The following is a 57,427-nucleotide window of genomic DNA, read 5'->3' as shown; positions in this document are numbered from 1 at the left end:
CATCCGCAGGGAGCTCGGCGGCCGGCTGCGCTACGCGATCAGCGGCGGCTCCCCGCTCGACCGCCGGCTGAACCTGTTCTTCCAGGCCGCGGGGATCATGATCTACGAGGGGTACGGCCTGACGGAGACCAGCGCGGCCGCGACCCTCTCGCCGCCCCTGCGGCCCCGCCCCGGCGCGGTCGGGCTGCCCGTGCCCGGCACCGCCGTGCGGATCGCGGACGACGGCGAGGTGCTGGTGAAGGGCGGCATCGTCTTCGGGGAGTACTGGAACAACCCGGAGGCGTCGCGGGCGGTGCTCGACGACGGCTGGTTCGCGACCGGCGACCTCGGCTCCTTCGACGAGGACGGCTATCTCTCCATCACCGGCCGCAAGAAGGACATCCTCGTCACCTCCGGCGGCAAGAACGTCTCACCGGCCGTCCTGGAGGACCGGCTGCGCAGCCGCCCGCCGGTCGGGCAGTGCGTCGTGGTCGGCGACAACCGGCCGTACGTCGCCGCGCTGATCACACTCGACCCGGAGGCGATCGCGCACTGGCTCGCCGTACGGAAGCGGCCCCTGGACACACCGACGGCCTCCCTCGTCCGTGATCCGGAGCTGATCGCGGACGTGCAGAAGGCCGTCGACCACGCCAACGAAGCGGTCTCGCGGGCCGAGTCCATCCGCAGATTCGCCCTTGTGGAGGGCGAGTTCACCGAGGACAACGGACTGCTGACCCCCTCCCTGAAGATCAAACGGCACGCGGTGACGGGAGCCTACGCGGCGCAGATCGAGGCGCTGTACGCGCGCGGGGACCAGGGGGGCCAGGCGCGTCCCGCGGATCAGGCCCCGTGAGCCCGGCCTGATCCAGGGGTCGCCCCCTGGGCCCGGGCCGGGATCGTCAGGCCGGTGAGCAGGATGCCCCGGCGCAGGCGCCAGGTGCCGTACAGGTCCTGGTGGCGCACCCCGTCGACGACGGGCCCGTCGGTGAGCAGACGGGCGTGCACGGTGCCGCCCTCCGGGTCGATCGTGAGCTCGGCCTGCTCGAAGTCCAGCCAGGCGCCGGTGAGCGGGTACCACGTCTTGTAGACGCTCTCCTTGGCGCTGAACAGCAGCCGTTCCCAGTGCACGTCACCCCGGTGGGCCGCCAGCTCGGCGAGGTGCCGGCGCTCCTGGGGGAGCGCGATGAGCCGGAGTATCCCCGGGTCGGGCAGCGGTTCGTTCGGCTCGGCGTCCAGACCCAGTGACGCCAGCTCGGAGCGGTGCGTGACGGCGGCGGCCCGGTAGCCCTGGCAGTGGGTGAGGCTGCCGACCACGCCGTCCGGCCACAGGGGTGCGCCGTGCGGCCCGCGGAGGATCGGCGCGGGCGGGTGACCGAGCCGGGCGAGGGCGCGGCGGGCGCAGGCCCGGGCGGTGGTGAACTCGTCGCGCCGCTTGGACACGGCGTTCGCCACCATGGCCTCCTCCTCGGGGAAGAGGTGCTGCCCGGGCGGGTCGTCGAACATCTCGACGTAGACGACGGACGGCGGGAACAGATCGGCGGCCGTACCGGTCCCGGCCTCGTCGGCCCTCATGCCCGCCCCGCAACCGTGCGGCCGTCGGGGAGGATCGGGACGAGGCGGCCCGGCTGTGCGGGGCGCGGGCGCCACTCGCGGGGGTAGCCGAGCGAGACCTCGCGGAACGGCACACCGTCGTGGACGGTGGTGCGCGGGATGTGCAGATGGCCGTAGACCATCGCGCGGGCGCGGAAGCGCCGGTGCCAGTCGGCCGTGCGCTCGGTGCCGCACCACAGCGCGAACTCGGGGTGGCGCAGGATCCGGGTGGGTTCACGGACCAGCGGATAGTGGTTGACGAGGACGGTCGGCAGCTCGTCGGGGATCTCGGCGAGCCGCGCCTCGGTGGCCTCCAGACGGGCCCGGCACCAGTCGCCGCGGCTCGCGTAGGGGTCCGGGTGCAGCAGGAACTCGTCGGTGCACACGACACCCGTCCCGTGCGCGAAGGCGAGCGCCTCCTCCTCGGTGGTGGTGCCCTCGGGCCGGAACGTGTAGTCGTACAGCGTGAACAGCGGCGCGATCGCGACCGGTCCTTCCGGGCCCTCCCACACCGGGTACGGGTCCTCGGGGGTGACCACGCCCAGTCCGCGGCACAGGTCGACCAGATACGCGTACCGCTCCACGCCGCGCGCCTGGACCGGGTCCTGCGGCACCGTCCACAGCTCGTGGTTCCCCGGCGCCCACACGACCTTGGCGAACCGGTCCTTCAGCAGCGACAGGGCCCATTCGATGTCCGAGCTCAGGTCGCCCACGTCACCGGCGAGCAGCAGCCAGTCGTCCTGCGCCGCGGGCCGTAACTCCTCGACGATCCGCCGGTTCTCCGGATATCTGACGTGCAGATCGCTGATCGCCACCAATGCCAACGCACACCCCCGTGATGTCCCGCTGCCCTGGACCCGGCCCTGGTCCCGGTGCCTGGTCCCCAGTTGCTCGTGATTACCAGAGTACGTGGCCGGGCCCGGTCGTGGTCGGCGCTGCCGGGCCGCGGCGGCGCCGGTGTCCGCCGACGGCTGCGGGGCGGCCCGGTTCAGCCGTACGAGAGGTTGGAGCAGGGGTTGTCGTCGGCGGAGCGTGCGCCGTGGGCGACGTCGGACGGCAGGGAGGTGGGCGCGGGGGACGAGGCGGTGGCGGAGGGGGCCGGGGGAGCGTCCGAGTAGGAACTGCCCAGGACGATGTTGATGCCGGACGTGGCGGCGGGCCGCAGCTGGGAGCCCGGGAAGAGACGGGCCACGGACTGCGCCCGGTCCTTCTCGCCCGCCGCGTACTGGATCACCGTCGTCGCCTGGTCCCGGGTGGTCGCCGTCGCCGTGCCCGTCACCGTGAAGTGGTGCTCGGTCAGCGTCCGGGCCGCGCGGGCGGCGAGCCCGGTGACGCGGGTGCCGTTGTAGACGGCGACGCGGACGCCGCCGCCGTCGACGGGGCCCGTCGCGCTCGGCGCGGCGGACGCCGGCGCGCCGGCCGCGTCCTTGCCGCTGGCGTCCTTGCCGTCGATGGTGCGGTCGGCCTTCAGGGCGGCCCACAGCGCCTGGGCCTCCGACTGGACGACGGCGACGCGTTCACCCTGGTACCGCCAGGGGATGGTGATGAACTTGGTGTTGTGCAGGTCGATGCTCTTCAGGGACATCGCGAACGAGATCAGCTTGTCGGCCGAGCCGAGCCCCGGGTCCACGGTCATGGACTTCGTGGCGGCGTCCGCGAGCGGCAGCAGCCTGGTCGGGGTGAGGCCGTCGCTCTTGACCTTCTTGATCAGGCTGGCGACGAAGGCCTGTTGGCGCTTGATGCGCCCTATGTCGGAGCCGTCGCCGATGCCGTGCCGGATGCGGACGTAGTCCAGGGCCTTCTGGCCGGAGAGGGTCTGCTCGCCCTTGGCGAAGAGCAGCCGGCCCGGTGTGGCGCGGTTGGGGTTGAGGTCCTTCTGGTGGATGTCCTGCGGGACGCAGACCTGGACGCCGCCCACCACCTCGGTCAGGCTCGCGAAGCCCTTGAAGTCGACGACGACGGTGTGGTCGACGCGCAGACCGGTGAGCTTCTCCACGGTGTTCTGGGTGCACGCCGGGTTGCCCTTGGCGGTCTCGCCGACTGAGTAGGCCTCGTTGAACATGGTGTCGGTCCGGGTCCTGGTCCAGTTCCCGTCGGGCAGTTTGCACGGCGGGATGGTGACCAGGGTGTCCCGGGGGATGGACACGGCGACGGCGTGCCGGTGGTCGGCGTATATGTGCATCAGGAACGCCGTGTCGGAACGGCCTATGTCGCCCTTGTCGCCGCCGCCCAGGGCGTTGTTGCCGCCGGTGCGCGCGTCGGAGCCGATGACCAGGACGTTCTGGCCCTTCGTCGGCGTGGCCGGCGGACGGTCCTTGGAGATGCCGTCCGCACCGAACGTGTTGATGTTGCCGCTGAGTTTGAGGTAGACCCAGCCTGCTCCGGCGCTCACCAGCACCAGCAGGGACAGGGCCGTCGCGAGGACGATCCGGACCCGGGACCCGGGGCGGCGTCCGCGGCCTCCGTCGCCGCCGGCCCGGTCGCCGCCGCCTCGATGGCGCGTCGGCGCCGTCTGCTGACTGCTGACTGTCATCTCCGCGCCTTTGTCCGGTCCAACCCGTAGGGAGACCGCCTCCGTACGGGGGGAGTTCGCCGGCCTGCGGAGGCAACCCGCGGGCCGAGTTCATCCCTCATACACAAGAGACGACGATCGACGCCTGATGGTTGTACGGTTGCGCAAGGTGGCAACTGTTTCTTACCTGCGCCGCTTTCCCCTTCCCCCCACCACGCCGCCCCCGCCTCCTCGCCCCCTTCGCCGGGCAGGAGGACGCACCGGCCCGCGGTCCTCTGTCCACCAACTGGTGGACACAGGTCCGTCCCCTCGGTCGTACCGCCCCGCCCCCGCGCCCGGAAGGCTGGAGGCATGACAGAAACAGCAGTACGGGTGCGGGGCCTGCGCAAGGCCTACAAGGACCACGTCGCCGTCGACGGACTCGACCTCGACATCCGGCGCGGTGAGATCTTCGGCATCCTCGGGCCGAACGGCGCGGGCAAGAGCACCACCGTGGAGATCCTGGAAGGCCACCGCGGCCGCGACGGCGGCGACGTGGAGGTGCTCGGCGAGGACCCGGGGCGCGCCTCGCGGCAGTGGAAGTCCCGGATCGGGATCGTCTGGCAGAACGAGGTCGTCCCCGGCGAGCTGACGGTCGCCGAGACCGTACGGCACTACGCCCGGTACTTCCCCGACCCGCACGACCCCGAGGAGATCATCCGTCTCGTCGGGCTCACCGAGAAGGCCGACTCCCGTGTCACCGCGCTCTCCGGAGGCCAGCGCCGCCGCGTCGACGTGGCCGTGGGCGTCATCGGCCGCCCCGAGCTGCTGTTCCTGGACGAGCCCACCACCGGGTTCGACCCGGCGGCCCGACGGCAGTTCTGGGACCTGATCCGGTCGCTCGCCGACGACGGCACGACCATCGTGCTCACCTCCCACTACCTCGACGAGGTCGAGGCGCTCGCCGACCGGCTGGCCGTCGTCGTCAAGGGCAAGGTCGTCGCCGAGGGCGAGCCGGCCACCCTCGGCGGCCGCGCCGGCGCACAGGCCACCGTGTCCTGGCTCGCCCCCGAGGGCCCGCGGGAGTACCGCACGGACACGCCCACCAGTGTCGTCCACGACCTCGCGGCGCACTTCCAGGGCGAGATCCCGGAGCTGACGGTCGGTCGCCCCACCCTCGAGGACATCTACCTCGGCCTCATCAAGGAGCAGGAGACAGCGGCATGACCCGGACTCTCGTCGACGCGCCCGCAGCGGGCCTGGTGCAGCCGGGCGGCGGGGGCGGCAAGCTCCCCGGTGCGTTCCGTCTCGGACTGCTCCGCGGCGGCCTGGAGATCAAGCAGTTCTTCCGGGCCAAGGAAGCCGTCGTCTTCACCTTCGCGCTGCCGATCGTCATGCTGACGATGTTCGCGTCGGTCTTCCACGACAGGATCCAGGGCGCCGGGATCACCGTCTCGCAGCTGTACGTCGCCGCGATGCTCGGCGCCGGTCTGATGTCGACCAGCTTCCAGTCCATCGGCATCGGCATCGCCACCGAACGCGACGAGGGCAACCTGCGCCGGCTGCGGGCCATGCCCATGCCGCGCAGCTCGTACTTCCTCGGCAAGCTGTGGCTGGTCCTGGCGACGGGCGTCGCGGAGACCACGCTGCTGCTCATCGCCGGTGTCGCCTTCTTCGGCCTGAAGCTGCCGGCCACACCGGGCAAGTGGTTCACCTTCGCCTGGGTGCTGCTGCTCGGCATGATCGCCTGCTCGCTGCTGGGCATCGCGATGAGCAGTGTGCCGCGCGACGCGAAGAGCGCCACGCCGATCATGATCCTGCCCTTCCTCGTCCTTCAGTTCATCTCCGGCGTCTACATCTCCATCAACAGCATGTCCGGCTGGATGCTGAAGGTGGGTTCCTTCTTCCCGCTGAAGTGGATGTGCCAGGGTTTCCGTGCGGTCTTCCTGCCCGACCGGGCCAAGGTCCTGGAGCAGGGGGGAGGCTGGGAGCTCGGCCGGGTCGCCCTCGTCCTGGGCGCTTGGTGCATAGGAGGACTGGTTCTTTGCCTGATGACGTTCCGCTGGAAGGGCCGGCGCGACGGATGACCGTGCCTTCGGCGGTCCCACAGCCGGGTGCCCCGGTCACGCACGCGTGGCGGCGGAACACCTGGCTGTGGGACATCCACTTCGGGGTGGCGCTGCTGGCGGCGGAACTCTTCGTCGCCTTCTCGCACGGACCGGAGCCATGGGTCATGCTCATGGACGGCTGGCTGCTGCTGTCGATCCCGCTGTACGCGGCCGTCGGGCGGCCCGCCCTGCACCACGACGCGGAGAACTCCCGGCGTGCCTTCGCCTTCTGCATGGGGATGGCCGTGCTCTACACACCCGCGGCGATCGTCGCGCAGGAGGCGTCCGTCGCCATGGTCGCCCTGGCGCCGCTGTCCTACCTGCTGCTGTCCCGGTTCCGGGCGATGGCGTTCCTGCTGGTGTACAACTTCGCCCCGCTCATCGGCTGGGGGGTCATGTGGTGGGACGAGCCCGGCCACATCCTGCGCACGGTGCTGATCGCCGCCGTCGTCGCCGGGTCCTCGTTGACCGTCGGCGGATGGGTGGAGAGCATCGTCGTGCAGAGCTCCGAGCGCGCGGACCTCATCCGCCAACTCGAGGAGAGCCGAGGCGAACTGGCCCGGCTGTCCGTCGCGCACGGCGCCCTGCTGGAGCGCGAGCGGCTCGCCCGCGAGATCCACGACACCCTCGCCCAGGGCTTCACCAGCCTCGTCATGCTCGCCCAGGCACTGGAGGGCGAGCTGGCCGACACCTCCGAACAGGCCCGCCGCTACGTCGACCTGATGCAGCGCACCGCCCGCGAGAACCTCGCCGAGTCCCGCTCCCTGGTCGCCTCCCTCACCCCGGCCCAGCTGGACGACGGCTCCCTGGACGAGGCCGTGCGCCGACTCGGCGAGCGGCTGGCCGAGGAGCTCGGCATCGTCGTGGACGTCCGGGTCCGCGGAACCCCGCGCCCGCTGCCGCCCGCCGTCGAGGTGGTGGCCCTGCGCGCCTCCCAGGAGGCCCTGTCGAACATCCGCAAGCACGCCCACGCCTCACGAGCCGAGCTCGCCCTGGCCTACACCCAGGGCGGCCTGGAGCTGACCGTGCGCGACAACGGCCGCGGCTTCTCGCCCACCGCCTCGGGCAACGGATACGGCCTGCCCGGCATGCGGGCCCGCGTCCGGGAGATCGGCGGCACCACGAAGCTGTCCAGCGCCCCCGGCGAGGGCACCTGCCTCACCGTACGGCTGACGGCGGGAGCCGGCCCCGACGGCGCCGACGCACTTCCCGAAGAGCTCCAGGAGACCAACCGATGATCCGGATCCTGCTCGTCGACGACCACCCCGTGGTGCGGGAGGGTCTGCGCGGCATGCTCGGCGTCCAGCCCGACCTGGAGGTCGTCGGCACCGCGTCGTCCGGCCCCGAGGGCGTCGCGCTGTGCGCGCGGCTGAAGCCCGACATCGTACTGATGGACCTGAGGATGCCCGGCGGCGACGGGGTGGACGCCACCCGGCAGATCCTCGCCGCGCACTCCGGCACCACCCGCGTCGTGGTGCTCACCACCTACGAGACCGACCGGGACATCCTGCGCGCCGTCGAGGCCGGAGCCGCCGGCTACCTGCTCAAGGACGCCTCCAGCGGTGACCTCGCGGACTCCGTCCGGGCCGCCGCGCGTGGCGAGACCGTGCTCGCCCCCACCGTGGCGGCGGCGCTCGTGTCCCGGCTGCGCGGCGGCGAGCCGGAGCGGCCACAACTGTCGCAGCGGGAGCTGGAGGTACTGCGGCTGGTGTCCGAGGGATGCACCAACTCGGAGATCGGGCGCCGCCTGTTCATCGGCGAGAGCACCGTCAAGACCCATCTGCTGCGGAGCTTCGGCAAGCTCGGGGTCTCCGACCGCACGGCGGCGGTCACCCGCGCGCTGCAGCTCGGGCTGCTGCCGACGGGCTGACCGGGCCGCCCGGCCGGTGGCCATCCGAGACCGGGCCCGCCGGGCGTCCGCGCACGGTTCCCGCCGGCCGCCGTCGTCCATCGCGTCCGGCGCCGCTGCCCCGCCCCTGCTCGCGGCGCTCAGCCCTTGCGTTTCTCCTCCGCCTTCTCGAACTCGGCCAGTGCCCAGACGCTCCACTCCTGCGACATCGCCGTGAACCGCTTGGCCCATTCCAGCGCGAGCCTGCCGTACAGGGAGAGGGGGCCGTCGTCCCATTCGGTCGCGCTGTCCATCGCCGCGTACTCGGCGTGGCGCTCCGCCGCGACCTCGGCGCGCCGCCGCAGATAGGTGCGCGCCTCGTCCGGCTCGACCGTCCCCAGCAGGAAGACGCGCAGCAGCATGTCGTTGCGGCGCTGGCCGTCCGGCGGGACCTGGACCATCCAGTGCCGCAGCTCCTCGCGTCCCGTATCGGTGATCGCATACGTCTTGCGTCCGCGCGGGCCCTCCTCCACGACCCGGATGTGTCCGGCGGCGTCGAGCCGCCCCAGGTCCGTATAGACCTGGCTCTGCGTGGCGGGCCACACGTTGGACAGCGAGGAGCGGAAGGTCCGCAGGAGGTCGTAGCCACTGGCGGGCCCGTCCGCCAGCAGGCCGAGGAGTGCGTGCTTGAGGCTCATGCACCCACCATACCCCTCGATATTCCACTCTTGACATGTCAGGGCTGGAATATCTAAGGTCGTTCCACCGGCGCCGCCCGCGGCACCGGCCCACAACCAGACCGCAGCCCAGGGGGAATACGGGTCATGTCGTATCTGCGCAGCTTCCTTCCGTGGATCGTTGTCACCGTGCTGACCGGCACCATCGATCTGCGCTATGCCGTCCTCGCCGGCCTCGCGACGGCGCTCGTCCTGATCTCCGCGGCCCGCCGCGGCGGACGCGGCTGGGACGCCATCGTCATCGAGTGCAGCGCCGCGGTGTTCCTCGCGGCCTACGCGGTCGCCGTGTTCGCCGCCCCGCACCAGACGCTTGTGCAGGACTACGGTTCGGCCGCCTCCTCCCTGTGGCTGGCACTGACCGCATGGGTCTCCCTGGCCGTCGGACGGCCCTTCACCCTCGGCATCGCCCGGACCACCGTCCCGGAGGAGCACTGGAACAGCCCGCTGTTCATCCGGGTCAACAACGTCATCACCGCGGTCTGGGCGGCCGCGTTCACGCTCTCCGGCGCGGCCAACGCCCTGCTGCACCACTACGCCCCGGACAACGGCACCGCCCGCACCCTCGTCGCGGTCGCGGGGTTCGTCCTTCCGGTCCTGTTCACCGTCCGCTACCCCGAGGCCGCCCGCGCCCGGCACCAGTCGAACGCGGCGGCCGCCAAGTGACCACCGCCGCCTTCCACCTGACGGGCAACTTCGCTCCCGTGGACGCCGAACACACGGCCCACGACCTGCCCGTCACCGGCGTCCTGCCTCCTGAGCTGACCGGCTGGTACCTGCGCAACGGCCCGAACCCGCGCACCCCGTCCGAGCACTGGTTCACCGGCGCCGGCATGATCCACGCCGTACGCCTCGAAGCGGGCCGGGCCGCCTGGTACCGCAACCGCTGGGTCCGCACGGCGAGTTTCGCCACCGGCGCCCCCGTCGACCGGCCCGACGGCAGCCGCGACCTGACGGCCGGCTCAGCCAACACCCATGTGGTGCGGCACGCCGGGCGCACCCTCGCGCTGGTCGAGTCCTCGCTCCCGTACGAGATCGAGTGCGTCGAGGACGGCCTCGACACCGTCGGCCCCTACGACTTCGGCGGCCTGCTGGACGACTCGATGACCGCCCACCCCAAGATCTGCCCGCAGACCGGCGAACTGCACTTCTTCGGGTACGGGCGGCACGCCCCGCCGTACGTCACGTACCACCGCGCCGACCGCGACGGCAATCTGATCCTCAGCCGCCCTCTCGACGCCTCCGAGGTCTCGGCGCACACGATGATGCACGACTTCGCCCTGACCAGCCGTCATGTCGTCTTCATGGACCTGCCGGTCGTCTTCGACCCGGTCAAGGCGCGCTCCGGAGGCATGCCGTACGGGTTCGACCCGGACCACGGCGCGCGGCTGGGCCTGCTGCGCCGCGACGATCCGCACGGTGCGGTCCGCTGGTTCGACATCGCGCCGTGCTACGTCTTCCACACGCTCAACGCCCACGAGGACCCCTCCGGGCGGATCGTGCTGCACGTGGTCCGCTATCCGCACCTGTGGTGGGCCGGACACGGGCGCAGCGAGGCGTCCCTGTGGCGCTGGACCGTCGACCCGGTTGCCGGGACGGTCGCCGAGGAGCAACTGGACGACCGTCCCTGCGAGTTCCCGCGCATCGACGACCGCCTGGCGGGGCTCGACGCCTCGTACGGCCATGTCACCGACGCCGGGGACCCCGCCCAGAGCCGGCGCGGCGCCGTCATCCGCTACGACCTGCACACCGGGGCCCGGGCCGTCCACGAGTTCGGCCCCGGCCGCACCCCCGGCGAGGCCGCGTTCGTCGCCCGTCCCGGCGCCCCGGACGGCGCGGGCTGGCTGCTGACCTTCGTCCACGACGCGACCACCGACCGCAGCGACCTCGTCGTCCTGGACGCCATGCACCCGTCCGACCCGCCGGTCGCCACCGTCCATCTGCCCTGGCGCGTCCCCCACGGCTTCCACGGCAACTGGCTGCCCGACCCGGATGCGAGCGCCTGACCCCCGCCCGGCGCGATGCCCCGTCCTCCGGCCGGCCGGTCGCTCCGATCCACCGGCCGGCCGAGGACGGGACTGCCGCGGTCAGGAAGGCTTGGTCGCCGATACCGCGGTGACGGTCACCTTGTTGTCGCACTCGGCGAACTGGCCGTCGCTCAGCGCGACCTGGTGCCACCCCGAACCCGGCAGGCCGACCACCATCGTGGGGTAGACCTTCGGAGTCGCACCGGACTTGCAGTAGCCGTCGCCCTCGCCCTGGACCTGGACGAAGGTCAGCTTCACCCATGCCTTGCCACCCGGGGCGACCCGCACCGGCGACGCCGTTCCGGTGGGCGTCCCCGACAGTGGCGAGTTGTGGTCCGGGGAACCGTTGCCGGCCCCCGCCACCGACGGGTGGCCGTTCAGGATGCACGGCTGACCGGAGACGTTGGTGAACTCGACGATCGCCGCACCGGTTCCCGTGCCGGCCGGGCGGTCGGCAGCCTGATATGCGGCTGCCTTCACGCTGTCCGCCGCGCACGTCTTCACGGCGCCGCCGGACGAGCCGGATCCGGAGGAGGCGGAGGCGGTCGCCTTCGGGGTCGTCGCGGACGTGCCGCCCGTGGCGGGCTTCGAGGCGGCGGGGTCCGCAGAGCCCGCAGAACCGGCACGCGATTCCGAGGTGCTCGGCGCACTCGACGGCGACCCGGCCGCCCCCGTGTCACCGCCGTCCGGCCCGCACCCGGTCACCATCAGCGCGGCCGAGGCCGCGACCACCGCCAGCACGGTTCTGCGGACGCCGTTCGTGTACTGCATCGTGTCCCCCCGAAGTAGGTCGCACGGGGCGCGGCCCTTGCCGGCCCCGCCGATGCAGACAGAGCCGGCGAGCACGGGGTTGTCCCGGTCGAGCAGCTGTGACGCAGCGGTGACAGTTCCGGCCCTCCGGGCCGACTTCGGCGTGACCCTCCGGGCCGATGTTTCCACGCCGGAACCCCTGGCACGGACGCAGAAGAAGCCGCGCAGAAGAGTTCACGCAGAAGAACTCACGTACAAGGACGCAGGTACAAGGACGCAGGTACAAGGACGCAGGTACAAGGACGCAGGTACAAGGACGCACGTACAAGAGCTCACGCAGAAGAGCTCACCAAGAGCAGGGGGATCCGTCACCTGGCGAGGAAGCCGGGAGCCGTGGACACGAGCCGGACCTGCCTGGAGGAGCGGAGAGGGCCGCGCAGTCATGGCTCGACGGGTGCGGCCCCGTCGGCTACCCGGCGTCCGGCCACTCGGCCCCCCACAGCGGCGCCGGCTCCCCGGTCTCCTGCCGCGCCGCGCTCCGGGCGTTCTCGTCGCGCACCGCGGTCAACCACGGCCACAGGTCCGGCAACGGCTGCTCGGAGCACGCCAGACGGTGCTCGATCCGGCATCTCTGGGACGGTTCGGGAGGGCACACGCCGTACACCGTCACCCGTCCGTCCGACAGCACGATCCACCGATGCCCGGCCGGCACCAGATGCGCCAACACCGTCAACTCCGGTTCCAGCAGCACCCAGTCGTGCTCCAGCGTCAGCACTCGTTCCTGCGGCAGTCCGCAGAACCGGCACCGGAACCGCCCGCCGCCGATACGCCGTGTCCGCTCCTCGGAAACCCCCATGGGGCAAGAGTCCGCAGACGCAGGTCGTATGCGTAGCACGCGAACCGGACGGGACGCACGGGACCGGGCGGCGCCATCGTGACGACAGACGCACCGGCAGGTGCATGCTGCAAGAAAGGGACGCGGACGGCCGGGCCGAAACCCGCACCCGCGGAACTGCGCCCCAGCGGGCAGCCGACGCGCTCGCACGGTGCTCACCCGCGCCGTGCGCCGGCCCTCAGGCACCGGGGACAGTGCCGTCGGGCGGGAAGCGGCCGCTTGCCACGTCCCTTCGAACCCGGGCCGGTGCGGTGCATCGCAAGGCGGCCGACAGCGTCGTACTGGGCCGTACTCGGCTGATTGGCCCACGAAGCGAGGTGCTGTGCCGGGCGTCGCGCGCGTCGGAGGTCTTCGACCTGTGATCATGGAGCGTTCGTTGAAGGTGATCGACAAGGAGCTCCAGGTCGTGGGGGCGACGTGTCGCCGCCTTGTGACGCCCGCGGGAACGCACTGTAGGTGATGTGGTGAACTGGTTGGCCTCGCTACCGACGCTGGTATTGGTTGCGGGCTGGCTCTTCCTTGCCCTACTGGTCGCGGCGGTGGCGCGGGTCGGCGTCCGGGCGCTCGTACCGGTCGGGGAGCAGGATCGGGTGCACCAGATCGCCATGCCCCTGATGCCCACACTCGGCGCTGCCTTCGCGATCTTTGCGGCACTCTCACTGGCCAGCGAGGCCAGCTACCTGCGGGCAGCAGAGGGGTTGGTGAGCGACGAGGCGGCCGCAGCCTCCCGCCTGGCATGGTCGGCGACAAGTCCGCGGGTCCAGTCGGAGCCGATCCACAAGGCACTGCTGGACTACCTGCAGGCCACGCGTGCCGGGGAATGGGAGGGTGCGGCCGCGGCGTCCGGTGACGACCCGGCCACCGCCCGTGCGATCGCACGGCTGGAGCGGAGCGTGCGTGCCGAGGCGGCCCGGCCCGAGCTGGGAACCCCGGCGAGCACGGAGCTGCTGGTTTCCCTGGACAGCGTCACCAGTAGTCGTCGCGCACGCATCGCGGCCGCCTCGCGCGAAGCACCCGCGCTCTACGTCGTCACGCTTGTGGCCGGCGGACTGGCCTTGATCGTGAACGCGGGCGCACTCGTCTTCCGCAGCAGCCTGCGAACGTCACTGCTCGTTCTGGGCGTTGCGAGTGTGGTCGGGCTGAGTCTGGCGTTGTTCTTCGCGCTGACCGCGCCCTGGAGTGGACCGTTCACCGTGAGTGGGCATCCAGTCGACGTCATCATCGGGGACCTGAAGTCCGGTTTCTTCGACGGCGGGTCCTAGGCGGGCCCGCTTCGGGAGTTGGCGCGGCGGCCACCTACGCCCGCTGCAGCGAGGGGCAGCTGCCGGAACTGAAGCAGCGACTCGAAGCCGCGGGCGATCTCCCGGAGGTGCCGGGCGCCGGCTGACCCCCCGGTCCAGAAACTTCGACACGTATTCGACACAGCCACCCGCGAAAACCCGGTGACAGCCGGACAGTGCCGACCCCACCGCATATTCTCCGAAAGCCTTCATTCCGCTGCATGGCAGCCGCGGGGAGTGAGGACTGTAGGCAAAGCAGCCGTGGCTGGTGCATCGATGCGGGACATGGGGGACGGGCCTCAGGGTTCGGCCGGTTCCGCCCCAGTGACCGTTTGCCGTTGTCCCGGGATGGCTGCAATTGGAGCTTGCCGGGCATCGTCGGTCATGCAGCTTTATTTATACGGAGAAAACCGTGCGAAAACCACAAGGGTGTCTTGCGAAGCGGCAGTAACGGGTGGCATTCTGTGCACCGCAGGGCCGACCACCCTGCACGAGATATAAACGGGAGGCGATGGAATGAGATTTAGGCGTGCCATAACAGCGGCCTGCATTACCGTGGCGGTAGGGGCAGCGCCGCTATTTCTTGCGACGCCGGCGAGCGCTACCCCCAAGCAGTGCGAACATTACCTTGCCAGCAAAGGGTATACGGTGGGCCCGAAGGTGAAGCAGGCATGCTCGGTCGTGATGGGCTTTCCGAACCCCGATAGTCCTTGCGCCAATGCACTCGCCCGACTCGGCGTAAAGGCGGAACACCGAAAGCGCGCGTGCGAATTGCGGCATCATAACCCTTAGCATCTCGGTGTCGGACCCGACCGACGCGTAGCGCCCCCTGGCGAGCGAATCGTCAAGGGGCGCTGCGTAATTCAAGGCACCGCACAGACGCCTGGACGGCTCCGTAAATGCTTCGAGGGTTGACTGTGGAGCCTGTGTTGCGTGTGGTGCGGGGTCAGATGCTGGGGTCGGTGAGGTAGAGGCCGCAGGCGCAGGCGAGGGCGTCTTCGGGGGTGCCGGCGAAGCCGCTGGTGGGCAGGATGGCGTCCTGGTACTCATCGGTGCTCGCGAGGTAGACGGCGAAGCCCCAGGTACTGGCGGCTCCGCCGTAGCGCGGACGCATCTGTTCGCCGTCATTCAATCGAGGCGTTTGACAGCGAATCCAGTCGTTCAGGCTTCCTTGTCAGCGAACCGGGTCGCTCTTCGGCCCGATGCCTTTGATCCTGGTCGGAGTTCCGTCCGGGGCGAACGAGTGGTGGAAGGTGAAGGCGTGCGGCGCGGAGCCGTGGTCGTGGAGGTGTTCCAGCCTGGAAACCCCGTCCTGCCAGGTGGGTATCACGCCGTCGGAGACCCACCAGCACACGTAATTCGGGTGTCCTGTCCTCTCGAACCAGTCGTAACGCCTGTTCAGCGTCTCACGGTGCAGACCGGTGTAGACGGCGTCGAAGGCGGGGCTCAGGTCGGTCCAGAGTGAGAGGGTCGTGGCCAGGGCGGTGGCTTCCACCGTTCGGCCCTTGCCGTACCAGGTCGGTACGGCGAACTCTCCCCATGCACCCCAGTCCGCCTCGAAGAGCATGCCCCGGTCACCGCCCGCCGCTTCAGCACGCGCGAGGTATCCGGGGTGCTGACTGATCTTCCGGTAGACGGCTTCACCAATGTCGTAGAACTCGTTCGTGAGAGGTGCGGGATCGGCGAGAGGTGACTTCAGGACGCCGAATGTGTACAGAGCAAGATGGGGCATGCGTCTCTCCCTGGTTGGGGGTGCCTGGTGTGGACCCGGTTCGGCGGCTTACGCACGGGGGCGAGGATTCGTGGGGCGTGACCAACTCATCCCGTCGCGGGTGGCTCAGCCTGAAGGAACTCCTGTGCGACCGTGGGCGATCGCCGAAGACCAGGTGAAGGTAGCTGCCTCTGCGGCCCATGTCGAAGTTGCGTTTTCCCTGTCCAAGTGGCCTCTTGCACCGGTCATTGCGGGGGCTGGGGCGGTGGCGGGCGGGGCAGGCGAGTGCCGCCGAGCGTGTGCGGTTGAAGAAGACGGCCTACGGCCACAAGACCGAGCACCGGCTGCGGGTGCGTGCACAGGTGGTGCTGCACGCCTCGCGTGGACGCTCCAACGAATGCATCGCCCGGGAGACGGGGCTGCATTTGGACACCGTGCCCCGCTGGCGTGGCCGGTTCGCCCAGGCGGGCCTGCCCGGGCTCAAAGACCGTCAACGCTGCGGCCGTCCCGCCTCGTTCACACCGCTGAAGGCCGCCGAGGGCAAGGCGCTGGCCTGCCGGCCGCCTGCCGAGAGTGAAGTACCGCGGCCGGAGGAAGCCGTGGCGATGTACGTGGACGACGTCACGCTGCCTCCCGAGGATGCGGAAGACCAGTGGTGCGACCTGCTGTTCCACACCGCGCAACCGGAGGTCGGAAAGAACTGGACCGACGACGGGCAGGTCCACGAAGAGCGCGGGTTGAAGGGGCGAGCCGAAGACGACACTCGAGCCGTGCCGGGTCCGTCTGCGCTGACGAGGATCCTGCGGGAGCACATCAAGGCGGAGGACCTTAAGCCCGGCGACCACCCCTTCCGGGGCGAGTTCGGAGGGATCCTCGCCGGGTCCGTCACCCGTCGGGCCTGGGGGACGGCTCGTAAGGCCGAGCTGGCCGAGCGGGAGTACGAGTCGCCCATGGGGCGACGGATCTACGACATCAGGCACACCCGCCTGACGAAGTGGATCAACGACGGCATCCCGCCGGCCCAGGTCGCCTACGGGGCGGGCCACAGCGTGCCGCCACTCCTGCTGGCGTTCTGCGCCGGCTGCATCGAGGGGCAGCTCCCGGACCTCAAGCGCCGATTGGAGGCGCAGGGGGACCTCCCGGAGCTACCCGAAGGGGAGTGACCGGCTCGGAGGTACGTCTCCGCGTATTCACCGCAGCCACCCGCAGAAACCCGGTGACACCCGGACAGCGCCGGACCCTCCCATGATCACCGGGGGAGCGGTCGGACGCTTACGCCTCCGCTACGCCCACCCGCTAGGGTCCCCGCCACCAGCAAAAAGGCCCTCCGGGCAGGAGGGCCGATCAGTCGAGCACACTGTGCGCCCCCGGCAGGACTCGAACCTGCGGCCAAGCGCTTAGAAGGCGCTTGGTGCGTCGCGTGGGGCACTCCCTCTGACCTGCACCGTTCCCCCACGCTGGCGCCCCGTCGGCCAGCCCTCGACAGGCATTCGACAGGGCCCGGGGTTCGCTACGGCCGAGGGTAGGCCTCGGGGTCAACTCCTGCCTCGGGCTTCCTGGAGAAGCTCACATAGACGGGGTACTCAGGATCGCCCACCTGCATGAGAGCGAAGAGATCCAGATCGTGGTTGGCGAACCGGTGCAGATACTGCAGGAACAGCTCCAGCTCCGCGTCAGACAGCCGTTCGTCGTGCCTCTCATTGCGCATGTGTGAACGATACGAGCCGGGATCGAGAGGTTGACGCGGAGCCGTCCTGCTAACGGCTGATGGGGATCTCGTAGACGATCTCGCAGTGAGCGGCGGCAACGACGATGTCCGCCGTCTCCACGGGGCGTCCCTGGTCGCTGTAGTACGTCCGCCGGATGTGCGTGACGAGTGCGGCCTTCTGGATGCCCAGGAGTGACGCCTCCTCAGCGGTCGCCTGCCGCGGCTCCGGGGGAGAAGCCCATGGCTCTGACCAGCTCGGACGCAGTGGGCTTCTGTCGTTGTTGGTTGGCGTCGGGTGACCTTGGACGGCCCAGGGACGTTCCAGAGGCCACGCCGGACCGCTGTTCCCGGGAGCACCGCCTTAGGAGTTCGATTCCGAGCGCGGCCCAGAGGTGTCAACGCGTGGTCGGATCGGATGTGCTGAGCCGCGCAAGGACGTCCACGTCCGGCACTGTTGATGTCACCCGTGGATGTCAGCCGAACTCAGCGCTTCTTGCGGATCTTGCGCTTCAGCCCATGACATACCGCTGCGTACCGTGGGTCCGCCGTCGGCCTGCCGTCAGTTTCGTGGGTTCATGGCGCTTGCTATCGCATCATCTAGGTCAAGTCGCTTTTCCCCCACGCTCGTCCATGCTGCCAAGCGCTTTTCCTGAGAGTCGAGGTCCTGGTTTAGATTCTTCGTGATCGCTTCGCATGCGTTGTTGATAAACCATGCTTTGTCGGCCACGTCCCTGTGCGGAAGGGAACGGACCAGGTTGTAGCCGTTATGGACCAACTGGTCGGCGCGCTTCAGATTTTCGAGGTCAAAGGGGTCAGCTCTAAGGCATCGGCGGAACTCGTCCAGCGAAGCCTGGAAGGCCGCGTAGTAAGGAAGCGTGGTCTGCATGCGAGCAGTAGCGGCCGCCATCTCTGCGCTGAACCGTGTTGCGGCGTCTGCCATCTCTGCGCTGGATCGTGTTGCGGCGGCTGCTATTTCTGCGCTGGACCTTGCTCCTCGCCCCGCTAGGATCCCACCGATGTAAGCACCCCCTAACGCGCCTGCACAGCCCACTCCTGCGACGATCAAAGCCAGTCCCTCGCCCATGGCAAACGGTCTAGCACGACGCGTAGGTCGGTGGAGCCTCAATGACCAAGTCAAGGGGCTGGCCTTGTCTAGAGCGCCAGTTTGGAAGATCGCGTACGCGGATGGGTGCTGGCCAGGCGAGACGCTGACCTGCTCGTTTCCTGTGCGGTCGCCGCGACTCCCCCGCTGTTCCCCGTGCAGTCCCCTCGCTTCGGGCACGCAAGGGGCGCGGTACCTCACTGCCGCACGGTGCGCCGGTTACGCCTCCGGCGCGTGCTGGCCGTGGCCGCCGCTCGCAATGATCGAATAAATCGGACCATATCGCAACGTCCGTGACATGTACCGCACTTGGTGTACTCGCTCACATTTGGTGATCGCGTACTCACAGAATTGGTATAGACAAGTGACCTGGATCACGTGCTATCACTGCTGGTACGCGGGAAGATCTTTCGCCCGTAGTCCCGCCGCGAGGCAGAAAGGGGGCGGCTTACCTGAACGCAAACTGGTGGGTAGACCTGTTCGTGGGATTCGGTTCCCAAGTGATCCACGACGTGTTCACGTGGCTGGTGCACACGATCCAGAGTCACTGATGGTCAGGCTCTGAGTCCCATGGGGTCCTCTGGCGCGGCGCAACGATCCCCCGCTTGGTGGACGAAGGGCGGTAGGGCAGTAGGGCGGTGCAGGTCGGGGAGCGAGCTGTTCTCCGGCCTCACTGTTGTCCGGGGTATCTCGGAGCGAACGTGGGCCCAGGGGGCTGTCCTCGCGCTCGGATGACCACGTTCTCCGGAGGCTGTGGGCCGCTGGGCGACGGTGTGCGGGATGGGAGCCCCCCCACATCCGCCACGACGGACCCGCGGTCGGCGATGGCGCCCCCTCCATCCCGGTGCTGGCCGATCCCCCGCCGGAGGCACTGTTCTGACCGCCGCATACGCGGTGTTCGACTCATGGCCACCGGCCCTATCCACCAGTGGGCGCGCGTCGGCGCAGCGCGCGCGGAGCGGGCCGGAGGCAGGAGCGTCGCGCGGAGCGGAGCCGGGAAGCGCGCCCGGCGGAGCGGAGCGCAGCCGGGTGCCTTGATGAAGTAGGGAAAGTCTTATCCCGCTGGGATGAGGTGCTTGCCGTCGTGGCTCCGCACGTGGAGGCCTGTGCTCTCCAAGGCATCCAGGACTCTGATCGCGAAGACCTCGGGCATGTGCTCGCTGACTTCCTCGGGCGCGGGCCAGGAGACAACTGTGGGCTCGCTTGAGGTGCGTTCGGTGCCGCCGGAGGGCTTGCAGAGGAAGACCAGGGCCGCGATGCCGTCAGTGTCGCCGTGCTCCTGGCGGCCTGCGCCCGATGCATCGAGGGCCAGCTGCCCGACCTGAAGAGGCGGCTTGAAGCTGCCGGTGATCTCCCCGAGCGGCCGCCCGCCGGCTGATCCCTCGGGCACAGAACTTCGACACGTATTCGACACGGCCACCCGTGAAAACCCGGTGGCAGCCGGACGGCGCCGGACACTCCCCATGATCGCAGGCAGGAGCGCCCAACGCTTACGCTTCCGCTACGCCCCACCCGCTAGGGTCCCCGCCACCAGCAAAAAGGCCCTCCGGGCAGGAGGGCCGATCAGTCGAGCACACTGTGCGCCCCCGGCAGGACTCGAACCTGCGGCCAAGCGCTTAGAAGGCGCCTGCTCTATCCACTGAGCTACGGGGGCCGGGTGGTGGCCGGTGGCCTGGAGCCCGATGCGGGGGCGGTCCGTGACCTCGCCGGGGACAAGGATAGGGCTCCCAGGTCCTTACCCCCGACGCTTCACCGTCGCGCCGCGATGTGGAGGTTCGGTGAAGCGGTCCTGATAATCGCAGGCAGGTGCGAATCCCGCATCGCTTTTGACGTCTCGCGCCCCGGGTGTTGTGCACTCGTTATGCCTGCGCCCCAGTCGTCCCTTCCGTCCCGTACGCCGATCGGCGCGCAGGGCCCGCATATGCTTCAGAAAGTCACCAAAATTGGGCATTCTTCGCATGTGGTGACCTTGGACGTACGGCCTCAGCTGCTCGACGCACTCTCCGCCCTGCGCGACCGTGTCGCCGCCGCACGCTTTCCGCTCCCCCTGCCGGGGGCGCCCCGCGCGCGTGCCAACCGGGACGAACTGCTCGCACAACTCGACGACTACTTGGTGCCCCGACTGAAGGCACCCGACGCGCCGCTGCTCGCCGTGGTCGGCGGTTCGACGGGGGCCGGCAAGTCGACCCTGGTCAACTCACTGGTCGGACGGCCGGTCAGCGAGGCCGGGGTGCTGCGGCCCACGACCCGCACTCCTGTGCTCGTCTGCCATTCGGATGACCATCACTGGTTCAGCGGCATGCGCGTACTGCCCGACCTCACGCGTGTCTGGGTGCCTCACCAGGACCCCTCGGTGACCACCGTGGGCGGCAGCATCGACGAGGGCCTCGTGGCCGGCGGCAGACGCGGCGACACGAAGGAGCGGCTGCTGCGGATCGAGACCGCCGACTCGCTGCCCCGGGGCCTCGCCCTCCTCGACGCCCCCGACATCGACTCCCTCGTCACCGAGAACCGCGTCCTCGCCGCCCAGCTGATCTGCGCCGCCGACGTCTGGATCATGGTCACCACCGCCGCCCGGTACGCGGACGCGGTGCCCTGGCATCTGCTGCGTACCGCCAAGGAGTACGACGCGACCCTGGTCACCGTTCTGGACCGGGTGCCCCACCAGATCGTCTCCGAGGTCTCCCGGCACTACGCCGCCCTGCTCACCAAGGCGGGCCTCGGTGAAGTCCCGCGCTTCACCGTGCCCGAGCTCCCCGAGTCGACCGGCGGCGGCGGGCTCCTGCCCGCCAGCGCCGTCGCGCCGCTGCGCGCCTGGCTCGTCCAGCGCGCCCAGGACCCCGCCGCCCGCTATCACGCCATCGGCCGTACCGCCGCCGGAGTCCTCGACTCCCTCCGGGCGCGCATGCCCGAACTCGCCGCCGCACTCGCCGCCCAGCACGCAGGGGCCGTACGTCTCACCACGGCCGTGGAGGAGGCGTACGAACGCGAGCACACGCGCGTGGCGGGACGGCTGAAGGCCGGGGCCGTGCTCTCGGGCGACGCCCTGAAGCGCTGGCGCAGCTATCCCCTCGACTGCGGGGCGGCCGAACTCCTCGACGCGCTCGTCGAGAGCCTGTCGTCCGTGCTGCTGTGCGCCGTCACGGCCGCCGACGAGTACATCGACGAACGCTGGCGCCGTGAGCCGGGCGGCAAGGCCCCCGGTCTCACGGGCCGGGACCCCGATCTGGAGAGCGCCGAGCACCGGATCGGACTGGCGGTACGGCGGTGGCGGCGCGTCCTCGAGGAGCACGCCGAGGAGGAGGTGCGCCACCTCGACAAGACCGTCGCGCCCGACCCCGAGGTCATCGCGGCACTCCTCGCCACCACGCTGCTGGCCGGGCGCCGGGCCCGTGCGGCGGGCGAGAATCTCGCCGAGCGCATCGGGGCCCAGGGAGCGCTCCGGCTGCGCGAACGGGGCGGGCAGTTGCTCGGCAGCTACGTCGAGAAGGTGCTGCACGCCGAGAAGGAACGGCGCCTTGCGCCCCTCGACGCCCTCGCCGTCCATTCCGAGCCCCAGGCCGAACTCATCGCCGCGCTGTCCGTACTGCAGAAGGAGAGGTGACCGCGGTGACTGCCATGACCGATCACCCGGATCACACCAACCCCTCGGACCACAACGGCCCCGGGCGGGAGGAGAGCCAGGAGGGCCGACAGGGGCCGGGCTCTCCCGAGCGGACCGGAGGTGCCGGGGCCGAGGACGGCGGCGGGAACGAAGGCGCCGACGACGAGGGCGTCGACGGCGGGGGAGCCGATGGCGGGGGACGCGCCGGTGCCGGTGACGCCGAAGGCGCAGATGACCACGGCCGCGCCGCCGAGCGGGCTTCGTACGACGGCTCCGATGCGCGGCGGGCTTCGTACGACGGCTCCGATGCGCGGCGGGCTTCGTACGACGGTTCCGAGCTGCCGCACGATGCCCGCGAGAGGGCGGCCCACGGCAGCACGCAGGAGATGGTGCGCGGCACGGGTCACCGGCCGTCCGCCGACGCCGACCGCGCCGAGCCGGACCGGGGCGACGCCCCGCCCACGACCCCCGAGGGCGCCACCGAGCACCCGCGGGCGAGCGAGGGGACTCCCCACGGGGCGCCCCATGCTCCCGCACCGGACCACGCCGCATCGCGCCCGTACACGAACGGCACGACGCGGCCGCGCGACGACGGACGTGGCAACGGACCTCAGGCGGCGCCGGCCGACCGTCCCCGCGGCACCGCAATCCATCGCGGCCAGGCGGCCGCGCCCCACGGCTCTTTCGCCGACTACTGGGACGACGGCCTGATCGCCCGTCGGATCTCCGAGGAGGACATGAACGACGCCCGCACCGGAACCATGGCGGGGGGCGTCCGGTTCACCGCGCCGGCCCCCACCCCGCCGGCTCCCACCACGGTCGTGTACGACGGCCCCCTGCGTACCCGCCTCGACGCCCTGCGCGAACTCGTCGGCCTCTCCCGCACCCGCCTCGACAGCGGCACGCTCGCCGAGGCCGGGCGGGTGCTCGACGAGGCCGCCGCGCGGCGCAGGCTCTCCGACCGGCACACCGTCATCGCGCTCGCGGGCGCCACGGGCAGCGGCAAGTCGACGCTGTTCAACGCGCTCGCCGGAGTGACCATCTCCGACACCGGCGTACGTCGCCCCACCACCTCGCAGCCGATCTCCTGCACCTGGACCGACGGCGCGTCCGGGCTGCTCGACCGGCTCGGCATCCCCGGACGGCTGCGCCGCAGACCGTTGCGGGACCCCGACGCGGAGGTACAGCTCGAGGGGCTCGTGCTGATCGACCTCCCCGACCACGACTCGGCATCGGTGGAGCACCGCGCCCAGGTGGACCGCGTGCTCGCGCTGGTGGACGCGGTGATCTGGGTCGTCGACCCCGAGAAGTACGCCGACGCGGCCCTCCACGAGCGCTATCTGCGGCCCATGGCGGGCCACGCGGAGGTCATGTTCGTCGTCCTCAACCAGGTGGACCGGCTGCCCGGCGACGCGGCCCACCAGGTCCTCGACGACCTGCGCCGCCTCCTGGACGAGGACGGCATCGCCCTGGGGGAGTACGGCGAATCCGGCATGACCGTGCTCCCGGTGTCCGCGATGACCGGCGAGGGCATGAGCGAACTGCGCGAGGTGCTGGATCAGTTCGTGACCGAGCGGAGCGCCGCCGTCCGCCGTATCGAAGCGGACCTGGACGCCGCCGCGGACCGGCTGCGGCCCCTCTACGCGGCCGGACGGCGGTCCGGGCTCACCGAGGACGCGCGCGAGCGGTTCTCCGACCGGCTCGCGGAAGCCGTCGGCGCGACCGCCGCCGGAGAGGCGGCCGAGCGCGCCTGGCGCAGGAACGCGAGCAAGGCCTGCGGCACGCCATGGCTGCGGCTGTGGCGGTGGTACCAGGACCAGCGCACGCCGGACGCCCTGCGCCCCGCCCCGCAGTCACCGGCCGAGGACGAGACCACCGCCCGCCAGCGCGTCGAGCAGGCGGTGCGGACCGTGGCCGAGCAGGCGGCGTCGGGGCTTCCCGCGGCCTGGGGCCAGGCCGTGCGTGAGGCTGCGGCCCGCGGCGCCAAGGGGCTGCCCGAGGCTCTGGACGAGATGGCCGTCAAGGCGGGGGTGCCCGCCGGGCGTCCGCCGCGCCCCGGCTGGTGGCCGCTCGCCGTGCTGGTCCAGGCGTTGATGACGATCGTCCAGATCGTCGGCGGGCTGTGGCTGGTGGGGCAGATCGTCGGTGTCAGCGCGCCCAACCTGGGCGTCCCCGTGCTGCTCATGCTGGCGGGCATCATCGGCGGGCCGTGCGTCGAGTGGCTGTGCAGGGTGGCGGCCCGCGGCCCTGCGCGAAGATACGGGCTCGAGGCCGAGCGCCGCCTGCACGAGGCGGCGGCCTCGTGCGGCAGGGCCCGGGTGCTGGATCCGGTGGCGGCCGAGCTGCTGCGGTATCGGGAGGTACGGGAGCAGTACGTACGGGTCGTGGGGACCCCGGCCGGTTCGTCGGCGAGGGCGTCGGCACCGGCGCGGGCGCGCTGATGAGCCCGTCGACGGGCGGGCAACACCCCGATCGAGTGGTGGAGTTGTCCACAACCGACCGGTAGTCCACGGGCCTCAGCGGGCTCGTCCCGGCGGATGCAGTCTGGCATCGCAGCGCCTCGCAGGGCCCCACAGCCCGGCGGAGCGCGGATGCAACGGATGCAGCCGTACGGGACGGGCCCGTCGGCGTATGGCCCGGGAGGGGATCGGGATGAACGAGACGATGGTGACGGTGGTCGGGAACGTGGCGACGCGGCCGGTGTTCCGCGAACTGCCGACGGGGTCGGTGGCGCGGTTCCGCCTCGCGGTGACCTCGCGGCACCGCGACCGGGCATCGGAGGCCTGGGTGGACGGGCACACCAACTTCTTCACGGTGTGGGCCTGGCGCGCACTCGGCACGAACGTCGCGGCCTCGGTGGGCGTGGGCGACCCGGTCATCGTGCAGGGGCGGTTGAAGGTGAAGACCGAGCAGCGGGAGGGGCAGCCCTGGATGTCGGCGGACATCGACGCGACGGCCGTCGGGCACGATCTGTCCCGCGGTACGTCGGCGTTCCGCCGCCCGGCCCGCTCGGAGACCGCGCAGGCGGAGCCCGGCTTCGCGGCGGAGTCCGGCTTCGGGACGGAGCCGAGGTTCGAGCAGGACCCGCCGGGCGTTCCGGAGACGGCGGGCGGCGGTGCCGTGGGCGTGGGTGCCGGTGCGGCGGCGGGGGCGTCCCCGCCGCGGCGGCGAGCGAGGAAGTCGGGGACACCGGAGCCGTCGGAAGCGGCCGAAGTCGCCGTGCCGGTATGACGGCAGCGCTCGTCGGCTGTCACTGACTGTGCGTCACCATGTCGCGAGTGCAACCGAACTGACATGACGTCACAGGGTCCGATCCGCGGCTTATCGACGAATGCGTGCAGTGGATTTGTCGATAAGCCCGGCCGCGGACTCATTTCCGCGATAACGATTGCGAGTCGGATCGGTTATCCGCTGGTATGACTGGGGATCCTGTTGCGCCGCACTTCTAGGATGCCGGTTCATAGCTCACGGGGCATCTGATTCTGCTGGTGGGACCCCAACCCCCCATGTCAACGGGGCCCGCCCGAAGGGGAATTCTGTGTTTTCTGCGTTCTCTGTCAAGGCGCGAGGTGCTGCCCGCCTCGCTGCCGCGACCGCGATATCCGGCCTCCTCGCCGCCGGGACCGTCGCCTTCGCGGGTGCGGCGGCCGCCGACGAAGCCCCCCAGCAGCGGGGCGGCGCGACCGCCACCCTGGGCGGGCTCAAGACCTACGGCGAGGCCGTCATACACGACCACGGCAAGGACCAGCGCGTGCCCGCCGGTCTGTTCGAGATGTCCGTGGACGACGGCGGCATGCTGCAGACCTACTGCATCGACATCCACAACCCGACGCAGAAGGACGCGAAGTACCAGGAGACCTCCTGGAGCGGCACGTCGCTGAACGGGAACGCCGACGCCGGCCGGATCCGCTGGATCCTGCAGAACTCCTACCCCCAGGTGAACGACCTCAACGCGCTGGCGAAGAAGGCCGGCGCCGCCGCCCTGACCGAGGAGGACGCGGCGGCCGGCACGCAGGTGGCGATCTGGCGCTACTCGGACGGTGCGCACGTGGACGCGCTCGACCCGAACGCCGAGAAGCTGGCCGACTACCTCCAGAAGCACGCGCAGAACCTGGCCGAGCCCAAGGCGTCGCTGACGCTGGAGCCGCCGGCGGTCTCCGGGCACCCCGGGGAGAAGATCGGCCCGGTCACCGTGCACACCGACGCGGACCAGGTGACGGTGGCACCGGGCCCCGACGCCATCGCGAGCCAGGTGAAGGTCGTCGACAAGAAGGGCAAGCTGGTCCAGTCCGCGGTCAACGGCAGTGAGCTCTTCTTCGACGTCCCCAAGGACGCGGCGGACGGTTCCGCGTCGCTGACGGTCCAGGCGTCGACGACCGTGCCGGTCGGCCGCGCCTTCGCCTCGGAGACCCGCAGCCAGACCCAGATCCTCGCGGGCTCCAGCGAGTCGACGGTGTCGGCGGTCGCGACGGCGAACTGGGCCGCCAAGGGTGCGATTCCCGCACTGTCCGCGCAGAAGAACTGCGCCAAGGGCGGCGTGGACATCACGGCGAGCAACTCGGGCGACCAGCCGTTCGCCTTCGAGCTCATGGGCGCCAAGCACACCATCGCCGCCGGGAAGTCGCAGACCGTGACGATCCCGCTGCAGGAGGACCAGGCCTTCGACTTCACGATCAAGGGACCGAACGGCTTCGAGAAGCGGTTCAAGGGCGTGCTCGACTGCAAGACCCAGGGCGGCGGCAGTGACAGCGGGCAGCCGTCGTCCGCGCCCAGCCCGGCCTCGGCCGGCGGGTCCACCGGTGGCACCGACCTCGCCGAGACCGGCAGCTCCAGCGCCACGCCGGTCATCGCGGGCATCGCGGTGGTGCTGGTCGTGGTCGGCGGCGCGGCCGTGTTCTTCCTGCGCAAGAAGAAGACCCCGACCGGGGAGTGACGACGGCGTCACGGAGTGGCCGCACGGTGACTCCATGACGGCGAAGGCCCCGGCCCGCCCATGGCGACCGGGGCCTTCGCCGTGCCCGTCGGCCGTGCACGCCGCCCCGCGGCAGGCACCCGCGGTCGCTCCGGACGGCCCCGCGCCGAGCCCGGCGGCCACCTCACGCTGTCGTGCGCCCTGTCCGGTGGCCGCTCCGTGTCTCCGCGGCGATGCCGGGCAGTCGCTCCGTGCCCCCCGTCGGCCTGCCCCGTGGCCGCCCCGCGCACCCCGGGCCGGGCGACTGCATCCCCTCGCCGCGCACCCCCGGCCCGGCGCCTGCGACCCCCGCCGCGCCCCCGCACGCACGTCACGTCAGGTTGTGACCCTCCGCACCCTGCCACCAGGCGGTTTCCGCCCCGCGACGGACGTACGGCAAGATGGGTGTGTCTGCCCTCACGCGGCGGAGTCGAATCTCGACACTGCAGGTTTCAAGCTGCCGGACGGTTTCTCTTGGCTGAGTACATCTACACCATGCGCAAGGCGCGCAAAGCGCACGGCGACAAGGTGATCCTCGACGACGTCACCCTGAGCTTCCTCCCCGGCGCGAAGATCGGTGTCGTCGGGCCGAACGGCGCCGGTAAGTCGACCGTCCTGCAGATCATGGCGGGACTGCAGCAGCCGTCGAACGGTGATGCGTTCCTGTCGCCCGGCTACAGCGTCGGCATCCTCCTGCAGGAGCCCCCGCTGAACGAGGAGAAGACCGTCCTCGAGAACGTCGAGGAGGGCGTTGCCGAGATCAAGGGCAAGCTGGACCGGTTCAACGCGATCGCCGAGCAGATGGCGACCGAGTACACCGACGCCCTGATGGAGGAGATGGGCAAGCTCCAGGAGGACCTGGACCACGCCAACGCCTGGGACCTCGACGCCCAGCTCGAGCAGGCCATGGACGCCCTGGGCTGCCCGCCCGGCGACTGGCAGGTCACCAACCTGTCCGGTGGCGAGAAGCGCCGCGTCGCGCTCTGCAAGCTCCTCCTCGAGCAGCCCGACCTGCTGCTCCTCGACGAGCCCACCAACCACCTCGACGCCGAGTCCGTGAACTGGCTGGAGCAGCACCTGGCCAAGTACCCGGGCACCGTCGTGGCGATCACCCACGACCGGTACTTCCTGGACAACGTCGCCGAGTGGATCCTCGAGCTGGACCGCGGGCGCGCCTACCCGTACGAGGGCAACTACTCCACGTACCTGGAGACCAAGCAGACGCGTCTCAAGGTCGAGGGCCAGAAGGACGCCAAGCGGGCGAAGCGCCTCAAGGAAGAACTCGAGTGGGTGCGCTCCAACGCGAAGGGGCGCCAGGCCAAGTCCAAGGCGCGTCTGGCCCGCTACGAGGAGATGGCCGCCGAGGCGGAGAAGATGCGGAAGCTGGACTTCGAGGAGATCCAGATCCCGCCGGGCCCGCGCCTGGGCAACGTCGTGGTCGAGGTCGACGCCCTCAACAAGGCGTTCGGCGAGAAGGTCCTCGTCGACGGCCTGTCCTTCACCCTGCCGCGCAACGGCATCGTCGGCGTCATCGGCCCGAACGGCGCGGGCAAGACCACGCTGTTCAAGATGATCCAGGGCCTGGAGGAGCCGGACTCCGGCGACATCAAGGTCGGCGAGACCGTCAAGATCTCCTACGTCGACCAGAGCCGCGCCAACATCGACCCCAAGAAGACGCTCTGGGAGGTCGTGTCGGACGGACTGGACTACATCAACGTCGGCCAGGTCGAGATGCCGTCGCGGGCCTATGTGTCGGCGTTCGGCTTCAAGGGCCCGGACCAGCAGAAGCCCGCGGGCGTGCTGTCCGGCGGTGAGCGCAACCGCCTGAACCTCGCGCTCACCCTCAAGCAGGGCGGCAACCTGCTGCTCCTCGACGAGCCGACCAACGACCTCGACGTCGAGACCCTGTCGTCGCTGGAGAACGCGCTGCTGGACTTCCCGGGCTGCGCCGTGGTCGTCTCCCACGACCGCTGGTTCCTGGACCGCGTGGCGACGCACATCCTCGCGTACGAGGGCGAATCCAAGTGGTTCTGGTTCGAGGGCAACTTCGAGTCCTACGAGAAGAACAAGATCGAGCGGCTCGGTGCGGACGCCGCGCGTCCGCACCGCGCCACCTACAAGAAGCTGACCCGGGGCTGATCTTGGCTCGGTACAGCTACCAGTGCCCCCTGCGCTGGTCGGACATGGACGCCTTCGGGCACGTCAACAACGTCGTCTTCCTGCGCTATCTGGAAGAGGCGCGGATCGACTTCATGTTCCGGCTGGCGCCGGGGGACGGGTCGCCGGCCTTCTCCGGCGGGTCCGTCGTGGCCCGCCACGAGATCGACTACGTGCGGCCGTTGGTCCACCGGCACGCGCCGGTGGTCGTCGAGTTGTGGGTCAGCAGGATCGGCGCAGCCTCGCTGACGGTCGCGTACGAGATCAAGGACGGCGAGGGTTCCGACCAGGTCTATGTGCGCGCGTCGACGATCGTCGTCCCGTACGACTTCGAGCAGCAGCGGCCGCGGCGGATCAGCGCCGAGGAGAAGACCCGCCTCCTGGAGTACCTCCACCGGGCGGACGGCAAGGAAGAGAAGACGGAGGCGCTCGTCGCATGACGGCGTCCGGTCTGCCCAGGCAGACGCTGCACTTCGCCGACACCGGGGAGGCGGCGGACCTCGCCGCCTTCCTGGCCCGGCTGATCCACTACGACCGGGCGGCCGCGGTGCGCCTCCAGGTCGCCGGGACGGCGCTCGCCGCCTTCGGGCGTCCGCCGTCCTTCGAGGTCCTCGCGATCCGCACGGCCCGCCTCGCCAAACCGTACGAGAACGGGCTCGAGGCCACCCTCGACATCACCGTCTCCGCCGGTGACCTGCTGGAATCCATCGACGAGACCGCGGGCACGGCCGTCGTGCCCGACGCCGTCACGGGACCGCCGTGGGCCGGGGTGCTGCCCCCGCGCGGCGGCTGGCGCCCGGAAGCCGGACTCCCGTCGCCGGATGCGGTGCGGACGGCCGTGACGACGGCGGTCGCCGAGTTCCGCGCACGCACCGAGGCGCTGGCACCCGAGGCGCGCACCCGCGCCGAACTGGACCGCATCGGGCGCGAGATCTGGTCACGGCCCGTCGGGAGTACCGACCTGCCGGTGCGCGCCGTGCACGCCGCCCAGTCCCTGGGCTTTCTGCGTTCCGCACCCGGCGGGGCCGAGGCCGGGCCGGGCATCGCCCTGCTGTCCGCCGGGACGTGGCTCCGGCTGCGTACGCCCTACGGCGCGATCGCCGTGCGCCGGGCCGGCGCCGGAACCCTCAGCGTCACTCCCGTCGCACCCGGCACACCGGTCACTCCCGCACCGTAACCAGGCACGGCTGCCGCGCCGGCGCCCGAGCGGCCGCACGGCACAGTGAGGTCCGGGGACGGGGCCGTCACCGGGGCGAGCTGCGCCTCACGACGGTTCCCGTGCCGCCTCCGGAGCACCCGCACCGGAGGCGTCGTCCGGCCAGACGCCGATGTGGTCCGGCTCCAGCTCCAGCAGGACGCGGTCGTGCATGCCCAGGGCCTCCGTGTAGTCGACGGGGAGCTGGAGGCGGCCCGCGCGGTCCAGCATGGCGTACTCGCGGGCCACCAGGGACTCCTGGCCGGTGGCCGCGTCGACCTCGGTACGGCGCAGCACCTCCGTCGACGTACGTCCGTCGCGGATGGCGACCGTGCGGCGGACCTCGCTCGCGACGGCCTGGTCATGGGTGACGATCACGATCGTGGTGCCGAGCTGCTCGTTCGCGGTGCGGAAGGCGGCGAAGATCTGCTCGGCGGTGTGCGAGTCGAGCTCGCCCGTGGGTTCGTCGGCGAGCAGCACCGAAGGGCCGTTGGCAAGGGCGACGGCGATCGCGACGCGCTGCTGCTGGCCGCCGGACATCTGGTGCGGGCGCCGGTCCCGGCAGTCGGCGACCTCCAGCAACCGCAGCAGCTCCAGGGCGCGGTCGGCCCGCGCGCGCCGACCGCGTCCCCGGCCGGCGCCGCCGCTCAACTGCATCGGAAGGGCGACGTTCTGAGCGGCCGTGAGATACGGCAGGAGATTGCGGGAGGTCTGCTGCCAGACGAAGCCGACGACCTCGCGCCGGTAGGCGAGGCGTGCCTTCGCGCCCATCGTCACCAGATCCCGGCCCGCCACCTTCGCCGCGCCGGCGGTGGGCTCGTCCAGGCCGGCGAGGATGTTCATCAGCGTGGACTTGCCGCTTCCGGACGCGCCGACCAGGGCCATCAACTCCCCCTCGCGAACGAGGAGATCGAGGCCCTGGAGCGCCTGCACCTCCACGCCGTCCGTCGAGAAGACACGGACCAGGCGGTCGCAGGTGATCAGCGCGTCGTGCCCGTAGGCGGGCCGCTCGCGCCGGGCCGTGGCCCGCCGCTCCAGCTCCGCGAGCGTCGGTTCGACGGGGGTCATGGGTGCCTCCCTGGTGATGCCCCGACCGGGTGGTGGACCGGCCGGGCGGCGACCCGGCCGGTGGTGCTGCCCGCTGTCATCGGCCGTCCCCCGCCCGCAGTTCCGTGACCGCGCCGCGGCGGCCCGTCCACCACGCCTGGGTGACGGCCACGCCCAGGGCGAGAACCACCACGCACAGGGCGGGCAGCAGCAGGGACGCCGGGTCGGCGGCGAGCGGGGCGGCCGACGCGGCGAACGGCGGGGGCAGGGCGACGGGGGCCAGATCGATGCCCGGTGCGAGCAGACGTATCGCCGCCCAGCCGGTGAGGGCGCCGCCGCCCGCCGCGAGCACGGCCTGCGGGAGTGCCTCCAGGACGAGCAGACGGCGGCCCTGCGCCCGGGTCAGGCCCATCGTGCGCAACCGCGCCAGCAGGGCGGCTCGTTCGGGCGCGGCGCGCACCAGGGCGAGCAGGAGCGCCAGCGCCGCGTAGGCGGCCCCGGCCGCGACCGCCGCCGTGTACACCCGCTCGGCTCCGCTCTGCAGGGGCGAGTCGACGTATCCCGCGCGCTCCTCCGATCGCACGCGCACCGCGGCTCCGGGCCCCGCCGCCGCCCGCAGCGCGGCGCCGTCGACCCGGTCACCGGTCACCAGCAGCGCGGTGGGCCGTGGATCCCCCGCGAGCCCCGCGGCGTCCACGACGACGAAGTCCCCGCCGTCCATGGCCGGGGTGACGTCCCGCACGGCGACGACCCGGACGACGACCTGCCGGCCGTCGATCCGCAGGGTCACGGCGCCCTTGCCGAGCCGCGCGGCCGCGGTGGGGGAGGCGAGGGCCGGAAGCGCCGCCCCCGTACCGTGCGCTCGTGGGGCCCGCAACGCCGCGGCGTCGAAAGGCCCGAGGCCGCCGCGCCGCGCGAGTGCCGCGTAGGCCGGCGGGTCGACACCGACCAGCGTCACCTTCCCGGAACCCGCCACGGACCCGGCCACGGGCTCCGCGCCGTCCGCGATCCGCAGCGGCACGACGCCGCGCACACCCGGGAGTTCACGCACCCGCGACGTGCGGGACGACGGGAGCGGGGCGCCGGACGCGTCCACGCGGGCGTCCGCGCCCGTGGCGTGCAGGGCGGCAGCGTCCCGGGCCGCGGCGACGGCCGCGACGGTGGAGCCGCCGAAGGCCGCGGTGGTGAGGGCGGTCAGCAGGGCGAGCAGCGGCAGGACGGCCGATGACCCGGCGCGGCCCGCGCGGGCCAGCGACAGCGGGCCGACCGCGCCGCGCAGCCGTCCCGTGGGTCCGGCCAGCATCCTCAAGGGGAGGGGATACAGCCGCACCAGGACGAGTGCCGCGATCACACCGACGAGCGCCGGCGCCAGCGCCACGAGCGCGTCACCGCCGTCCGCGCCGCGCCGGCGCAGGGCGACGACCGAGCCCACGGCCAGGACCAGGATGGTGAGTTCGGCGACGGTGCGCCGCCGCGAGGGGCGGGCGGTGACCAGGTCGGCGCGGCCGCTGTGCACGCCCACGGCGCGATGCGCGGCGAGGGCCCGAAGCGGCAACGTCACGCAGCCGAGCGCCGTGACACCGGCGGCGGCCGCGACGGCGTACCGCGTCCGCCCGTGCGGCACGGCGAGCAGCGCGCCCACGAGGCCGAGCGCGCCCGACGGCACCGCCACGACCGCCGTCTCGGCGAAGAGACGGCCGGTGAGGCCGCGCAGGGATGCGCCGCGTGCGCGGAGCACGGACAGTTCGGAACGGCGCCGCTCGGCGGCCAGGCTTCCCGCCATCAGCAGCACGACGCCGGCCACCGTGCCCGTGCCGAAGGCGGCGACGGCGACCAGTGGGCTCACACCGTCGCGCAGCTTCGCGTATGCGGTGAGCACCGTGTCCAGGTCGGTGCGGCCGCTGGTGTTGTCGTCGGTGACCCGGCGCACGTCCAGCAGGGCCGGGCCGTCGACGGTGGCGGTGACGGCGGTGGCCAGCCGGGGCACGTCGTGTGCGGTGAGCGCGCCGATGTCGGGGGCGAGCTGCCAGTACCGCTCGGGGTCCCCGGTCGTGCCGAGCAGCACCGGGGCGGCGTCCGGCGGGAGCAGCAGCGCGCCGAGCCAGTACCGGGGCGAGTCGGGGTCGCTCGGTGTGAGGCGTACGAGGGTGGGGGTGTGCAGCAGCGGGGCCACGGACCAGTACGGGCCCGAGGCGCTCCGCGGCTCTACGACGCCCGTGACGCGGACGGCGAGCCGGTCGCGCAGCACACCCGGCACATGGATCACCGAACCGGCGTCGATGTGCAGCGTCCTGGCGGTTTCGGTGCTGACCGCGGCCTCCACCTCGCGCGTTCCGGCGGTGACCGGGCTGTGGACGGCCGGGAGCCGGCCGCTGCGCAGACGGGCGTGTGCGGCGAGGTCGTTCTGGGCGATGAGCGAGAACCGGGCGGCCAGTCCGCTCGGCCGCGCCAGCCATCGCTCCGGCGCCTCGAGGGGTGTGCCGGTGCGCACCCCGTACGCCGACTGCCCGCGGTCCGCGGCGAGCGGCGGCCGGAGCGCGCCGAGCACCCCTCTGTACGCCGAACGCAGTGCCGCGCCGCGCAGGGCCTGCTCGCGCCGGGCCTGTGCCTCTTCGAACCCCGGCTGCGGGGCCGCGAACTGCAGCGCCGCGCGCGCCGGAGAGGCGGCCGACACCGCGTGCCGCAGTCCGGTGTCCTCGTACCGCTCCACCGCCCGCGGGAACACCGCGGCGAGCCACGCGGTCACCGCCACGAGGACGGCGAGCGCCCAGGCGGCGCCGGGTGCGGCCCGCAGCCGGGTGCGCGTCCAGGGCGCGACGGCCGGTGCCCCCCGGCCGGCCGGCCGGGGGGCGGTCCCGGTCGGGGCACCCGGAGCGGTGCTCGGGGCGGTCCCGGCCCGGGCGTCCGGACCGAAGTGCGGGCGTGAGGTCACGAGGCCCCCTCCCGGAGCGAAGCCGCCGGGCGTGTGCGGTACAGGGACAGGGCCGCTGTGATCAGCAGGGGTGCTGCAGCCACCCCCGCCAGGAGCAGCGCGACCCGGGCCGGCGGGAGTTCGACGAGCACCTCGGGGACCGGCTGCGTGGCCTCGGCGGTGAGGACCACCAGCGGCACCACGGCGCGGGTCAGAAGCGTGCCCAGGGCGACGCCGACGGAGAGGCCGACGGTGACCAGGATGCTCTGCTCGACGGCGACCAGCCGGGCCAGACGCCGGCGCGGGGTGCCGAGGGCGCGCAGGATCGCGAACTCCGCGGACCGTTCGCGCAGCGAGCCCGCGGTGCTCACCGCGAACCCGACGGCGGCGAGCGCGGCGGCCGCCACGGCGGCCGCGGCGAGTGCCGACTCGGGCCCCGCGCCCAGCGGATCGTCGCGCAGCGCGTCCGCGACCTCGCTGCGCACCAGCACCTGCGAGGGGTCGATATCTGGGCGGGCGCGCAGCCCGGCCGCCACCTTCTGCGCACGCCCCGGCTCCGGAGTGAGCCACCACTCGGTCGGCGTGACACCGTCCGCGGTGCGCACCGCCAACAGCCGGTTCGCGGCCGGCAGATCCATCAGGAGCGCCCCACCGTCGGCGTCGCCGTCCGTGTCCGCGCGGTCCGCCCCGCTCCCGGAGTCCGCCGCATCCGACGGTCCGCCGGACCCGGCCGTACCCGCCCTCTCGTCCGCCCCGCCGGTGGTCGGCAGGGCCCGTACGGATCCGACGATCCGGGCCCGCACCGTGCTCCCGCCGAGCGGCACGTCCACCCGCTGTCCGATCCGTGCGCCCGCCGTCCGCAGGAAACGGTCCGTGGCCACCGCCCGGACCTCGGACGGGGCGGTCCGGGCCGCCGCCAGCCGCACCGTCAGGGTGGGCACCGCGCCGTGCCTGGCCGCCTCGAGGGGCACGAAGCCCGTGCCGTACGCGACGGACACCGCGGCACCGCGGTCGTGTGCCAGGCGCGGTGGCGCCGGACGCGCGGCATCGGACGGGCCGAACGCGGTCCCGGTGGTCCGCGCGGACACCCGCCAGCCGGAGGCCGGCCGTAAGCTGCGCTGCGCCCCGTCCGCGCCGGTCGCCCGCAGTCCCTCGATGGTGAACCGGTGCCGCTCGGCGCGGTCGACGGGCTGTGTCAGGTCCAGGTCGAGGCCGGTCAGCGCGAGCGGCCCCGCGGGCTTCCCGGCCGGGGCTGCCGCGGCGCGGGCGAGATCGAGGGTGAACCGGTGCACGCGTCCGTCGGCGCGCAGGGCGTTCAGAGGGAGCCGGTAGGGGGTGCCGTACCGGTCCTCGACGAGCACGGAGACATCGGCGCTCACCTTCGAGGCACCGCCCGCCGGGCGGATGCGCAAAGCGAGGGTGAGGCGGGTGGTTCCCGCGGGCAGACGGGTCACCGTGCCGGTGTCGTCGGTCCCCGGCCGGATCCGCCCGAGTACCTTCCGTGCGCCTCCCGCGCCCAGGTCCGGGCGCAGCAAGAGCCCGGCATGGGCGCTGTCCAGGGCCAGCACCGTGGCTTCGTGGTCGCCCGACAGCGGCATGGAGGCCCGTACGGCCGGCGCCGCGTCCCGCACACCGGGCAGCGCACCGTAGACGCCGGCTTGCCCCAACGGGCCGGTGCTGCTGCCGAGCACACGTATCCCGGTGCCCGCCGCGAAGTCCGCCTGGTCGTCCTGCGAGCGGTCCCACGACGCGCTCTGACCGATGGCCAGCATGCCTGTCGCCACCGCGAGGACGAGCAGCAGCACCGGACCGGCGCCCCGCAGCGGGCGGCGGCTGAACTGCCAGCCCGCGAGGGCCGCCGCGAGTCCCCGGCCCCCGGCGGCCCGCCGCTCGGCGAGCCGGGCGACGAGCGGCAGCAGCCGCAGCGTCAGCACCGTCCCGGCGAGCAGCGCCAGGGCGGGGGCCGTCACCAGCAGCGGATCGATGCCGAGTGCCCCGGACCGGTCCCCGCTGACCGCGCCCGCCCCGGAGGTCTGCCGGTCCAACTGCGCGTACGCGATCACCGCGATCACGAGCAGCCCGATGTCGGCGCCCGCCCGCACGGGCCCGGGCAGCGGCGCCGCGCGCCCTGCGGAGCCCGGGCCCGGCCTGCCCAGGCGCGCAGCGAGCCGCCCGCGCATCCGGCCGGCCGTCCGGCCGGAGCCCAGTGCCGGGATCGTCACCGCCAGGGCACAGCCCAGGGCCACGCCCACCGCCACCAGCCACACGCCGGGTCCGCCCACGTCGCCGAGCCGCAGACCGATGCGTGCCAGTGCGCCCTGCCCCGCCAGCAGGCGTGTCGACGGGCCCGCGAGCAGGGGCGCGCAAAGCATGGCGGGCAGCGCCAGCAGGAGCGCCTCCAGCGCCGCAACGGCCGCGATCCGCCCGCCCGAGCCGCCGCGCGCCCGCAACAGCCGTGTCTCACCGGCGCGTTCGGCGCTGAGCAGCCGGGCGACCAGGAGGAGTGCGTAACCGGCGAGCAGCACGAGCTGGAGCGCGACGATCAGCAGGGTCGAGCGGGCAACCAGCAAGGAGCGCTCGGCGCGGTCCAGGACCGCGGGCAGGGAGGTGGACACCGCCGTGGAGCCGGCGAGCGCCGGATCGCGCAGCAGCGGCTTCGGACCCTGCCGGGCGGCGCTGCGCAGCGCGTCGATACGTCCCGTCGTCATGGTGGAGAAGTCCGCCGTCGCCAGCCACGCGGTCGTTCCGGCGCTGACGCGTCCGTCGTGAGCGAGCACCGACGTGTCGGTCAGCAGTGGCCCGTACGTCGTGAAGGCCACCTTCCGGACCCCGCGCCCGCCGAGATCGTCCAGCTGCCAGTACGGCGACGCGGGCCGGGCGGGGCGGTAGAGGCCGGTGATGCGGATGGGCACGCGCGGGCCGCCCAGGCGGTCGACGAGCGTGAGCCGGGCACCGGGCCGCAGTGCCAGCGGCCGTGCCGCGGCCTCGGGAAGCGCCACCTCGGTCACGGAGCCCCGCGCGCCGGGTGCCCGGCCCGCGGTGACCTCGACCTGCCGGCGGTCGAGCGCCGCGAACCGGGTGAGATCCGGCTCCCCGCCACGGGCGGCGGGCGGCTGGAGGGAGCGGGGGAGTGCGTACGGCCCGGAGCGGGTCAGGCTCCGCACGGTGAACGGCAGCCCGTCGAAGGTACGGCGCGCCCCCGCCCGCACGGCCGCGTCGGCGGCGCCACGGCGCTCCGGTGGCACATCGGCCCGGACGACGAGCGTGGTCGCGGCGGTGTCCCGGGTGCGCAGCGAGTGCCGCAGCGCGGCGTCGCCGATCGCGCCCGAGAACGCGGTGAGAGTCACCAGGACCGATGTGGTCAGCAGCACCGTGAGCAGCGCGGCGGCCAGCAGCAGGCGGTGCGCCCGCGCGCGCAACAGTACGAACCCCGTCACCCCGGCCCCCGTGCAACTCCGTACGAACAGTACGTCCCCGGGGACGATGTTTTCAGAGTGAACGCAGTTGCGGAAGGCCTGTGGACAACGCCCCGGCGGACCTGCCCGAGGGGTCGGGCAAAGGGGCTTCCCGGGAGACCGGTGGAGCTTCCCGGGTGATCAGCTCGCGGCGTTCACCATCGATGCGGCGGCATAGGTGAGGTAGTTCCACAGCGTCCGCTCGTGCTCCTCGGAGAGACCGAGCTCGTCGACCGCCACCCGCATGTGCTTCAGCCAGGCGTCGTGCGCGGCCCGGTCCACGGTGAACGGCGCGTGCCGCATCCGCAGCCGCGGGTGGCCGCGCTGCTCGCTGTAGCTGGTGGGCCCGCCCCAGTACTGCATCAGGAACAGTGCCAGACGCTCCTCGGCGGGGCCGAGGTCCTCCTCCGGATACATGGGCCGCAGCAGCGGGTCCTCCGCGACGCCCTGGTAGAAGCGGTGCACCAGGCGCCGGAAGGTCTCCTCACCGCCGACCTGCTCGAAGAAGGTCTCCTCCTGAAGCGTGCCGCGCCGGATCTCGCTCACGTCGTTTGGCCTCACAAAAGTCGCTCGGTTAAGCCCTCGGTCCGCTCGGCCGGGGGCCCCGGGGGGCGTCCCCCGAATGGCAGCACGCTCTCCATGCTCTCAGACGCGCCGACGGAGGGCCCCGGACTTGGGTCCCCGGGGGCGACTCGGCGGGCACGGTGCTCGCCCCGGACCCCGGCGGGCAGGACAGTGGGGGCATGGTTTCCCACCACACCCGCGCCGACGGTGCCGCCGCGGCTCGGGCACGTGCCCGGCTCGTGCGGGAGATGGCGGCGAGCGGGGTCTGGGACGCCGAGCCGGCCTGGCGGCGGGCGTTCGAGGAGGTCCCCCGGCATCTGTTCGTGCCGTACTTCTACGTCGCCGTGCGGGGCGGCGGATTCGAGCGCCGCTGGGGCGACGACCCCGACCCGGGCCGCAGGGCCCGCTGGCTGCGCGAGGCCTATCTGGACGCGCCGCTCGCCACCCGCGTCCGTGACGGCGAACTCGTCTCCTCCTCCAGCCAGCCGTCGCTGATGGCCAGGATGCTGGTGGAACTGGAGATGCGGGAGGGACAGTCGGTACTGGAGATCGGTGCGGGCACCGGCTACAACGCGGCGCTCCTCGCGCACCGGGTGGGCGACGAGCGGGTCACCACGATCGACCTCGATCCGGAGATCACCGAGTCGGCGCGCAGCCACCTCGCCGCTGCGGGCCGCCGGCCTGTCGTGATCACCGGCGACGGAGCCCGCGGCTGCCCGGTGCGCGCCCCCTACGACCGCATCGTCGCCACCTGCGCACTCGACGCGATCCCGCCCGCATGGGTCGCCCAGTGCACGCCCGGAGCCCGCATCCTCGCGCCGATGGCGACGGGACTGGTCGTCCTCACGGTCCACGGGCCGGGACGGGCCGAGGGCAGGTTCCTGCGCACACCCGCGTACTTCGTACCGCTGCGCGGCACCCCCCGGCGCACCGCCGAGCGGCCCCGGCCGGGCGGACTGCCGGAGTGGGCACTGCGCGACGAGCAGTTCCGCTTCCTGCTGGCGCTGACCGCGGGCGCCCTCGACCCGCACGACGCGCTGGCCCTGTGGCAGGGCGAGGGACGGCCGGCCCGCGACCGTTTCGGGGTGAGCGTGCACGGCGAACGGGAGTGGGCCTGGCTGGACGACCCCGAAGGGCCGTGTGCCTGGTCACTCCCGCTCTGAGCGTGCGGTGCTCCCGCTCGGGGCGCGGCACGCGCCTCTCCCGCCCGGGGCAGGCGGTGGTGCGCTCCGAGCGGGAGACCGTCCCGCGCAGGGTGTTCCGCGGACGCGGCTATCCGCGGCGGATCGTGATCGTCGTCCAGGCGCCCACGTGCACCCGGTCCCCGTCCTGGAGCGGGACCGGGACGAACGGCTGGATCGGCTCGTCCGAGCCGTTGACCGTCGTGCCGTTGGTGGAGTTCTGGTCGACGACCGACCAGGAGCCGTCCGGCTGCTGCACCAGCACCGCGTGCTGGTGCGAGACGCCCGGGTCCTCCGGCGGCACCGACAGGTCGATGTCGGGGGTGTCACCGGTGGAGTGCCGGCGGCGGCCGATGGTGATCTGGTCGCCGACGAGCTCACGCTGCTGTTCCGGCGAGTACGCGGGCAGGTTCAGGCCCGAGGCCTCGGGGCCCGAGCGGTGCATCATCGCCATGAAGTACTCGCGGTCGGGACCGATCGTCGCCATCCACGTCAGGGGCGCCGACGGGAACCCGGGCCCGGGCGGGGCCTGGGTCGGCGCGGGGCCGGACGTGCCGTTCGCGGCGTGCGACGGCGGGGAGATCACCCAGTCGTCACCGCCGCCGAAGGAGGGGCCGGCCGGGGGACCCTGCGGCGCACCGCCCTCCTGCGGGAACGCGGGGTTGCCCTGCGGGAAAGCGGGGCTCTCCTGCGGGAATCCGGGGCTCTCCTGCGGGAACGCGGGGTTGCCCTGCGGGAATCCGGGGTTCCCCTGGGGGAATCCGGGGCTCTCCTGCGGGAATGCGGGCGGGGGCGGCGGGCCGCCGGGCGACTGCCGGAAGGCCTGCGGCGCGCCCCCCGGACCGCCGGGACCTCCCGGACCACCGGCGCCACCGGGACCTCCCGGACCGCCCAGGCCCGGAGGCGGCGGCGGTACGGCACCCGACGGGCCGTCGCCGTAGGGCGGGCTCGGCGGGATCGGCTCGGCGGGCCGGTTCACCTGGGACGGCCGCGAACCGTGGTAGTCGAACGGGTCGTGCCCGGGGCCGCCGGGAGGCGGCGGCTGCGTGAAGCGCGCCGCGGGGTTCGTCATCCCGGGACCGGGACCGGGACCCTGACCGGGACCCTGACCGGGGCCGGGACCCTGACCGGGCATGGGCGAACGCGGCGCTGCCGGGGTGTACGAGGTGGCCGTGTTGGTCAGGAAGTTCCAGCGGCACTCCTCGCAGAAGGGCGCACCGCCCTCACGCGGCGTACGGCACTGCGGGCACAGCTCCGGCTGGGGGCCGCCCTGCAGGGGCACCTGGCCGGGACCGGCCTGGCCGGGAACCGGGGGCGGGCCCGGCTGCGGGTAGCCGTAGCCGGCGGCCGGCGGGGGCGGCGGCGGGGGCGGAGGTACGGCACCGGCCATGCGGTGACCGCAGACCTCGCACCAGTCGTCGGAACCCGACTGGTGTCCGTTCGGGCAGGTCGGCATGTCGGTGCTTCCCCCTTCCTTCACCGGCCCGAAGGGCCGTTGCTCACTGCTCACTTCTTGACGCGGACCGTCTTGGTCGACCGGGTTTCGAGAGTCATCTCGTCGGCGTCCGCGACCTTCGCCTTCAGTCGCACAGTACCGGTCGCTGCATCGACGACGTCCACCACCTTCGCAAGGAGTTTCGCAGTATCCGCATTTCCGGACACACTGGCGAGCTGAACCGCCCGGCCCAGTTTGGCCGTTGCACCGTCGAAATCGCCCGCTTTGCGTGCGTCGAGACCCTGCTGGATGACCTGGGCCAGCTCGGCCTGGCCCGTGTAGTGCGCGACCTGTGGGTTGATCGAGGTCGAGGCCGCCATGTCGTCCGTCCACACGGCCCGTACGAGCCCCTGCCCGCCCAGGGACTGCGCGTCGCCGTCGGGTCCGGGGGCCACCAGGGACACCCGGGCGGCGAGCATCTCCTCACCGACGCGGGCGGCCGGCACCCGCACGCAGACGTGGTAGTCGCGGGACTCGTCGCCCCAGGAGCCGGTCGGATAGTCCGCGGAGCGGGGGCCGGTCACGGTGCGCCGGTCGGTCAACTCCTCGACCGTGGGAGCCACCTGCTTCACGAAGACGAGCTCCGCGCCCGTCGGCGTCCACAGCCGCAGGCTCACGTCCCCCACCTCCTTGCCCATCGCCGTCTCCATCATCCGCGTGAAGTCGGCGGCGAGCCCGGCCGGATCGGCGACGATGTCGGCGGTGCCGAGCAGAGCCGAGGCGATGCCGGTGACCTCCTTCACCTCCCAGTCGGTGCCGACGCCGCGCGCGTCACAGGTGAAGCGGCCCGCACAGGCGTCGAGGGCGGCCCGCAGGTCCTCCGGAGACTCGTGTTCGTTGCGGCCGTCGGTGAGCAGGATGCCGTGCCGTATGGAGACGTCCGCGGAGGACAGCAGCCGGTCCGCGAGCCGCAGCCAGGTGCCGATCGCGGTGCCGCCGCCCGCGGAGAGCCGACGCAGCGCCTCCTTCGCCTGGGCGCGGGTGCGGTCGTCCGCGACGGCGAGGCCGCCGCCTCCCGGATAGACCTCCTTGGCCACATGGGTGCCGCCGATCACCGCGAAGTGCACGCCGTCGCGCAGGGTGTCGATCGCGGCGGCCGTCGCATCCCGCGCATTGCGCATCTTGGTCGGCGGGTAGTCCATCGAGCCCGAACAGTCGACCATGATCGCGACGGCCGCGTCCGGGGCCCCGCCTGCCGCGTACAGGTGCGGCGCGGCGACGGCGCCGCCGATCGTGCCGCCGCCCGTCGCGGTCACCGTGACGATCGCGTTGACCTCGCGGCCGCCCTCCGGCAGGTACTCGTTCTGGTACACGTCCACGGAGAACTGTGGGACGTTCGACTTGGAAAAATTGGCCATGGATCCTGCTCCCCCTCGAGCTGCAGCGTCCGGCCGGCGTCGCGGTCCATCCGCGGCGCCCCGGCCCGCCTGGGGCCGATCATGCCCCCTGCGGCGGGACCGGGAACGGCAGGACCGCCACTGTTACGTTGTCGTGGCCGCCGCCGTCCAGAGCATGGCCGACCAGCACCCGGGCGCTGTGCAGCGGACGCTCCGCCGCGTCGCCCGGGAGCACGTCGGCCATCTCCTCGGCGGACTCCGCGTAGTTCCACAGGCCGTCCGTGCACACCACCACCACACCCGGCCGGTCGGGCTTGAAGGAAGCGGTGTGCGGCTCCAGTTCGTACGCGTCGGCGCCGAGCCAGCCCGTGATGGCATGCGCGCGGTCGTCGGCGTACGCCTCGGCCTCGCTCATCAGACCCGCGGCGACCATCTGCGCGGCCCACGAGTCGTCCTCGGTGAGCCGGGCGGCGGGCGCGGTGCGGTCGTCGGGCACCCAGTAGGCGCGGCTGTCGCCGACCCAGCCCACGACGAGCAGGTCCCTGGCGACGATCGCGCCGACCAGGGTGCAGGCGGGCGCGTTCTGGTGGGGGGCGTGCTCGCGCGGTGAACCGGGGTCGTCGGCCAGCGAGTTGACCTCCTCGGCGGCGGCGAGGATCGCCTCGTGCATGGCCTGCTGCGGATGGTTGCCGCGCGGCAGCGACTCCAGCAGCGAATCGCCGGCCGTGCGGGACGCGGCGAGCGAGGCGTCGTCCGGGCGGGTGGCCGAGGAGACGCCGTCGCAGACGATCGCCACGAAGGCGGTGGAGCCGTCCGGCAGGGCGGTCCGGGTCACCGCGTACGCGTCCTCGTTGCGGTGGTGGCGCAGACCGCGGTCGCTGATCGCGGCGATCGCGCCCAGCTCCTGCTCCATGTGGTCGCGCTCGCGCGGCTGGGCCTTGCCGCAGTGCTCGCAGTAGTCGTCGTCGTCCACCCGGCCGGTGGTGCAGAAGACGCACACCTTGCCCGGTGGGGAGGGCACGGGCCCTGCAGGGGCCGGCACGGAGCCGTGCGCGGGCGCCCCGGGGCCCGCAGGGGCGGGCGGGGGCGTACGCGGGTCGGCGGGCGCGGGCACCCGGGCGGCCGGAGCGGCCAGGGGGTACCCGTCGGGCTCCGCGGGAGCCACACCGTTCAGAGCAATGGTGGGGTGGTCCTGCGGCGGCTCCGGCACGACCGACAGGTCGTACCCGCAGGCGCCGCAGAACAGGTCACCCGACTCCAGAGGCTCCTCGCAACTGGGGCAGGCGGCCAGCTGGTGCATCTGGGACATCAATCACACCCACGTCCGGGGGCGGAAACGGTTTGCCCGCTCCACCAGTTCGATCCTCTCATCGCCGCCCCGGGCCAGCCGGGCCAGCGTCCGGTACGACCGCTCCAGGCCGAAGCGCAGTCCGCGTTCGTCCAGGTCGCTGCCGAGCAGCGCGGTCCGTCCGCCACCGGGTGGGGCGGCGGCGCCCTGCCCGCCGGCGAGTATCCAGTCCAGGGCGGTGCCGAGCACCTCGGTCGACAGGCGCTCGCGCCGCACCGCGTCCAGGCCGTAGCCCTCCAGGGCCTCGACCTGGCCGGCGGCAGCCGTCAGATCGTCGAGGAGTGTCATGTCCGGGGCGGGCGCGGGCGGTGTGCCGGCCTGCCCCGTACGCTGCCGGAGCCTGGCCCGCACCGCGGCCACCCGGGCCGCCGTGTAGTGGATCGACGACTCCGGCACCGACTCCAGCGTATGCACCGCGGAGCGCCGGTCGCCCGCCGCGAGCTGGACCCGGGCGAGGCCGAACGCGGCGCTCACGTAGCTCGGGTCCGTGGCCCAGACGAGGCGGTAGTACTCGGCGGCGTTGTCGAGCTGGCCGAGCACCTCCGCGCAGACGCCCAGGGCGATCTTGGGCGCGGGCTCGCCGGGGAACGCGTCGTAGATCGCGTCGAAGGACAGCGCCGCGTTCTCGTGGTCACCGGTCGCCAGGGCACCCACGCCCCGGTACCAGACGACCCGCCAGTCGTCGGGGTGGTCCGCCTCCAGCGCCTCCAGCGCGCGGGCGGCCGAGCCGAGTTCGCCCATCTCCAGACGCGCCCTGAGCTCGCGCAGCCGCAGCTCCGGCGACGACGCCGGGGCCGAGTGGAGCGCCGCGATCAGCTCGGCCGGCGCGGAGGCGGCCAGGCCCGCGAGGAAGCCGGCGTTCGGGTCCGTCGCGTCGACCCGGGGCACCGGGAGCGCGAGGGCCGCGGCCGCCGTGTCCAGAGGGCGTGTGATCCCGGGCTCGCTTCCGGCGCCGGGCAGGCCGTGGGCCGCGCCGCCCGGGGCGACGGCCGGCGCTGCGGGCCCCGCGGGAACGGCGGCGGAAGCCCCGGGAAGGGCCGGGGCCGCCTGGGCTCCGGGAACGGCCCGGGTCGCGGGGGCGGCGGACCGGAAGAAGGAGCGGGCGGACGTGGGGACCGGGCGCGCCCCCAGGCGGGAGATCTCCTGGGCCTCCCGGAACAACTCCGTGTCGGTCACCTTGAGCTCGGCCCCGAACAGCGTCGACAGCGCCGGCCGCGGCCGCCCCGACTGGAGGGCCACCACCTCGCGCAGCACGCCCGTGAGCTGCTCCGCCATCTCCTGCGCGGACGCGAACCGGCGGGCCGGGTCGGGGTCGGTCGCCCGCACCAGGAAGCGGTAGAACGACTCGTACCTGCGGAAGACCTCGATGTGGTCGGGGTCGGGCAGGGAGTCCACGAAGACGGTGGTGTACCCCTGGAAGTCGAAGGTGAGGACGGCCAGCGTCCGCGCCACCGTGTACAGGTCCGACGCGACGGACGGACCGACCTCCGCGACCTCGGGTGCCTGGTACCCCACCGTGCCGTAGATGGCCGACTCGTCGTCGTCCATCCTGCGCACCGCGCCCATGTCGATCAGCTTGAGCTGGTCCTCGGTCTGGATCGCGTTGTCGACCTTGAAGTCGCAGTAGAGCAGATTGCGCGTGTGCAGGTGGCCCAGCGCCTCCAGGGCCTCGATGCCGTAGGCGCACGCCTGTTCCACCGGCAGCGGATCGCGGCGCCCGTCCGGTGTACGACGGCTGTTGGCGATCTCCTTGAGGGACTTGCCGCCGACGTACTCCATGACGATGTAGCCGTCCATGGACCCCGTGCGCTGGTCCAGATGCTCCACGAAGTTGTAGATGCGCACGATGTTGGAGTGCTCGATCTCGGCGAGGAAGCGGCGCTCGGAGATCGCGGCGGCCATCGCGTCCTGGTCACCGGTATCCAGCAGGCCCTTCAGCACCACCCACCGGTCGGACACCGCGCGGTCCACGGCGAGGTAGATCCAGCCGAGGCCGCCGTGCGCCAGACAGCCCACCACCTCGTACTGCCCGTGGACGATGTCGCCCTCGCGCAGCTTCGGAACGAACGAGTAGGGGTGGCCGCACTTGGTGCAGAACCCCTCCGTGCGTCCGGGCCGGTCGCCGCGTGCGCGGCCCACCGGGGCGCCGCAGTCGGGCTGTGAGCAGAACCTTTTGCGCTCGGGGACCTCGGCGTTCGGCAGGACCATCATGCGCGGGTCCGGACGCGGCACGTCCGGCACCTGCACCAGGCCCGCGCCCAGCCGGTTGCGGCCGGAGGAGCCGGACGCGGAGCCGGAACTGCGCACCGAGACCGAACGTCCGGACGAGCGGCCGGACAGCGACCGCGACAGCCGCCCCGACACCGACCTGCGGGACGACGACGAGCGCGAGGAGGGGCGCGAACCGCTGCGCGCGGAGGCACTGCTGCCCGACCCCTGCGAGCCCCGCGACTCCCTGCCGCCGCCGGTGACTCCGGTGGGCAGCGCGCCCACCGAGCCCGAAGGCGACACGACCGGGGCGAGCCCGCACGTGTCGCAGTACAGCTCGCCGCCGCCCACGTCCTCGTACGACCCCGGGCACCCGGGACGCTGACACTTCTGCCCGCTCATGGCTCCCCCCTCCGGTCCACGGGCCCGCCCTGTCCGGGTACCCGCGGGACCAACACCTCCGCGGCCGCGTGCTGGTAGCGCAGCACCGCCGCCTCCGCCGCGCGCAGATCGCACGGGGCGCTCCACAGCATCCGGCGGGCCGCGTCGTACCGCTCGACGAGCAACGGGTCCTCCGCCATGCCGTGCCGTGCCACCTTCGCCTTGTAGGCGTCGAGGCGGCCGCGCAGCTCCGCGCGGACCGCGAGCGGCGCCGTCACCGCTGTCAACGACTCGCGGGCCCGCAGAAGTTCCTCCTCCGCCTTCTGCTCCAGCAGCTCCAGCAGCGGCGAGAGACGGTTCCACTGGCCGTGGCGCCGGTAGTCGGCGGCCGTCGCCAGCTGCTCGTGGAGCACGGTCGGCGGGCCGCTGACGGCGGGCACCTCGGAGGCGGCGATCTTGGCGAGCACCTCCCCGCGCGCGGAGCGTGCCTCGGCGAGGGTGCGGTCGGCGCGCGAGAGCACGTCGCGCAGCTTCACCAGACGGGCCTCGGCGTCCTGCCGGACGGTGAGCACGGCCTCGATCTCGCGGCGCACCTCCTCCAGGGCGCGCGCCTCGCGGTCGTAGCGCTCGGTGTCCGGGCGGCCCCCGCCGGGCGCCGAACTCCCGGACGCGGGACGCCAGAAGGCGAGCGGGTCGGAGATCACCTCGGCGCGGAGCGCCGTGAGAGTGCGCGTGATGCGCTCCAGGTCGTCGCCCGAGGGGTGCTCGCCGGGGCGCACACCGACGGAGTGCGCGAGCTGGCGGGTGCGCGCCAGCTCCGCGGAGAGCAGGTCGATCCGGGCGGGCAGCGCCGACCACACGGCGTCCGCCGCGACGACCATGTCCAGTGAGTGCGCGTACAGCTCGTTCATCCGGGTGACCAGCTCCTCCAGCGAGAAGCGCTCACTGAGCTTCGCGGGACCGGTGATCGACGCGGTCGTGGCGGCCCCCGCAACGGGGGCGCCGGGCACCGTGACGCTCTCGCCGCGCAGCAGGTCCGTCAGCTCGACCAGGTCCTCGCGGGTCGGCCAGCGCCTGCGGGCCCGCAGCTCCCGCGCCGACCGCAGGGCGGCCGCGTACGCGTCGAAGTAGGACCACAGCAGGGTGATCGACTGCTCGGCCCCGGCCCAGCGGTCCCGGGTCGTGCCGGTCAGCTCGGCGCCTTCGAGGAGCCGGCGGCCCGCGTGGTCCTGCAGGGCGAGGAGCGAGGTCTCGATCGCCTCGTGCTCCGCGCCGAGCCGCGCCAGCGCACGGTCCGCCTCGTCCCGGTCCATCACAGGACCGGGGGGTCCCGCGACGCCCATCGATCACCTCGCTGCTCTCCGTCGTTCCCCGGCGTTCCGGGGCCGACTCTCCAGTCCTATCAGGTCGTTCGCCGTGCTCAGTCCCGGTACTTCGGCGCAGGAGGCCCGGACGAGTCGCCCAGGCCCGGGGCCAGCCACTTGTCGTACGAGGCCTGCCAGCCGCTCCTGCGGTAGTCGACCAGCACCTGGTTGACCCTGCGCACCAGGTCGTCCGCCCCCTTCTTCATCGCCACGCCGTAGTACTCCTCGGTGAACGGCGCGCCCTTCAGCTCGACCGTCGGGTCCTGGGCCGCCTGGCCGGCGGCGAGGGCGCCGTCGGTGACGACGGCGTCGACCTCGCCGAGCTGCAGCCGCACGAGACAGTCGAGTTGGTTGGGCACCGTGGTGGAGATGTCGGCACCGAAGGACTTCTTCTTGAGCTCCGCCTCGGCGGTCGACCCCGCGGCGGAGCACACCCGCTTGCCACTGAGCGTGGCGTTGTAGCCGGTGATGGACGACTTCTTCGGTGCCAGGACCTGCTGACCGGTTTCGAAATAGGCGGTCGAGAAGGCGACTTGCCTGCTGCGGTCGCAGTTGATCGTCATCGTGCGGACGATCATGTCGACGTCGCCGTGCTGGATCGCCGGTATCCGCTGGTTGGTCGGGATGGCCCGGAACTGCACGGTCCCGTCGGGGCCGAGGATCTCCTTGGCGATGCGGCGCGCGAGGTCGATGTCGAAGCCCTCCAGAGCGCCGCCCGGCTTGTTCGGGTCGCGGTAGCCCCAGCGGTAGCTGTTCTGGTCGACGCCGACGACGAGCCGCCCGCGCTTCTTGATCGCGTCCGTGGTCGGACCGTCCGCGCCGGACGGGCGCAGGCTGGCCTCCGGGCTGGTGCAGCTGTCCGCCTTCGCCTGGTGGGCATCGGCGATGCCCGGGCCGCCGACTCCCGTGGACCCGTCGCCGCTCGCGCGCACCCGGGTCAGCGGCAGCAGCACGAACACCGCCGTCAGGACGCAGGCGACCGCCATCGCGGCGACTCCGCCCCAGCCGTGCAGCCGGTTGCCGACACGTCGCGCGCCCGTCATCGCCGCGCCCCCTCTCACCGGTACTCCGAAAGCCTGCGTCCGATGCCCAGCACGGCACCGGCGCCGCCCAGCACGGCCAGCACCGCGGCACCCACCGGAAGGCCTCCCATGGCGCCCCGGCCGTCCTCGGCCGCCGTCTGGAACTCCTGCTGCTCATGCGTCAGCGCCGTGTCCAGCGCCGCGTCGACATGGTCGAACGACTGCCCGGTCGGCTGGTCCTTCGCCGGGCCGACGACCCGGTCCAGCGCGCCCTCGTAGTCGCCCTTGTCGTCCTTCTCGCGCGCGGACCTGTGACGGTCCTTCCAGTCCTTCACGTTCCGGATCGCGTCGGCGACCGGGGTGCGGCCGGCCGGGTCGTCGGCGAGCGACGCCGCCTGGCCGAGCAGTCCGCCGTCGCCCGCCGGACCGCCCAGGGCGGTCATCTGGTCCTGGTAGGCGACGTCGTACTTGTCCTTGGTCAGCGTGCCGACCTGCACGGTCTCGGCGCCGCGGCTGACCAGGGTCAGGTTCTCGTTGCCGCGCGCCTTCAGGGACGCGATACGGGCGTCGTGCAGCACGTTCAGCGAGCGGATCCCGTGGTCGTACGACGTGTCGAGCTCCGACCTGGCGACGCTGTGTCCGACGACCAGCCACAGGAGCACGACCGTGGACGCGGCGGTCGCCATGAGCAGCCCGTGGTTGAACACGCGGTTGGTCCGCAGGTAGCTGCGGCGCTGCGCCCAGGCGAGCACGCCGAGCGCGAGCACACCGAGACCGATCGCGGCCCACGGGTACGGCGTGGCGTCGGCGTAGTCGGAACGCAGGCGTTCGTTCTCGCTCTTGTAGAGCTTCTCCGCCGCGGGCAGCATCTCGGTCTGCATCCTGGTGCTCGCGTACCGCAGATAGGCGCCGCCGAGCGGCAGGCCCTGGCGGTTGTTCGCACGGGCCCGCTCGATGAGGCCCGTGTACTCGGGCAGCAGCCGGTTCAGCTTGGTGATGGCGGCCGCGGAGGGCGAGTCGGGGGTGGTGTTCGCGGCAGCGGTCGCCAGCTTCTCGGAGGCCGTCCGGATGTCGCGCGTGTACCGCGCGCGCACGGCCTGCGGCTCCTGGCCGCCGGCGAGGAAGCCGCTGGAGGCCGCCGTGTCGGCGTCGGCCAGCGAGCGGTAGACGGCGGCGGCGTCGGAGCTCAGCGGCTGGCTGCGGTGCAGCACGTCGTCCGCCGCGGCCGCCCGGTCCGTCATCTGCCAGGCGGTGAGCGCACCGAACGCGACGACCAGCACGGCCAGAACGGCACCGATGATGCGCAGCCGGCCGGGCTCCGTCGTCGCGGTCGCCCGCAGCCGGTCGGCGCTCTCGGCCAGGGCCGTGCGCCGTGGGGGCACGAGCGACGGCCCGGGCGGCACGGGCGGCTGCGCGGGCACGGGCGGACGCGCCTGCGGCGGCACCGCGAGCGTCGTCGGTGCCGGTCCCGGTGGCGCCGCACTGCCGTTCGGCGGGTACGTCACTTGACCTCCCCCATGGTCATCCGTCGGTCACTTCCGCCCGGCGTCCAGGGGGCGCGGGGCGGAGTGCACGGCCGCCAGTATCGCCGCACCCGCCGATATCCGCACAGGCCTTGCCTGGATCTTGTTCCCCTCACGTCATGGCGGAGCCTTCTCGCACCGCCCCCTGCCCATGCACACGGAATTCACGCCCGTTCGGTTCCTGTTCGGGCCGAACCGCTGTCGGCGGTCCCGCGCGCGCCCGTCAGGCCGCCGCGCGTCGCATGCCCGTTGCCCGCCGTCGAGGCCCGGGACCGCGCCGGGCCGGCACGCGCGGGAACAACCCGGCACGGGGCCGTCGGCGGGCGGCGGCAGGCGTCCCGAAGCGCCCGGCGGCGCCCCGCGGCTGCTACGGGCCCTCGTAGTGCGCCCGCACGCGGGCCTGGGCCTCCTGCCCCGCCCCCAGGTGGTCGAGCCCCAGCAGCGCCGCGCCCAGCACCGGGCGCGCCGTCACCACCTGGGGCACCGCCTTCGGGGCCCGCTCGGCGAGCAGGGCACGGACCCCGTCGTCGAGTTGGGGGTGCCGGGCGGCCAGCACACCGCCGCCGAGCACCACAGGTGTCTCCTCTTCGAGGAGATCGAGCCGAGCCAGCGCGACCGTCGCCATGGTGACGACCTCGTCGGCGAGCCGGTCGACCAGGGAGCGGGCCACCGGGTCGCCGTCGGCCGCGGTGGCGAACAGGACCGGGGTCAGCTCGTGCCGTCGCCGGCCGTCGATGCGGCCCAGATGGAAGGCCTCGATCAGCTCGTACATCGTGCCGAGCCCGAAGTGGCCGGGAAGGGAGCGGGCGAGGGCGGTGGGCCCGCCGCGCCCGTCCTCGGCCCGCGCCGCGTGCCACAGCCCCTCCTCGGCGAGGCCCCAGCCGCCGCCCCAGTCGCCGGAGATGCGTCCGATCGCGGGGAAGCGGGCGGTCCTCCCGTCGGGGCGCATGCCGACGCAGTTGATGCCCGCCCCGCACACGACCGCGACGCCGCGCGGCTCGGCGACCCCGGCGCGCAGGATCGCGAAGGTGTCGTTGCGGACCTCGACGCTCGCGCCCCAGCCCCGGCGGTGCAGCGCCGAGGCCAGCCCGGCCTCCTCGACCGGCAGATCGGCGTTGGCGAGGCATGCCGACACATGGGTCACCGTGTCGGTTCCCGCCTCGGAGAGTGCCCGCGCCACCGCGTCCGCGAGGACGTCCACTGCGGCCTCGACGCCGGCCTTCGGCGGCTGGAACCCGCCGCCGCGGGCCGCACCGACGACGGTTCCGTCGGCCGCGACCACCGCGACGTCGGTCTTGCTGTTGCCCGCGTCCACGGCGAGCACCCACGCCTGCGGTCCGGACGGCGTCACGCCCACGCGAGGTGCTCCCGGTTGTGTGCGATCAACTGGTCCGTGAGGGCTTCGGCGTGGGCGTACTGGCCGACCAGGGGATGGGCGAGCAGCGCGCGGAACACCCGGTCGCGGCCGCCGCGCAGCGCCGCCTCCAGGGCCAGTTCCTCGTACGCGGTGACGTTCGCGATCAGCCCCGCGTACAGCGGGTCGAGTGCGGGCACCGGGAGCGGGGCGGCGCCCTGCGGCCCGACGGCCGCCTGCACCTCGACGACCGCGTCGTCCGGGAGGAACGGCAGTGTGCCGTTGTTGAGCGTGTTCACGACTTGGTACGGGCTCCCCCCGGCCGCCCGGCCCGAGGCGCCGACGGCCCCGCCGGGGGCGCCGCCCAGCAGGGCCGCGGCGAGGTCGACGGCCGCCTCGGAGTAGAAGGCGCCGCCCCGCCGGGCGAGCAGCGCCGGCTTCTCGTCGAGCGCCGGATCCCCGTACATCCGCAGGAGTTCCTTCTCCATCGCGGCCACTTCCGCGGCGCGTGAGGGCTTGGTCCTCAGCTCGCGCACCACCTCGTCGTGCGCGTAGTAGTAGCGCAGGTAGTACGAGGGGACGACGCCGAGGCGGTCCAGGAGGGGGCGGGGCAGGTGCAGGTCGTCGGCGATGGCGCCGCCGTGTTCGGCGAGCAGCCGGGGCAGCACGTTCTCGCCCTCGGGCCCGCCCAGGCGCACACCGGTCTCCCAGGTGAGGTGATTGAGGCCCACATGGTCCAGGTGCACCTGGTCCGCCGGAACGCCGAGGAGGTTCGCGAACTTGCGCTGCAGCCCGATCGCGACGTTGCACAGGCCGACGGCCCTGTGGCCCGCGTGCAGCAGCGCGCGGGTGACGATCCCCACCGGGTTGGTGAAGTCGATGATCCACGCCTCCGGGGCGGCGCGGCGCACGCGTTCCGCGATGTCCAGGACCACCGGGACGGTCCGCAGCGCCTTGGCGAGACCGCCCGCCCCGGTGGTCTCCTGGCCGACGCAGCCGCAGCTCAGTGGCCAGGTCTCGTCGTCGTTGCGGGCGGCCTGCCCGCCGACGCGCAGCTGGAGCAGCACCGCGTCGGCGCCGTCGACGCCCGCGTCGAGGTCGTGGGTCGTGACGATCCTGCCGGGGTGCCCCTGCCGGGCGAAGATGCGCCGGGCGAGCCCGCCGACGAGGTCGAGCCGGTCGGCCGCCGGGTCGACGAGCACCAGCTCCCCGATCGGGAGGGTGTCCCGCAACCGGGCGAATCCGTCGATGAGTTCGGGGGTGTAGGTCGACCCTCCGCCGACCACGGTGAGCTTCATCGGATGTCTCAGCCCTTCACTCCGGTGAGCGTGACGCCCTCGACGAACGCCTTCTGGGCGAAGAAGAACACGAGGATCACGGGGGCCATGACCAGCAGGGTCGCGGCCATGGTGAGGTTCCAGTCGGTGTGGTGCGCGCCCTTGAAGGACTCCAGGCCGTAGCTCAGGGTCCAGGCGCCGGGGTTCTCGGAGGCGTAGATCTGCGGCCCGAAGTAGTCGTTCCAGGCGTAGAAGAACTGGAACAGCGCGACCGCCGCGACACCGGGCCTGGCCATCGGCAGCACGACCCGGAGCAGGGTCGTCAGGTCCCCGCAGCCGTCGACCTTCGCCGCGTCCAGGTATTCGTTCGGGATGGTCGTCAGGAACTGCCGCAGCAGGAAGACGGAGAACGCGTCCCCGAACGCCATCGGGACGATCAGCGGCCACAGCGTGCCCGACAGGTCCAGCTGCTTCGCCCAGAACAGATACATCGGGATGACGACCACCTGCGGCGGCAGCATCATCATCGAGATGACCAGCATCAGCGACAGGTTGCGGCCGCGGAAGCGGAACTTGGCGAGCGCGTACGCCACCGGAACCGACGACACCACCGTCAGGACGGTGCCCAGACCCGCGTACAGCAGGGTGTTCCGCCACCAGGTCGCGAAGCCCGGTGTGTCGAGGACCTTGCGGTAGTTGGACCACTGCCAGGTGTGCGGGATCAGGTCGCGGGTCAGGGCCTGCTGGTCGCTCATCAGCGAGGTGAGCAGCACGAAGACGAAGGGGAGCACGAAGAAGAGCGCGGCGGCGACCCCCAGCGCATGGACGGCGATCCACTCCAGGAGCGCCCTGCGGCGGGCCCTGCGGGCGGCCGGAGCCGGCCGGGCGAGGGCCGCGGGACGGTCGAGAACCTGCGTCATGGTCAGTCACCTGCCTGGATCAGTCCGCCGCGGCGCCGCATCAGCAGGGCGGTGAACGCCATGGCGAGGACGAACAGCACGAGCGCGACCACACAGGCGGAGCCGTAGTCGAAGCGCTGGAAGCCGAGGTTGTAGACGAGCTGCGGCAGCGTCAGTGTCGACTTGTCCGGATAGCCGGGTTCGAACGGCTGCCCGGAGCCGCCGATGATCCCGGACGCGACCTTTCCGGCGACGAGCGGCTGCGTGTAGTACTGCATCGTCTGGATCACGCCCGTGACCACGGCGAACATCACGATCGGCGCGATGTTCGGGAGTGTCACGAACCGGAACCGCTGCCATGCCGACGCCCCGTCCAGCTCGGCCGCCTCGTACTGCTCCCTGGGCACGTCGAGCAGCGCGGCCATGAAGACGACCATCAGATCGCCGACGCCCCACAGGGCCAGTGCGGTCAGCGCGGGCTTGGACCAGGCGGCGTCGTTGAACCAGCCCGGCTGCGGCAGCCCGAGGTCGCCGAGGAGCGAGTCGACCGGGCCCGTACCGGGGTTGAGGAGGAAGGCGAAGGCCATGGTCGCGGCCACCGGGGGCGCGAGGTAGGGCAGGTAGAACAGGGTCCGGAAGATGCCCGTGCCCGTCCTGATCCTGGTGATCAGCAGCCCGATCCCGAGGCCGAAGACGACCCGGCAGGTCACCATCACCACGACCAGCCACAGCGTGTTCCGCAGCGCGGGCCAGAACAGCGGATAGTCCTGGAGGACGTACGTCCAGTTCGACAGCCCGCTCCAGGCCGGCGGGCGGAATCCGTCGTACTTCATCAGCGAGAAGTACACGGTCGAGACCAGCGGATATGCGAAGAAGACCGAGAATCCGATCAGCCAGGGGGACATGAAGGCGGCGGTGCGCAGGGCGGCGCGCCGGCGCTTAGCGCGCAGGGTGTGGGCAGGCATGACCGTGGCCTACTTCGTCTGCGCGATGTCCGTGTCGATCTCCCTGGCCGTCTTCTCCAGACCGGCCCGGAGGTTCCTGACCTCGCCCTTCTCGTAGGCGTATCCGAGGTTCTGGATGGAGACGAGGTACTGGCCGCCGTTCGGGGAGGCCGGTGTGGTCGTCGAATGCGGGTTCATGGCGATGTCCAGGAAGGTCTTGAAGCGCGGGTCGTACGTCAGCTTCGGGGACTTCAGGGCGGCCAGCGTGGACGGCACGTTGTGAATGGCGTTGGCGAACCTCACGACCGCGTCCGTGTCCGTGGTCAGGAACTTCACCAGTTCCCACGCGGCGTTCTGCTTCCTGCTGGTGGCCGCGATCCCGGCGATCGTGCCGGTGATGTAGCCCTTGCCGTACTGGTCGGCCCGGTCGTCCGGCACAGGCAGCGGCGCCACGCCGATCTCGAAGGACGGCTTGGCCGCGCGGGCCATGCCGAGGCGCCATTCGCCGTCCATCTGCATCGCGACCTGCCCGGTGTGGAACGGGTGCTTGGCACCCCATTCGTCACCGAAGGTCGCACGGAACTTCTCCAGCCTGGCGAAGCCGCCGAGTTCGTCGACGAGCTTCTTCTGGAAGGTGAAACCTTCGGCGAATGCGGGGTCCTTGGCGATGCCGGACTTCCTGTCGCCGTCGAAGTACGTGGGGGACCACTGGCCCAGGTAGTGCTCGGTCGTCGACTCGTAGCCGTGGTAGTCCGGCATGAAGCCGAGCCGGGAGTACGAATCCCCCGAGCTCTTCGTCAGCTTCTTCGCGTCGGCCGCGAACTCCGACCAGGTCCTCGGTGGCTTCCGGATCCCGGCGGCCTTGAATGCGTCCTTGTTGTAGTACAGCCCGTACGCGTCCCCGAGCAGCGGTGCGGTGCACCGCTTTCCGTCGAACTGCGTGTACTCGTTCATCGGCTTGGGGAAGGTCTTCGCCGGGTCGATGTGCGACTTCTCGAAGAACGGGTTCAGGTCGACGAGGGCGCCGGAGGAACAGAACTTTCCGACGTTGTTCGTGGTGAAGGAGGAGACCACGTCGGGAGCGTCCGAACCACCCGCGCGCAGCGCCTGGTTGATCTTGTCGTCGGTGATGTTGCCGACGACCTTGACGTGGATGTTCCGGTGGACCCTCTCGAAGGCCTTGACGTCGTCGTCGACGGCCTTCACCTCGGAGGGCGCGCTCCAGCCGTGCCAGAAGGTGATCGTCGTCTCCTTCGAGGCGTCGTCGGTGGCACCGGAACCGGACTGGCCCGTGCAGGCGGTGGCGAGGAGGGCGAGCGATGCGGCGGACGCGGCGAGCGCGGCGGCCCGATGCCGGCGGTATCCGGACATGGCGAGGTCTCCCTGGGGCGGGGGCGGGGGCGGGGGCGTGGGCGGGGGGCGGGGTCGTGCGGGACGGATCACGAGGTGCAGGGGGAGGGGCGCGGCGGGGCGCACGCGGTGGTCCGGCGTGCCCGTCCTCAGCGGGAGGTGTCGAAGACCTCGTCCCGGGTGGCTGCGAGTGCGCTCTCCAGGGCACCGCGCAGGACGGGGTGTTCGCGCACCTCGCCGACGACGAGACGCGGCCGGGAGGGGGCCAGCTCCTCCAGCTCGGCCTGCACCAGCGCCCGCAGCGGTTCGCCGCCCGCGGTGAGCAGGGAGCCGCTGAGGACCACGAGTTCGGGGTCGAGGACGGAGACGAGCGAGGCGAGACCGGTGGCCAGGCCGGTCGCGTAGGTCTCCAGGAGTTGCCGGTGCGGGCCCTCGGCCACGGCGGCGGCCCGTTCGACGAGGTCGGCGGCGACGTCGGCGTGCGGGCCCTGCGGGATCGGCCCGATGCCCAGCTCCCGCGCCAGCCGCGGCACGACCTGCGCCCCGGCGAGTTCCTGGTATCCGCCGCTGTTGGCCTTGGTCACCTGGCGGGCCAGCGGGACGCCCGGCACCGGGAGGAAGCCGACCTCGCCGGCGCCGCCGGTCCAGCCGCGGTGCAGCCGGCCGCCGATGACGAGGGCGGCGCCGAGGCCGCCCTCGTTCCACAGCAGCACGAAGTCGTCGTGGTCGCGGGCGGCTCCGAGCCGCTGCTCGGCGACGGCTGCGAGATTCACGTCGTTCTCGTACTCGACGGGCATCGGCAGGACCGCCGCCAGCTCGTCGAGCAGGGTGGGGGAGTGCCAGCCCGGCAGGTGCGAGGCGTAGCGGAGGCGGCCGGTGTTCGGGTCGAAGGCGCCGGGGGTTCCGATCACCACCCGGTGGATGTCGGCCCGGACCAGCCCGGCGTCCTTCACCGCGGCGTCGAGGGCGCCCGTCACCTGGCGCACGACGGGTTCGGCGGCATGCCGGCCGGGGGTGCGCAGTTCGTGCCGGCCGACCGTGCGGCCGGTGACGTCGGCGACGGCGGCGAGGATCCGGTCCGGGGTCACGTCGAGCCCGGCGACGTGCGCCGCGGCCGGGTTCACGGCGTACAGCTGGGCGCTGGGGCCCGGGCGGCCCTCGCTCGTCCCGGTGACCACGACCAGCCCGGCGGCCTCCAGCCGGGCCAGCAGCTGGGACGCGGTCGGCTTGGACAGCCCCGTCAGTTTCCCGATCCGCGTCCTCGACAGCGGCCCGTGCACGAGGAGCAGGTCGAGCGCGGCCCGGTCGTTCATGGCGCGCAGCACACGCGGCGTACCCGGGGTTCCTGCGGAACCGGTCATGGCCCCCACCTCTGGTCCACTGTTAGGAAAGTTTCCTATTGTCGAGTGAACGTAGGGGGGCCGCAGGTCTCCGTCAAGAGCGAGTCCGCGGGGCGATCGAGTTGTTATCCGGCGCGGCCCTGCGGCGTCGGCACCGATGAGGGTTGTCGTCGACTACGGCGCCCGATCTCCCGTATGCACGAGCGGCGGGGGGGGGGGGCACCCCCCCGGGGCGCCCGGGGGCCTCGCGCGGGGGGCCCCCCGCGCCGCGGGGCGCGGGGGGGGGGGGGGCGGGCGCGCGGGGGGGGGGGCGCCGG

The 57,427-nt window shown here is 72.4% G+C and carries 46 protein-coding genes, 1 tRNA gene and 1 pseudogene (1 of these 48 running past the window's edge); 18 read left to right on the top strand and 30 right to left on the bottom strand.

What is annotated here, in order from left to right:
* A protein-coding gene (locus ACWCP6_RS02940; protein WP_450930520.1) for an AMP-dependent synthetase/ligase crosses the window boundary here: on the top strand, window positions 1-832 show its end. Its footprint begins 1,136 nt before the window's first position; only the last 832 of its 1,968 coding nucleotides appear in the window; its start codon lies off the left edge, out of view; the stop codon is at window positions 830-832.
* Here the strand turns inward: ACWCP6_RS02940 and ACWCP6_RS02935 are convergent.
* The 3 genes from ACWCP6_RS02935 to ACWCP6_RS02925 form a co-directional block, all read right to left on the bottom strand.
* Entirely contained in the window at window positions 820-1,551 is a 732-nt protein-coding gene (locus tag ACWCP6_RS02935; RefSeq protein WP_450930519.1) for a 4'-phosphopantetheinyl transferase family protein, read from the bottom strand. The genes ACWCP6_RS02940 and ACWCP6_RS02935 overlap by 13 nt on opposite strands.
* Window positions 1,548-2,393, bottom strand: coding sequence for a metallophosphoesterase family protein (locus ACWCP6_RS02930; protein ID WP_450930518.1), 846 nt, complete (start codon window positions 2,391-2,393; stop codon window positions 1,548-1,550). The genes ACWCP6_RS02935 and ACWCP6_RS02930 overlap by 4 nt, the downstream gene beginning before the upstream one ends.
* Before the next feature lie 164 nt (window positions 2,394-2,557).
* Window positions 2,558-4,102, bottom strand: a complete 1,545-nt coding sequence (locus ACWCP6_RS02925; RefSeq protein WP_450930517.1) for an LCP family protein — start codon at window positions 4,100-4,102, stop codon at window positions 2,558-2,560.
* Window positions 4,103-4,432: 330 nt separating this feature from the next.
* On the opposite strand from ACWCP6_RS02925, the gene ACWCP6_RS02920 reads away from it, so the two are divergent.
* Genes ACWCP6_RS02920 through ACWCP6_RS02905 form a run of 4 tightly spaced genes read left to right on the top strand, consistent with a single transcriptional unit; the run spans window position 4,433 to window position 8,038 of the window.
* Window positions 4,433-5,287: an ABC transporter ATP-binding protein gene (locus ACWCP6_RS02920; protein WP_450930516.1), complete on the top strand. Its 855-nt coding sequence runs from the start codon at window positions 4,433-4,435 to the stop codon at window positions 5,285-5,287.
* The gene (locus ACWCP6_RS02915; protein ID WP_450930515.1) at window positions 5,284-6,147 is read left to right on the top strand and encodes an ABC transporter permease; all 864 of its coding nucleotides are present in this window, start codon (window positions 5,284-5,286) and stop codon (window positions 6,145-6,147) included. The genes ACWCP6_RS02920 and ACWCP6_RS02915 overlap by 4 nt, the downstream gene beginning before the upstream one ends.
* On the top strand, window positions 6,144-7,406 hold the full coding sequence (locus ACWCP6_RS02910; RefSeq protein WP_450930514.1) for a sensor histidine kinase: 1,263 nt from the start codon (window positions 6,144-6,146) through the stop codon (window positions 7,404-7,406). The genes ACWCP6_RS02915 and ACWCP6_RS02910 overlap by 4 nt, the downstream gene beginning before the upstream one ends.
* Window positions 7,403-8,038 (top strand): response regulator, encoded by a 636-nt coding sequence (locus tag ACWCP6_RS02905; protein ID WP_450930513.1) that lies wholly within the window; start codon window positions 7,403-7,405, stop codon window positions 8,036-8,038. The genes ACWCP6_RS02910 and ACWCP6_RS02905 overlap by 4 nt, the downstream gene beginning before the upstream one ends.
* Before the next feature lie 119 nt (window positions 8,039-8,157).
* Here the strand turns inward: ACWCP6_RS02905 and ACWCP6_RS02900 are convergent, their stop codons facing one another.
* Window positions 8,158-8,694 (bottom strand): PadR family transcriptional regulator, encoded by a 537-nt coding sequence (locus ACWCP6_RS02900; protein WP_450930512.1) that lies wholly within the window; start codon window positions 8,692-8,694, stop codon window positions 8,158-8,160.
* A 126-nt stretch (window positions 8,695-8,820) separates the two neighbouring features.
* Here ACWCP6_RS02900 and ACWCP6_RS02895 point away from each other — a divergent pair, with 126 nt between their 5' ends.
* Together ACWCP6_RS02895 and ACWCP6_RS02890 are read left to right on the top strand one after the other, a co-directional pair.
* The gene (locus ACWCP6_RS02895) at window positions 8,821-9,396 is read left to right on the top strand and encodes a hypothetical protein (RefSeq protein ID WP_450930511.1); all 576 of its coding nucleotides are present in this window, start codon (window positions 8,821-8,823) and stop codon (window positions 9,394-9,396) included.
* Window positions 9,393-10,736, top strand: a complete 1,344-nt coding sequence (locus ACWCP6_RS02890) for a carotenoid oxygenase family protein (RefSeq protein ID WP_450930510.1) — start codon at window positions 9,393-9,395, stop codon at window positions 10,734-10,736. The genes ACWCP6_RS02895 and ACWCP6_RS02890 overlap by 4 nt, the downstream gene beginning before the upstream one ends.
* Window positions 10,737-10,817: 81 nt before the next feature.
* On the opposite strand, the gene ACWCP6_RS02885 is transcribed toward ACWCP6_RS02890, so the two are convergent.
* Together ACWCP6_RS02885 and ACWCP6_RS02880 are read right to left on the bottom strand one after the other, a co-directional pair.
* Window positions 10,818-11,528 (bottom strand): DUF4232 domain-containing protein, encoded by a 711-nt coding sequence (locus ACWCP6_RS02885; RefSeq protein WP_450930509.1) that lies wholly within the window; start codon window positions 11,526-11,528, stop codon window positions 10,818-10,820.
* Window positions 11,529-11,976: 448 nt separating this feature from the next.
* A complete protein-coding gene (locus tag ACWCP6_RS02880; RefSeq protein WP_450930508.1) occupies window positions 11,977-12,363 on the bottom strand; it encodes a DUF6083 domain-containing protein in 387 nt (128 codons plus the stop codon).
* 503 nt (window positions 12,364-12,866) lie between these two features.
* On the opposite strand from ACWCP6_RS02880, the gene ACWCP6_RS02875 reads away from it, so the two are divergent.
* Window positions 12,867-13,664, top strand: a complete 798-nt coding sequence (locus ACWCP6_RS02875; protein WP_450930507.1) for a bestrophin-like domain — start codon at window positions 12,867-12,869, stop codon at window positions 13,662-13,664.
* 964 nt (window positions 13,665-14,628) lie between these two features.
* Here ACWCP6_RS02875 and ACWCP6_RS02870 read toward each other — a convergent pair.
* Window positions 14,629-14,796: a hypothetical protein gene (locus ACWCP6_RS02870; RefSeq protein ID WP_450930506.1), complete on the bottom strand. Its 168-nt coding sequence runs from the start codon at window positions 14,794-14,796 to the stop codon at window positions 14,629-14,631.
* 60 nt (window positions 14,797-14,856) lie between these two features.
* Complete coding sequence (locus ACWCP6_RS02865; protein ID WP_450930505.1) at window positions 14,857-15,414, bottom strand: DUF3291 domain-containing protein; 558 nt, start codon at window positions 15,412-15,414, stop codon at window positions 14,857-14,859.
* Window positions 15,415-15,698: 284 nt separating this feature from the next.
* On the opposite strand from ACWCP6_RS02865, the gene ACWCP6_RS02860 reads away from it, so the two are divergent.
* Window positions 15,699-16,556: a helix-turn-helix domain-containing protein gene (locus tag ACWCP6_RS02860; RefSeq protein WP_450930504.1), complete on the top strand. Its 858-nt coding sequence runs from the start codon at window positions 15,699-15,701 to the stop codon at window positions 16,554-16,556.
* A gap of 347 nt (window positions 16,557-16,903) precedes the next feature.
* Here ACWCP6_RS02860 and ACWCP6_RS02855 read toward each other — a convergent pair whose 3' ends face one another.
* The 5 genes and pseudogenes from ACWCP6_RS02855 to ACWCP6_RS02835 all read right to left on the bottom strand — a co-directional run bounded on the left by ACWCP6_RS02855 (window position 16,904) and on the right by ACWCP6_RS02835 (window position 19,857).
* Window positions 16,904-17,101 (bottom strand): hypothetical protein, encoded by a 198-nt coding sequence (locus ACWCP6_RS02855; RefSeq protein WP_450930503.1) that lies wholly within the window; start codon window positions 17,099-17,101, stop codon window positions 16,904-16,906.
* A 49-nt stretch (window positions 17,102-17,150) separates the two neighbouring features.
* Window positions 17,151-17,330: pseudogene (locus ACWCP6_RS02850) on the bottom strand (UTRA domain-containing protein); the annotation flags it as partial.
* Between the two features lie 330 nt (window positions 17,331-17,660).
* A complete protein-coding gene (locus ACWCP6_RS02845; RefSeq protein WP_450930502.1) occupies window positions 17,661-17,987 on the bottom strand; it encodes a hypothetical protein in 327 nt (108 codons plus the stop codon).
* A 1,270-nt stretch (window positions 17,988-19,257) separates the two neighbouring features.
* A complete protein-coding gene (locus tag ACWCP6_RS02840; RefSeq protein WP_450930501.1) occupies window positions 19,258-19,593 on the bottom strand; it encodes a hypothetical protein in 336 nt (111 codons plus the stop codon).
* 191 nt (window positions 19,594-19,784) lie between these two features.
* Window positions 19,785-19,857 (bottom strand) — tRNA-Arg (locus tag ACWCP6_RS02835).
* A gap of 306 nt (window positions 19,858-20,163) precedes the next feature.
* Here ACWCP6_RS02835 and ACWCP6_RS02830 point away from each other — a divergent pair.
* The 7 genes from ACWCP6_RS02830 to ACWCP6_RS02800 all read left to right on the top strand — a co-directional run bounded on the left by ACWCP6_RS02830 (window position 20,164) and on the right by ACWCP6_RS02800 (window position 30,092).
* Window positions 20,164-21,807 (top strand): dynamin family protein, encoded by a 1,644-nt coding sequence (locus tag ACWCP6_RS02830; protein ID WP_450930500.1) that lies wholly within the window; start codon window positions 20,164-20,166, stop codon window positions 21,805-21,807.
* A gap of 14 nt (window positions 21,808-21,821) precedes the next feature.
* A complete protein-coding gene (locus ACWCP6_RS02825) occupies window positions 21,822-24,248 on the top strand; it encodes a GTP-binding protein (protein WP_450930565.1) in 2,427 nt (808 codons plus the stop codon).
* 211 nt (window positions 24,249-24,459) lie between these two features.
* On the top strand, window positions 24,460-25,038 hold the full coding sequence (locus ACWCP6_RS02820; protein WP_450930499.1) for a single-stranded DNA-binding protein: 579 nt from the start codon (window positions 24,460-24,462) through the stop codon (window positions 25,036-25,038).
* Between the two features lie 307 nt (window positions 25,039-25,345).
* Window positions 25,346-26,740, top strand: a complete 1,395-nt coding sequence (locus ACWCP6_RS02815; RefSeq protein ID WP_450930498.1) for an LAETG motif-containing sortase-dependent surface protein — start codon at window positions 25,346-25,348, stop codon at window positions 26,738-26,740.
* Between the two features lie 492 nt (window positions 26,741-27,232).
* Window positions 27,233-28,897 carry an energy-dependent translational throttle protein EttA gene (ettA, locus tag ACWCP6_RS02810; RefSeq protein ID WP_450930497.1) on the top strand — a complete coding sequence of 555 codons (1,665 nt, stop codon included), beginning with the start codon at window positions 27,233-27,235 and terminating at the stop codon, window positions 28,895-28,897.
* Window positions 28,898-28,899: 2 nt separating this feature from the next.
* Entirely contained in the window at window positions 28,900-29,355 is a 456-nt protein-coding gene (locus ACWCP6_RS02805) for an acyl-CoA thioesterase (protein WP_450930496.1), read from the top strand.
* Window positions 29,352-30,092, top strand: a complete 741-nt coding sequence (locus tag ACWCP6_RS02800) for a hypothetical protein (RefSeq protein ID WP_450930495.1) — start codon at window positions 29,352-29,354, stop codon at window positions 30,090-30,092. The genes ACWCP6_RS02805 and ACWCP6_RS02800 overlap by 4 nt, the downstream gene beginning before the upstream one ends.
* An 87-nt stretch (window positions 30,093-30,179) precedes the next feature.
* Here ACWCP6_RS02800 and ACWCP6_RS02795 read toward each other — a convergent pair whose 3' ends face one another.
* The 4 genes from ACWCP6_RS02795 to ACWCP6_RS02780 form a co-directional block, all read right to left on the bottom strand.
* Entirely contained in the window at window positions 30,180-31,178 is a 999-nt protein-coding gene (locus ACWCP6_RS02795) for an ABC transporter ATP-binding protein (protein WP_450930494.1), read from the bottom strand.
* 76 nt (window positions 31,179-31,254) lie between these two features.
* A complete protein-coding gene (locus tag ACWCP6_RS02790) occupies window positions 31,255-33,951 on the bottom strand; it encodes an ABC transporter permease (protein ID WP_450930564.1) in 2,697 nt (898 codons plus the stop codon).
* A 134-nt stretch (window positions 33,952-34,085) separates the two neighbouring features.
* Window positions 34,086-37,505, bottom strand: coding sequence for an FtsX-like permease family protein (locus ACWCP6_RS02785; RefSeq protein WP_450930493.1), 3,420 nt, complete (start codon window positions 37,503-37,505; stop codon window positions 34,086-34,088).
* Between the two features lie 159 nt (window positions 37,506-37,664).
* Window positions 37,665-38,069 carry a globin gene (locus ACWCP6_RS02780; protein ID WP_450930492.1) on the bottom strand — a complete coding sequence of 135 codons (405 nt, stop codon included), beginning with the start codon at window positions 38,067-38,069 and terminating at the stop codon, window positions 37,665-37,667.
* A gap of 197 nt (window positions 38,070-38,266) precedes the next feature.
* On the opposite strand from ACWCP6_RS02780, the gene ACWCP6_RS02775 reads away from it, so the two are divergent.
* Entirely contained in the window at window positions 38,267-39,250 is a 984-nt protein-coding gene (locus tag ACWCP6_RS02775) for a methyltransferase domain-containing protein (protein ID WP_450930491.1), read from the top strand.
* 109 nt (window positions 39,251-39,359) lie between these two features.
* On the opposite strand, the gene ACWCP6_RS02770 is transcribed toward ACWCP6_RS02775, so the two are convergent.
* From ACWCP6_RS02770 to ACWCP6_RS02755, 4 genes are all read right to left on the bottom strand, one after another.
* A complete protein-coding gene (locus ACWCP6_RS02770) occupies window positions 39,360-40,724 on the bottom strand; it encodes an FHA domain-containing protein (protein WP_450930490.1) in 1,365 nt (454 codons plus the stop codon).
* A 50-nt stretch (window positions 40,725-40,774) separates the two neighbouring features.
* Window positions 40,775-42,121: a vWA domain-containing protein gene (locus ACWCP6_RS02765; RefSeq protein WP_450930489.1), complete on the bottom strand. Its 1,347-nt coding sequence runs from the start codon at window positions 42,119-42,121 to the stop codon at window positions 40,775-40,777.
* Between the two features lie 79 nt (window positions 42,122-42,200).
* Window positions 42,201-43,409: a PP2C family serine/threonine-protein phosphatase gene (locus ACWCP6_RS02760; RefSeq protein ID WP_450930488.1), complete on the bottom strand. Its 1,209-nt coding sequence runs from the start codon at window positions 43,407-43,409 to the stop codon at window positions 42,201-42,203.
* Between the two features lie 3 nt (window positions 43,410-43,412).
* Complete coding sequence (locus ACWCP6_RS02755; protein WP_450930487.1) at window positions 43,413-45,680, bottom strand: tetratricopeptide repeat protein; 2,268 nt, start codon at window positions 45,678-45,680, stop codon at window positions 43,413-43,415.
* On the opposite strand from ACWCP6_RS02755, the gene ACWCP6_RS02750 reads away from it, so the two are divergent.
* A complete protein-coding gene (locus ACWCP6_RS02750) occupies window positions 45,658-46,041 on the top strand; it encodes a hypothetical protein (protein ID WP_450930486.1) in 384 nt (127 codons plus the stop codon). The two genes, ACWCP6_RS02755 and ACWCP6_RS02750, sit on opposite strands and share 23 nt — an antisense overlap.
* Window positions 46,042-46,054: 13 nt before the next feature.
* On the opposite strand, the gene ACWCP6_RS02745 is transcribed toward ACWCP6_RS02750, so the two are convergent.
* The 9 genes from ACWCP6_RS02745 to ACWCP6_RS02705 all read right to left on the bottom strand — a co-directional run bounded on the left by ACWCP6_RS02745 (window position 46,055) and on the right by ACWCP6_RS02705 (window position 57,131).
* Entirely contained in the window at window positions 46,055-47,380 is a 1,326-nt protein-coding gene (locus tag ACWCP6_RS02745) for a hypothetical protein (protein WP_450930485.1), read from the bottom strand.
* 77 nt (window positions 47,381-47,457) lie between these two features.
* The gene (locus ACWCP6_RS02740) at window positions 47,458-48,444 is read right to left on the bottom strand and encodes a glutamate ABC transporter substrate-binding protein (protein ID WP_450930484.1); all 987 of its coding nucleotides are present in this window, start codon (window positions 48,442-48,444) and stop codon (window positions 47,458-47,460) included.
* Between the two features lie 14 nt (window positions 48,445-48,458).
* Window positions 48,459-49,928, bottom strand: a complete 1,470-nt coding sequence (locus ACWCP6_RS02735) for a hypothetical protein (RefSeq protein ID WP_450930483.1) — start codon at window positions 49,926-49,928, stop codon at window positions 48,459-48,461.
* A gap of 385 nt (window positions 49,929-50,313) precedes the next feature.
* Window positions 50,314-51,303, bottom strand: coding sequence for an N-acetylglucosamine kinase (locus tag ACWCP6_RS02730; protein WP_450930482.1), 990 nt, complete (start codon window positions 51,301-51,303; stop codon window positions 50,314-50,316).
* On the bottom strand, window positions 51,294-52,598 hold the full coding sequence (locus ACWCP6_RS02725) for a 6-phospho-beta-glucosidase (RefSeq protein WP_450930481.1): 1,305 nt from the start codon (window positions 52,596-52,598) through the stop codon (window positions 51,294-51,296). The genes ACWCP6_RS02730 and ACWCP6_RS02725 overlap by 10 nt, the downstream gene beginning before the upstream one ends.
* 8 nt (window positions 52,599-52,606) lie before the next feature.
* The gene (locus ACWCP6_RS02720) at window positions 52,607-53,497 is read right to left on the bottom strand and encodes a carbohydrate ABC transporter permease (protein WP_450930480.1); all 891 of its coding nucleotides are present in this window, start codon (window positions 53,495-53,497) and stop codon (window positions 52,607-52,609) included.
* Window positions 53,498-53,499: 2 nt separating this feature from the next.
* Window positions 53,500-54,441: a carbohydrate ABC transporter permease gene (locus tag ACWCP6_RS02715; protein WP_450930479.1), complete on the bottom strand. Its 942-nt coding sequence runs from the start codon at window positions 54,439-54,441 to the stop codon at window positions 53,500-53,502.
* Between the two features lie 9 nt (window positions 54,442-54,450).
* A complete protein-coding gene (locus tag ACWCP6_RS02710) occupies window positions 54,451-55,791 on the bottom strand; it encodes an ABC transporter substrate-binding protein (protein ID WP_450930478.1) in 1,341 nt (446 codons plus the stop codon).
* Between the two features lie 128 nt (window positions 55,792-55,919).
* Window positions 55,920-57,131 carry an ROK family protein gene (locus tag ACWCP6_RS02705; protein ID WP_450930477.1) on the bottom strand — a complete coding sequence of 404 codons (1,212 nt, stop codon included), beginning with the start codon at window positions 57,129-57,131 and terminating at the stop codon, window positions 55,920-55,922.
* Between the last annotated feature and the right edge of the window lie 296 nt (window positions 57,132-57,427).

Source organism: Streptomyces sp. NPDC002004 (assembly GCF_053593975.1).
Note: the sequence above shows the minus strand (reverse complement) of the source record. Positions and strands in the feature narration are given on the sequence as shown.

What these genes read in the sequence shown, in the direction of transcription:
- ACWCP6_RS02880 (WP_450930508.1), bottom strand. Translation starts at nt 12,363, where the DNA reads ATGGGGGTTTCCGAGGAGCGGACACGGCGTATCGGCGGCGGGCGGTTC.
- ACWCP6_RS02845 (WP_450930502.1), bottom strand. Translation starts at nt 17,987, where the DNA reads ATGCAGACCACGCTTCCTTACTACGCGGCCTTCCAGGCTTCGCTGGAC.
- ACWCP6_RS02885 (WP_450930509.1), bottom strand. Translation starts at nt 11,528, where the DNA reads ATGCAGTACACGAACGGCGTCCGCAGAACCGTGCTGGCGGTGGTCGCG.
- ACWCP6_RS02920 (WP_450930516.1), top strand. Translation starts at nt 4,433, where the DNA reads ATGACAGAAACAGCAGTACGGGTGCGGGGCCTGCGCAAGGCCTACAAG.
- ACWCP6_RS02705 (WP_450930477.1), bottom strand. Translation starts at nt 57,131, where the DNA reads ATGACCGGTTCCGCAGGAACCCCGGGTACGCCGCGTGTGCTGCGCGCC.
- ACWCP6_RS02820 (WP_450930499.1), top strand. Translation starts at nt 24,460, where the DNA reads ATGAACGAGACGATGGTGACGGTGGTCGGGAACGTGGCGACGCGGCCG.
- ACWCP6_RS02870 (WP_450930506.1), bottom strand. Translation starts at nt 14,796, where the DNA reads ATGCGTCCGCGCTACGGCGGAGCCGCCAGTACCTGGGGCTTCGCCGTC.
- ACWCP6_RS02895 (WP_450930511.1), top strand. Translation starts at nt 8,821, where the DNA reads ATGTCGTATCTGCGCAGCTTCCTTCCGTGGATCGTTGTCACCGTGCTG.
- ACWCP6_RS02825 (WP_450930565.1), top strand. Translation starts at nt 21,822, where the DNA reads ATGACCGATCACCCGGATCACACCAACCCCTCGGACCACAACGGCCCC.
- ACWCP6_RS02865 (WP_450930505.1), bottom strand. Translation starts at nt 15,414, where the DNA reads ATGCCCCATCTTGCTCTGTACACATTCGGCGTCCTGAAGTCACCTCTC.
- ACWCP6_RS02925 (WP_450930517.1), bottom strand. Translation starts at nt 4,102, where the DNA reads ATGACAGTCAGCAGTCAGCAGACGGCGCCGACGCGCCATCGAGGCGGC.
- ACWCP6_RS02725 (WP_450930481.1), bottom strand. Translation starts at nt 52,598, where the DNA reads ATGAAGCTCACCGTGGTCGGCGGAGGGTCGACCTACACCCCCGAACTC.
- ACWCP6_RS02795 (WP_450930494.1), bottom strand. Translation starts at nt 31,178, where the DNA reads ATGACCCCCGTCGAACCGACGCTCGCGGAGCTGGAGCGGCGGGCCACG.
- ACWCP6_RS02715 (WP_450930479.1), bottom strand. Translation starts at nt 54,441, where the DNA reads ATGCCTGCCCACACCCTGCGCGCTAAGCGCCGGCGCGCCGCCCTGCGC.
- ACWCP6_RS02720 (WP_450930480.1), bottom strand. Translation starts at nt 53,497, where the DNA reads ATGACGCAGGTTCTCGACCGTCCCGCGGCCCTCGCCCGGCCGGCTCCG.
- ACWCP6_RS02800 (WP_450930495.1), top strand. Translation starts at nt 29,352, where the DNA reads ATGACGGCGTCCGGTCTGCCCAGGCAGACGCTGCACTTCGCCGACACC.
- ACWCP6_RS02905 (WP_450930513.1), top strand. Translation starts at nt 7,403, where the DNA reads ATGATCCGGATCCTGCTCGTCGACGACCACCCCGTGGTGCGGGAGGGT.
- ACWCP6_RS02935 (WP_450930519.1), bottom strand. Translation starts at nt 1,551, where the DNA reads ATGAGGGCCGACGAGGCCGGGACCGGTACGGCCGCCGATCTGTTCCCG.
- ACWCP6_RS02745 (WP_450930485.1), bottom strand. Translation starts at nt 47,380, where the DNA reads ATGGGCGTCGCGGGACCCCCCGGTCCTGTGATGGACCGGGACGAGGCG.
- ACWCP6_RS02900 (WP_450930512.1), bottom strand. Translation starts at nt 8,694, where the DNA reads ATGAGCCTCAAGCACGCACTCCTCGGCCTGCTGGCGGACGGGCCCGCC.
- ACWCP6_RS02910 (WP_450930514.1), top strand. Translation starts at nt 6,144, where the DNA reads ATGACCGTGCCTTCGGCGGTCCCACAGCCGGGTGCCCCGGTCACGCAC.
- ACWCP6_RS02750 (WP_450930486.1), top strand. Translation starts at nt 45,658, where the DNA reads ATGCGCGGGTCCGGACGCGGCACGTCCGGCACCTGCACCAGGCCCGCG.
- ACWCP6_RS02915 (WP_450930515.1), top strand. Translation starts at nt 5,284, where the DNA reads ATGACCCGGACTCTCGTCGACGCGCCCGCAGCGGGCCTGGTGCAGCCG.
- ACWCP6_RS02775 (WP_450930491.1), top strand. Translation starts at nt 38,267, where the DNA reads ATGGTTTCCCACCACACCCGCGCCGACGGTGCCGCCGCGGCTCGGGCA.
- ACWCP6_RS02765 (WP_450930489.1), bottom strand. Translation starts at nt 42,121, where the DNA reads ATGGCCAATTTTTCCAAGTCGAACGTCCCACAGTTCTCCGTGGACGTG.
- ACWCP6_RS02740 (WP_450930484.1), bottom strand. Translation starts at nt 48,444, where the DNA reads ATGACGGGCGCGCGACGTGTCGGCAACCGGCTGCACGGCTGGGGCGGA.
- ACWCP6_RS02770 (WP_450930490.1), bottom strand. Translation starts at nt 40,724, where the DNA reads ATGCCGACCTGCCCGAACGGACACCAGTCGGGTTCCGACGACTGGTGC.
- ACWCP6_RS02760 (WP_450930488.1), bottom strand. Translation starts at nt 43,409, where the DNA reads ATGTCCCAGATGCACCAGCTGGCCGCCTGCCCCAGTTGCGAGGAGCCT.
- ACWCP6_RS02710 (WP_450930478.1), bottom strand. Translation starts at nt 55,791, where the DNA reads ATGTCCGGATACCGCCGGCATCGGGCCGCCGCGCTCGCCGCGTCCGCC.
- ACWCP6_RS02855 (WP_450930503.1), bottom strand. Translation starts at nt 17,101, where the DNA reads ATGCGCAATGAGAGGCACGACGAACGGCTGTCTGACGCGGAGCTGGAG.